The organism is Rhodosalinus halophilus (genome assembly GCF_003298775.1).
GTDB lineage: Bacteria > Pseudomonadota > Alphaproteobacteria > Rhodobacterales > Rhodobacteraceae > Rhodosalinus > Rhodosalinus halophilus.
Genome location: NZ_QNTQ01000028.1, coordinates 1 through 53,739 on the forward strand (window position 1 = coordinate 1; position 53,739 = coordinate 53,739).

56 protein-coding genes (1 of these 56 only partly in view) are annotated in these 53,739 nt (G+C 69.8%); 31 read left to right on the plus strand and 25 right to left on the minus strand.

The genetic code is table 11. The features are described 5' to 3' along the window. Positions 1-207 precede the first annotated feature (207 nt). The 3 genes from accB to aat are packed head-to-tail and all read left to right on the plus strand — an operon-like array spanning position 208 to position 2,732. Complete coding sequence (gene accB / locus DRV85_RS17880; RefSeq protein ID WP_113290838.1) at positions 208-702, plus strand: acetyl-CoA carboxylase biotin carboxyl carrier protein; 495 nt, start codon at positions 208-210, stop codon at positions 700-702. A gap of 10 nt (positions 703-712) precedes the next feature. Further along, on the plus strand, positions 713-2,062 hold the full coding sequence (gene accC, locus DRV85_RS17885) for an acetyl-CoA carboxylase biotin carboxylase subunit (protein WP_113290839.1): 1,350 nt from the start codon (positions 713-715) through the stop codon (positions 2,060-2,062). Positions 2,063-2,072: 10 nt separating this feature from the next. Beyond that, a complete protein-coding gene (gene aat / locus DRV85_RS17890; protein ID WP_113290840.1) occupies positions 2,073-2,732 on the plus strand; it encodes a leucyl/phenylalanyl-tRNA--protein transferase in 660 nt (219 codons plus the stop codon). On the opposite strand, the gene DRV85_RS17895 is transcribed toward aat, so the two are convergent. The 3 genes from DRV85_RS17895 to DRV85_RS17905 are packed head-to-tail and all read right to left on the minus strand — an operon-like array spanning position 2,696 to position 3,892. After that, positions 2,696-3,052, minus strand: coding sequence for a DUF2155 domain-containing protein (locus DRV85_RS17895; RefSeq protein WP_113290841.1), 357 nt, complete (start codon positions 3,050-3,052; stop codon positions 2,696-2,698). The two genes, aat and DRV85_RS17895, sit on opposite strands and share 37 nt — an antisense overlap. Further along, the gene (mlaD, locus tag DRV85_RS17900) at positions 3,049-3,501 is read right to left on the minus strand and encodes an outer membrane lipid asymmetry maintenance protein MlaD (protein ID WP_113290842.1); all 453 of its coding nucleotides are present in this window, start codon (positions 3,499-3,501) and stop codon (positions 3,049-3,051) included. The genes DRV85_RS17895 and mlaD overlap by 4 nt, the downstream gene beginning before the upstream one ends. Positions 3,502-3,508: 7 nt before the next feature. Then, positions 3,509-3,892 carry an NADH:ubiquinone oxidoreductase subunit NDUFA12 gene (locus DRV85_RS17905; RefSeq protein ID WP_113290843.1) on the minus strand — a complete coding sequence of 128 codons (384 nt, stop codon included), beginning with the start codon at positions 3,890-3,892 and terminating at the stop codon, positions 3,509-3,511. Between the two features lie 166 nt (positions 3,893-4,058). On the opposite strand from DRV85_RS17905, the gene DRV85_RS19270 reads away from it, so the two are divergent. Further along, positions 4,059-5,822 (plus strand): FkbM family methyltransferase, encoded by a 1,764-nt coding sequence (locus DRV85_RS19270; RefSeq protein ID WP_158540191.1) that lies wholly within the window; start codon positions 4,059-4,061, stop codon positions 5,820-5,822. A 63-nt stretch (positions 5,823-5,885) separates the two neighbouring features. Here the strand turns inward: DRV85_RS19270 and clpX are convergent, their stop codons facing one another. Together clpX and DRV85_RS17920 are read right to left on the minus strand one after the other, a co-directional pair. Continuing rightward, positions 5,886-7,148: an ATP-dependent Clp protease ATP-binding subunit ClpX gene (gene clpX, locus DRV85_RS17915; protein ID WP_113290844.1), complete on the minus strand. Its 1,263-nt coding sequence runs from the start codon at positions 7,146-7,148 to the stop codon at positions 5,886-5,888. Between the two features lie 129 nt (positions 7,149-7,277). After that, entirely contained in the window at positions 7,278-7,910 is a 633-nt protein-coding gene (locus tag DRV85_RS17920; RefSeq protein ID WP_113290845.1) for an ATP-dependent Clp protease proteolytic subunit, read from the minus strand. A gap of 138 nt (positions 7,911-8,048) precedes the next feature. On the opposite strand from DRV85_RS17920, the gene DRV85_RS17925 reads away from it, so the two are divergent. Continuing rightward, positions 8,049-9,263, plus strand: a complete 1,215-nt coding sequence (locus DRV85_RS17925) for an FAD-binding domain-containing protein (protein ID WP_113290846.1) — start codon at positions 8,049-8,051, stop codon at positions 9,261-9,263. Position 9,264: 1 nt separating this feature from the next. Here DRV85_RS17925 and DRV85_RS17930 read toward each other — a convergent pair whose 3' ends face one another. The 4 genes from DRV85_RS17930 to DRV85_RS17945 all read right to left on the minus strand — a co-directional run bounded on the left by DRV85_RS17930 (position 9,265) and on the right by DRV85_RS17945 (position 11,792). Continuing rightward, positions 9,265-10,320, minus strand: a complete 1,056-nt coding sequence (locus DRV85_RS17930; RefSeq protein WP_113290847.1) for a YeeE/YedE family protein — start codon at positions 10,318-10,320, stop codon at positions 9,265-9,267. Between the two features lie 221 nt (positions 10,321-10,541). Then, on the minus strand, positions 10,542-10,880 hold the full coding sequence (locus tag DRV85_RS17935) for an ArsR/SmtB family transcription factor (RefSeq protein ID WP_113290848.1): 339 nt from the start codon (positions 10,878-10,880) through the stop codon (positions 10,542-10,544). Between the two features lie 34 nt (positions 10,881-10,914). Then, entirely contained in the window at positions 10,915-11,409 is a 495-nt protein-coding gene (locus DRV85_RS17940; RefSeq protein WP_113290849.1) for a GlcG/HbpS family heme-binding protein, read from the minus strand. Next, the gene (locus DRV85_RS17945) at positions 11,406-11,792 is read right to left on the minus strand and encodes a thioredoxin fold domain-containing protein (RefSeq protein WP_113290850.1); all 387 of its coding nucleotides are present in this window, start codon (positions 11,790-11,792) and stop codon (positions 11,406-11,408) included. The genes DRV85_RS17940 and DRV85_RS17945 overlap by 4 nt, the downstream gene beginning before the upstream one ends. A gap of 69 nt (positions 11,793-11,861) precedes the next feature. On the opposite strand from DRV85_RS17945, the gene DRV85_RS17950 reads away from it, so the two are divergent. The 11 genes from DRV85_RS17950 (at position 11,862) to DRV85_RS18000 (ending at position 22,180) form a co-directional block, all read left to right on the plus strand. Next, positions 11,862-12,599, plus strand: a complete 738-nt coding sequence (locus DRV85_RS17950) for a cytochrome c biogenesis CcdA family protein (protein WP_113290851.1) — start codon at positions 11,862-11,864, stop codon at positions 12,597-12,599. Positions 12,600-12,629: 30 nt separating this feature from the next. Then, entirely contained in the window at positions 12,630-13,223 is a 594-nt protein-coding gene (locus tag DRV85_RS17955; protein ID WP_113290852.1) for a thioredoxin family protein, read from the plus strand. A 123-nt stretch (positions 13,224-13,346) separates the two neighbouring features. Further along, positions 13,347-13,835: a sulfur oxidation c-type cytochrome SoxX gene (soxX, locus tag DRV85_RS17960; RefSeq protein WP_113290853.1), complete on the plus strand. Its 489-nt coding sequence runs from the start codon at positions 13,347-13,349 to the stop codon at positions 13,833-13,835. Positions 13,836-13,874: 39 nt separating this feature from the next. Further along, on the plus strand, positions 13,875-14,294 hold the full coding sequence (gene soxY / locus DRV85_RS17965; RefSeq protein WP_113290854.1) for a thiosulfate oxidation carrier protein SoxY: 420 nt from the start codon (positions 13,875-13,877) through the stop codon (positions 14,292-14,294). 20 nt (positions 14,295-14,314) lie between these two features. After that, the gene (gene soxZ / locus DRV85_RS17970; RefSeq protein WP_113290855.1) at positions 14,315-14,644 is read left to right on the plus strand and encodes a thiosulfate oxidation carrier complex protein SoxZ; all 330 of its coding nucleotides are present in this window, start codon (positions 14,315-14,317) and stop codon (positions 14,642-14,644) included. A gap of 83 nt (positions 14,645-14,727) precedes the next feature. After that, complete coding sequence (gene soxA / locus DRV85_RS17975; protein ID WP_113290856.1) at positions 14,728-15,573, plus strand: sulfur oxidation c-type cytochrome SoxA; 846 nt, start codon at positions 14,728-14,730, stop codon at positions 15,571-15,573. 97 nt (positions 15,574-15,670) lie between these two features. Further along, the gene (gene soxB / locus DRV85_RS17980; RefSeq protein WP_113290857.1) at positions 15,671-17,368 is read left to right on the plus strand and encodes a thiosulfohydrolase SoxB; all 1,698 of its coding nucleotides are present in this window, start codon (positions 15,671-15,673) and stop codon (positions 17,366-17,368) included. 80 nt (positions 17,369-17,448) lie between these two features. Continuing rightward, entirely contained in the window at positions 17,449-18,732 is a 1,284-nt protein-coding gene (gene soxC, locus DRV85_RS17985; RefSeq protein WP_113290858.1) for a sulfite dehydrogenase, read from the plus strand. After that, positions 18,716-19,936 carry a c-type cytochrome gene (locus DRV85_RS17990; protein ID WP_113290859.1) on the plus strand — a complete coding sequence of 407 codons (1,221 nt, stop codon included), beginning with the start codon at positions 18,716-18,718 and terminating at the stop codon, positions 19,934-19,936. Before soxC ends, DRV85_RS17990 begins: the two co-directional genes overlap by 17 nt. Then, positions 19,937-20,659 carry a c-type cytochrome gene (locus tag DRV85_RS17995; protein WP_113290860.1) on the plus strand — a complete coding sequence of 241 codons (723 nt, stop codon included), beginning with the start codon at positions 19,937-19,939 and terminating at the stop codon, positions 20,657-20,659. Between the two features lie 258 nt (positions 20,660-20,917). Next, a complete protein-coding gene (locus tag DRV85_RS18000) occupies positions 20,918-22,180 on the plus strand; it encodes an NAD(P)/FAD-dependent oxidoreductase (protein ID WP_113290861.1) in 1,263 nt (420 codons plus the stop codon). 187 nt (positions 22,181-22,367) lie between these two features. Here DRV85_RS18000 and DRV85_RS18005 read toward each other — a convergent pair whose 3' ends face one another. Beyond that, positions 22,368-22,955: a riboflavin synthase gene (locus tag DRV85_RS18005; protein WP_113290862.1), complete on the minus strand. Its 588-nt coding sequence runs from the start codon at positions 22,953-22,955 to the stop codon at positions 22,368-22,370. Positions 22,956-23,053: 98 nt separating this feature from the next. Here DRV85_RS18005 and DRV85_RS18010 point away from each other — a divergent pair, with 98 nt between their 5' ends. The 3 genes from DRV85_RS18010 (at position 23,054) to DRV85_RS18020 (ending at position 27,637) form a co-directional block, all read left to right on the plus strand. After that, positions 23,054-24,346, plus strand: coding sequence for a capsule biosynthesis protein (locus DRV85_RS18010; RefSeq protein ID WP_113290890.1), 1,293 nt, complete (start codon positions 23,054-23,056; stop codon positions 24,344-24,346). A 151-nt stretch (positions 24,347-24,497) separates the two neighbouring features. Then, on the plus strand, positions 24,498-25,592 hold the full coding sequence (locus DRV85_RS18015; RefSeq protein WP_113290891.1) for a polysaccharide biosynthesis/export family protein: 1,095 nt from the start codon (positions 24,498-24,500) through the stop codon (positions 25,590-25,592). 128 nt (positions 25,593-25,720) lie between these two features. Continuing rightward, a complete protein-coding gene (locus tag DRV85_RS18020) occupies positions 25,721-27,637 on the plus strand; it encodes a capsular polysaccharide biosynthesis protein (protein ID WP_233495579.1) in 1,917 nt (638 codons plus the stop codon). A 127-nt stretch (positions 27,638-27,764) separates the two neighbouring features. On the opposite strand, the gene ribD is transcribed toward DRV85_RS18020, so the two are convergent. The 4 genes from ribD to DRV85_RS18040 form a co-directional block, all read right to left on the minus strand. After that, complete coding sequence (gene ribD, locus DRV85_RS18025; protein WP_113290864.1) at positions 27,765-28,862, minus strand: bifunctional diaminohydroxyphosphoribosylaminopyrimidine deaminase/5-amino-6-(5-phosphoribosylamino)uracil reductase RibD; 1,098 nt, start codon at positions 28,860-28,862, stop codon at positions 27,765-27,767. Then, a complete protein-coding gene (gene nrdR / locus DRV85_RS18030; RefSeq protein WP_113290865.1) occupies positions 28,859-29,332 on the minus strand; it encodes a transcriptional regulator NrdR in 474 nt (157 codons plus the stop codon). The genes ribD and nrdR overlap by 4 nt, the downstream gene beginning before the upstream one ends. Before the next feature lie 159 nt (positions 29,333-29,491). Continuing rightward, complete coding sequence (locus tag DRV85_RS18035) at positions 29,492-29,899, minus strand: secondary thiamine-phosphate synthase enzyme YjbQ (protein ID WP_113290866.1); 408 nt, start codon at positions 29,897-29,899, stop codon at positions 29,492-29,494. 41 nt (positions 29,900-29,940) lie between these two features. Continuing rightward, positions 29,941-30,372 (minus strand): hypothetical protein, encoded by a 432-nt coding sequence (locus DRV85_RS18040; protein WP_147238882.1) that lies wholly within the window; start codon positions 30,370-30,372, stop codon positions 29,941-29,943. A gap of 132 nt (positions 30,373-30,504) precedes the next feature. Between DRV85_RS18040 and DRV85_RS18045 the strand changes: the two genes are divergently transcribed. Then, complete coding sequence (locus tag DRV85_RS18045; RefSeq protein WP_113290868.1) at positions 30,505-30,705, plus strand: dodecin family protein; 201 nt, start codon at positions 30,505-30,507, stop codon at positions 30,703-30,705. A 244-nt stretch (positions 30,706-30,949) separates the two neighbouring features. Next, entirely contained in the window at positions 30,950-31,918 is a 969-nt protein-coding gene (locus tag DRV85_RS18050) for a glycosyltransferase family A protein (protein WP_113290869.1), read from the plus strand. A gap of 108 nt (positions 31,919-32,026) precedes the next feature. Here the strand turns inward: DRV85_RS18050 and rpoD are convergent, their stop codons facing one another. The 7 genes from rpoD to DRV85_RS18085 form a co-directional block, all read right to left on the minus strand. Beyond that, entirely contained in the window at positions 32,027-34,015 is a 1,989-nt protein-coding gene (rpoD, locus tag DRV85_RS18055; protein WP_113290870.1) for an RNA polymerase sigma factor RpoD, read from the minus strand. A gap of 109 nt (positions 34,016-34,124) precedes the next feature. After that, positions 34,125-36,068, minus strand: a complete 1,944-nt coding sequence (dnaG, locus tag DRV85_RS18060; protein WP_113290871.1) for a DNA primase — start codon at positions 36,066-36,068, stop codon at positions 34,125-34,127. A gap of 51 nt (positions 36,069-36,119) precedes the next feature. Then, positions 36,120-36,422 (minus strand): hypothetical protein, encoded by a 303-nt coding sequence (locus DRV85_RS19090; RefSeq protein ID WP_147238883.1) that lies wholly within the window; start codon positions 36,420-36,422, stop codon positions 36,120-36,122. A gap of 21 nt (positions 36,423-36,443) precedes the next feature. Further along, on the minus strand, positions 36,444-37,016 hold the full coding sequence (locus DRV85_RS18070; protein ID WP_233495580.1) for a sarcosine oxidase subunit gamma: 573 nt from the start codon (positions 37,014-37,016) through the stop codon (positions 36,444-36,446). Next, a complete protein-coding gene (locus DRV85_RS18075; RefSeq protein WP_113290874.1) occupies positions 37,009-39,945 on the minus strand; it encodes a sarcosine oxidase subunit alpha family protein in 2,937 nt (978 codons plus the stop codon). The genes DRV85_RS18070 and DRV85_RS18075 overlap by 8 nt, the downstream gene beginning before the upstream one ends. Beyond that, entirely contained in the window at positions 39,942-40,208 is a 267-nt protein-coding gene (locus tag DRV85_RS18080; protein ID WP_113290875.1) for a sarcosine oxidase subunit delta, read from the minus strand. Before DRV85_RS18080 ends, DRV85_RS18075 begins: the two co-directional genes overlap by 4 nt. A gap of 96 nt (positions 40,209-40,304) precedes the next feature. After that, a complete protein-coding gene (locus tag DRV85_RS18085) occupies positions 40,305-41,558 on the minus strand; it encodes a sarcosine oxidase subunit beta family protein (protein ID WP_113290876.1) in 1,254 nt (417 codons plus the stop codon). Positions 41,559-41,773: 215 nt separating this feature from the next. Between DRV85_RS18085 and DRV85_RS18090 the strand changes: the two genes are divergently transcribed. After that, positions 41,774-42,277 (plus strand): hypothetical protein, encoded by a 504-nt coding sequence (locus tag DRV85_RS18090; RefSeq protein WP_113290877.1) that lies wholly within the window; start codon positions 41,774-41,776, stop codon positions 42,275-42,277. 13 nt (positions 42,278-42,290) lie between these two features. Here the strand turns inward: DRV85_RS18090 and DRV85_RS18095 are convergent, their stop codons facing one another. Then, complete coding sequence (locus tag DRV85_RS18095) at positions 42,291-43,727, minus strand: Glu/Leu/Phe/Val family dehydrogenase (RefSeq protein WP_113290878.1); 1,437 nt, start codon at positions 43,725-43,727, stop codon at positions 42,291-42,293. A 337-nt stretch (positions 43,728-44,064) separates the two neighbouring features. On the opposite strand from DRV85_RS18095, the gene DRV85_RS18100 reads away from it, so the two are divergent. From DRV85_RS18100 to DRV85_RS18110, 3 genes are read left to right on the plus strand one after another with little or no spacing between them, the layout of a single operon-like run. Beyond that, positions 44,065-45,819 (plus strand): VWA domain-containing protein, encoded by a 1,755-nt coding sequence (locus tag DRV85_RS18100; protein WP_113290879.1) that lies wholly within the window; start codon positions 44,065-44,067, stop codon positions 45,817-45,819. 8 nt (positions 45,820-45,827) lie between these two features. Then, positions 45,828-46,349 (plus strand): TadE/TadG family type IV pilus assembly protein, encoded by a 522-nt coding sequence (locus tag DRV85_RS18105; RefSeq protein WP_233495581.1) that lies wholly within the window; start codon positions 45,828-45,830, stop codon positions 46,347-46,349. Positions 46,350-46,360: 11 nt separating this feature from the next. Next, positions 46,361-46,918, plus strand: a complete 558-nt coding sequence (locus DRV85_RS18110; protein WP_113290881.1) for a TadE/TadG family type IV pilus assembly protein — start codon at positions 46,361-46,363, stop codon at positions 46,916-46,918. 3 nt (positions 46,919-46,921) lie between these two features. Here DRV85_RS18110 and DRV85_RS18115 read toward each other — a convergent pair whose 3' ends face one another. Beyond that, entirely contained in the window at positions 46,922-47,398 is a 477-nt protein-coding gene (locus DRV85_RS18115; protein WP_113290882.1) for a hypothetical protein, read from the minus strand. Between the two features lie 182 nt (positions 47,399-47,580). Here DRV85_RS18115 and DRV85_RS18120 point away from each other — a divergent pair, with 182 nt between their 5' ends. Together DRV85_RS18120 and DRV85_RS19275 are read left to right on the plus strand one after the other, a co-directional pair. Continuing rightward, positions 47,581-48,492: a pirin family protein gene (locus tag DRV85_RS18120; RefSeq protein WP_113290883.1), complete on the plus strand. Its 912-nt coding sequence runs from the start codon at positions 47,581-47,583 to the stop codon at positions 48,490-48,492. 166 nt (positions 48,493-48,658) lie between these two features. Next, positions 48,659-48,808, plus strand: coding sequence for a hypothetical protein (locus DRV85_RS19275; protein ID WP_158540192.1), 150 nt, complete (start codon positions 48,659-48,661; stop codon positions 48,806-48,808). A 100-nt stretch (positions 48,809-48,908) separates the two neighbouring features. Here DRV85_RS19275 and DRV85_RS18130 read toward each other — a convergent pair whose 3' ends face one another. Continuing rightward, positions 48,909-49,496: a TetR/AcrR family transcriptional regulator gene (locus DRV85_RS18130; protein WP_113290885.1), complete on the minus strand. Its 588-nt coding sequence runs from the start codon at positions 49,494-49,496 to the stop codon at positions 48,909-48,911. Positions 49,497-49,577: 81 nt separating this feature from the next. Between DRV85_RS18130 and DRV85_RS18135 the strand changes: the two genes are divergently transcribed. The 4 genes from DRV85_RS18135 (at position 49,578) to DRV85_RS18150 (ending at position 53,239) form a co-directional block, all read left to right on the plus strand. Next, entirely contained in the window at positions 49,578-49,802 is a 225-nt protein-coding gene (locus DRV85_RS18135; protein WP_113290886.1) for a hypothetical protein, read from the plus strand. Between the two features lie 74 nt (positions 49,803-49,876). Next, a complete protein-coding gene (locus DRV85_RS18140) occupies positions 49,877-51,163 on the plus strand; it encodes a homoserine dehydrogenase (protein WP_113290887.1) in 1,287 nt (428 codons plus the stop codon). A gap of 161 nt (positions 51,164-51,324) precedes the next feature. Continuing rightward, a complete protein-coding gene (locus DRV85_RS18145) occupies positions 51,325-52,515 on the plus strand; it encodes a benzoate/H(+) symporter BenE family transporter (RefSeq protein WP_113290888.1) in 1,191 nt (396 codons plus the stop codon). Between the two features lie 136 nt (positions 52,516-52,651). Next, positions 52,652-53,239 (plus strand): hypothetical protein, encoded by a 588-nt coding sequence (locus DRV85_RS18150; protein WP_113290889.1) that lies wholly within the window; start codon positions 52,652-52,654, stop codon positions 53,237-53,239. Position 53,240: 1 nt separating this feature from the next. Here the strand turns inward: DRV85_RS18150 and DRV85_RS18155 are convergent. Next, on the minus strand, positions 53,241-53,739 hold part of the coding region annotated (locus DRV85_RS18155) for a M24 family metallopeptidase (protein WP_147238884.1) (this coding region is incomplete at its 5' end). The annotated region continues 375 nt past the right edge of the window; 499 of 874 annotated nt are visible.

The window sequence follows — 53,739 nt, forward strand, 5'->3', positions numbered from 1 at the left end:
GTCGACGACCTCGTCGAAAACCGCATGAACAGGGAAAACGCGTGATGGACGGCGCGGCCCGGGCGGCCGCGCCTGCCCCGCAGGTCATCGCCGCCGGAGCGTATCGGCCCGCTTTCCTCCTCCCGGCGCATCGCCTATAGAGGGTCCGATCCGGGGCGCGCGCGCACGAATGCCCGCCCCGGTCTCCGGCAACGGCTCGAGGATCCGATGACGACCCATCCGCACGACGACGACGTGGCATTCATCCGCGCGCTCGCGGACATCCTGCGGGAAAGCGAGCTCACCGAGATCTCGGTCGAGCGCCGGCGGGGCGAGGAGGAGCGGCTCGACGTCACGCTGAGCCGCGCGGGCCCCGCGGCGGCCCCCGCTGCACCGCCGCAGGCGCTCCCGCCCGCCGCCGCCGTGCCCCCCGAGACGGCCGCGCCCGAGCCGGCGGCGGCCGCGCCGGCCGAGGATCCTGCGGCCCATCCCGGCGCCGTGACCTCGCCCATGGTCGGCACCGTCTACATGCAGCCCGAGCCCGGCGCGTCCCCCTTCATCAGCGTGGGCGCCACCGTGGCGGAGGGCGACACGCTGCTCATCGTCGAGGCGATGAAGACGATGAACCACATCCCCGCGCCGCGGGCGGGCACCGTGAAGCGGATCCTCGTGGAGAACGGCGCGGCGGTCGAATACGGCGCCCCGCTCGTCATCATCGAGTGAGGGGCCGCGCGTGTTCCAGAAGATCCTGATCGCCAACCGCGGCGAGATCGCCCTTCGCGTCATCCGCGCCTGCCGCGAGATGGGAATCGCCTCGGTCGCGGTGCATTCCACGGCCGACGCCGACGCTATGCACGTGCGCATGGCCGACGAGAGCGTCTGCGTCGGTCCGCCGCCGGCGGCGCAGAGCTACCTGTCGATGCCCGCGATCATCTCCGCCTGCGAAGTGACCGGCGCGCAGGCGATCCATCCGGGCTACGGCTTCCTGTCGGAGAACGCGCAGTTCGTTCAGATCGTCGAGGATCACGGGCTGACCTTCATCGGCCCCTCGGCCGAGCATATCCGCGTGATGGGCGACAAGATCTCGGCCAAGGAGACGATGAAACGCCTGGGCGTGCCCTGCGTGCCGGGCTCCGAGGGCGGCGTGGAAAGCCTCGAGGAGGCGCTGCGGCTGGGCGAGGAGATCGGCTATCCGGTGATCGTCAAGGCCACGGCCGGCGGCGGCGGGCGCGGCATGAAGCTCGCGCGCGATGCGGACGGGATGGAGCGCGCCTTTCTCACAGCGCGGGCCGAGGCGAAGGCGGCCTTCGGCAACGACGAGGTCTATCTGGAGAAATACCTGGAGCGGCCGCGCCACATCGAGATCCAGATCTTCGGCGACGGCCGGGGGCGCGCGGTGCATCTGGCCGAGCGCGACTGTTCGCTCCAGCGGCGGCACCAGAAGGTGCTCGAGGAGGCGCCCGGCCCCGCGATCAGCGCCGAGGAGCGCGCGCGCATCGGCCGCGTCTGCGCCGAGGCGATGGCCGAGCTCGGCTATGCCGGCGCCGGGACGATCGAGTTCCTCTACGAGAACGGCGAGTTCTTCTTCATCGAGATGAACACCCGGCTTCAGGTCGAGCACCCCGTGACCGAGGCGATCTTCGGCGTGGATCTCGTCCGCGAGCAGATCCGCGTGGCGGAGGGATACCCGCTGTCCTTCGCGCAGGAGGATCTTATCATCAACGGCCATGCGATCGAGGTGCGGATCAACGCCGAGCGGCTGCCCGACTTCGCCCCCTCGCCGGGGCGGATCACGCAGTACCACGCGCCGGGCGGCCTTGGCGTGCGGATGGACTCGGCCCTTTACGATGGCTACGTCATCCCGCCCTACTACGACAGCCTGATCGGCAAGCTCGTCGTGCACGGCCGCGACCGCGACGAGGCGCTGGCGCGGCTCAACCGGGCGCTGGGCGAGCTGATCGTGGACGGGGTGGACACCACGATACCCCTCTTCCGGGCGCTGCTGGAAGAGCCGGCGATCCGAACGGGCGACTACACGATTCACTGGCTGGAACAATGGCTCGAAAGCCAGGCCGCCGCCTGACCCGCGCGCGATGAGCTCCGCGTCCGGGGATGGCGAGGGACTCACGCCCGAGCTCGTGCTGCGGGCCTATTCGGTCGGGCTCTTCCCGATGGCCGAACGCCGCGACGACGAAGAGGTATTCTGGGTCGATCCGCGCCGGCGCGGGATCATTCCGCTCCATGGCTTCAGGATCTCGCGCTCGCTCGCCCGCCGGCTGCGCCGCGACGACTATGGCGTGACCGTCGATGCCGATTTCGAGGGGGTGATCGACGCCTGCGCGAACCGCGACGAGACCTGGATCAACGCCGAGATCCGCCGGCTCTATACCGCGCTGCACAAAATGGGCCACGCCCACTCGCTGGAAGTCTGGATGGACGGCGAGCTGGCCGGCGGCGTCTATGGCGTGACGCTGGGCGCGGCCTTCTTCGGCGAGAGCATGTTCTCGCGCCGTAGGGACGGGTCGAAGATCGCGCTGGCCTGGCTGGTGGACCGCCTGCGGCGCGCGGGGTTCCTGCTCTTCGACACGCAGTTCCTGACCTCGCATCTCGCCTCGCTGGGCGGGGTGGAGATCAGCCGGGCGGAGTATCACCGGCGTCTGGCCGCGGCGCTCGAGCGGCAGGCCGATTTCACCGCGCCGGCGCTTCCCGCCTCGGGTCAGGAGGTGGTGCAGCGCAACACCCAGACATCGTAGCGGGCGTGATCCAGCGGGTTGAGCGCCGGCGAGGAGGCGATCATCCAGCCGCGGAACACGGGCTCCGCGCGTCCGTCCTCGGAGATTTCCAGAAAGGCCCAGGCATCGCCCGCCGGATTGCCCGCGGGATAGCGGCATTCCTGCAGCCGGATCTCCAGGCGGCCCAGCGAAACGCGCGCGCCGTTGACGAGGGTCACGTCCTCGACCGCGCCGCTGATCTTGTCGAGGCCCCGCAGCACCGCGCCGGTGCCGCGTTCGGCCTCTTCCTGCGCCGCGGCCGGCGCCGCCAGCGCCACGCAGAGAAGCGCCGCGCGGATCATCCCTCCTCCTCTTCGCCGGTGACGAAGCGGATCAGCAGGGAAATCAGGCTGACGGACCCCTGCGTGTCGATGATCTCGTCACCCGGCTCGAAGTAGAACATCGACCCGCCCGGCGAAATCTCGAGGTAGTTGCCGCCCAGCAGGCCCTCGGAGGCCACGACCGCGGCGCTGTCGTCGGGGATGCGCACGCCGGTGTCCACGGTGAAGGTCGTGTCCGCGCGGTAGGTCTCGGGGTTGAGCTCGATGTCCGTGACCGTCCCGATCTTGACCCCCGCGAGCCGGACGTCGGTGCCCACGGTCACGCCCTCGATCGAACGGAAGCTGGCGGTGAGCGGGTAGCCGCCCCGCTCGGTGCCGAAGCCCGTGACCTGCCCGGCATAGATGACGAAGCCCGCCGCGGCGGCGAGCACGGCGGCACCGAGCACGATTTCGCCCGTGCTGTGGCTCATCGCGGGATTACTCCGGGGTCCAGGGCTCGTAGTCGCGCCGCGGCTCGGGATTGACCCGGCGGATCGACCCGGCCGGCGCATAGGCCTGCGGCGTGCCGGTCAGGTTCTCCTGATGCGGCTTCTCCCAGGGCTTGTGCGCGACCGGCCGTTCGGTCGGCGGCTCGTCCCAGGTGTAGTGCAGCCAGCCGTGCCAGTCCGGCGCGACGCGGCTCGCCTCGGCCTCGCCGTTGTAGACGACCCAGCGCTTCGTGTCGTCGCCGTTGCGGTAGAAGATGTTGCCGGACTCGTCCTCGCCCACCTTCACCCCGTGCCGCCAGGTGAAGATCTGGGTGCCGATGGTCTGGCCGTTCCACCAGGTCACGACGCGGTTGAGGAAGCTCAAGATACCCATTCGGTCCTCCGGCTGACGCCCCACCATATGGACCAGCGCAGGCGCGAGGTCCAGAGCGCGCGCAGGTGTGGCGCGCACGGCGCGACGGACGGGGCGCGGATGGCGCAGGCCTGTGCCTGCGCGGGCCGGGCGGCTAATCTCCGGGCGGCGGCAGCCGGAGGGGCGGATGCAGGATCAGGCGATCGCGGTGGAGTGCATGGGGCTCAGGGTGCCCGCCTCGCCCTATCTGAACGAGGCGCGGATTCGCCGGATCGCGGCCGCCCGCTACGAAGGCGACGAGATCCGCGGCGCGCTCGAGCTTGTCGGACCGGGCGACCGCGTGCTGGAGCTCGGCGCGGGTCTGGGCATCGTGGGCGCCCTCACGGCGCTCCATGCGCGGCCCGAGGCTGTCCTCTCCTACGAGGCGAACCCAGCGCTTCTGCCGCATATCGAGGCGCTCTACCACGCCAACGCGCTCTCGGAGCGGATCGCGGTGCGCAACGCCGTGCTCTGGTCCGCCCCCGAGCGGCCGGAGCGCGTGACGTTCCACGTTCACGCCTCCTATCTCGGCTCGTCGCTGGCCGGGGACGCCGCGGGGCGCACGCGCGCCGTCGAGGTGCCGACCGAGAGCTTCGAGGCCGTGCGCCGGTCGTTCCGGCCGACGGTGCTGGTCGCCGACATCGAGGGTGCCGAGCTCGAGCTTCTGGAGCATGCCGATCTCTCCGGCATCCGGGCGGTGATCATGGAGTTCCACCCGCGCCACTACGGGAAGGCCGGCATGAAGCGCGCCAAGGACATCCTGCGCGGCCAGGGCTTCGCGCGGCGCCACGCCGTCTCGACCCGCATGGTCTGGGCGGCGGAGCGTGACCCCGCGCGCGCAGCGGGCGAGCCGATCGGCACGCCGCCCGACCCCGCGGGCGGCTGGTCCTCGGCCCTCACGACGCTGGAGAAGGCGCGGGTCTACCCGCCCACGGGCAGCGCCCTGACGACGCCGGCCGGGCTGCGCGACGCGCAGGGCGCCTATCGTCCCGAGGGCGCGCTCTGGCGCAACCAGCGGCTGCTCACGACCCCGCCGCCCGCGACGCCACCCGGGGAGCGACTGGCCGGGCGCTGGCTCTGGGGCGGGGTCTTCATGCGGACCTTCTCGCATTTCGTGGCCGAAACGCCGGCGCGGCTCTGGGCGCTCGAGCATGTGGACGAGACCGCGCTGGACGGGCTTCTCTTCGTCGACCGCCGCGGACGCGACGCACCGCTGGGCCGGTTTCACGAAGACTTCTTCCGCCTGATGGGCACGCAACTGCCGGTCCGGCTCGTCGGCGCGCCCACGGAGGTCGAGGAACTCATCGTGCCGGGTCAGGGCTTCGGCCTGGGCGCGATCACCGCCGGCACCGACGCGTTCCGCGCCGCGATGCGGGCGCGCTTCGCCCGCGACGTCGCGCCCGAGGGGCCGGAGCGGCTTTATGTCAGCCGCAGCGCGCTGGGGCCCGGCCGTGGCGGGCTGATCGGCGAGGCGCGGCTGGAAGCCTGCCTCGCCGCGGAAGGCTACGAGGTCTTCCACCCCGAGCAGCACGACCTCGCCACGCAGATCGCGCGCTACAAGGCAGCGCGGCAGATCGTGGCGGCCGAAGGCTCGGCGCTGCATCTCTTCGCCTTCGTCGCGCGCGGCGATCAGGATGTGGCGGTGATCGTGCGACGGCGGTCGGGCGCCACGGACCGGATCGCGGCGCATATCGCGGCCTTCGCCGGCAAGCCGCCGCAGCTGATCGAGACGCTGGCCCGCGTCTGGCGCCACCGTGCGGTGGACCGCAAGCGCCTGGACCTCGGCGAGCTGGACCTGCCCGCCGCCGGCGTGGCCCTGCGCGTGGCGGGTTTCGTGGAGCGTGGCGACTGGCCCGCGCTGGACGCGACCGAAATCCCCGAGAGCGTCACGCGCAGTCACAGGCCCCGCTGACCAGCCGGCGCGAAAAGGCCCGCGCCGGGGCGCGGGCCGTAGGGATCGCGATGAAGCTGCCGGTCAGCCCGCCGAGGCGGGCTCCTTCTTCTGATCGGCGTAGATCATCAGCGGCTTGGCGTCCGAGGTGACGGCTTCGTCGTTGACCACCACTTCGGTGACGCTCTCCATGCCCGGCAGCTCGAACATGGTGTCGAGCAGGATGTCCTCGAGGATCGAGCGCAGACCACGCGCCCCGGTCTTGCGGCGGATGGCCCGGCGGGCGATGGCGCGCAATGCCTCGTCGGTGAAGGTGAGCGTCACGTCCTCGAGCTCGAAGAGGCGCTGATACTGCTTGACCAGCGCGTTCTTGGGCGCGGTGAGAATCTCGACCAGCGCGTCCTCGTCGAGATCCTCGAGCGTGGCGATCACCGGCAGGCGGCCGACGAACTCCGGGATCAGGCCGAACTTGAGCAGATCCTCGGGCTCGAGATCGGTGAAGAGCTCGCCCAGGCCGCGATCGTCCTGCGAGCGCACATCGGCGCCGAAGCCCATCGCGCTGCCCTTGTGACGCTGCGCGATGATCCGCTCGAGCCCGGCGAAGGCGCCGCCGCAGATGAACAGGATGTTGGTGGTGTCCACCTGCAGGAATTCCTGCTGCGGATGCTTGCGCCCGCCCTGCGGCGGCACACTCGCCACGGTGCCCTCCATGAGTTTCAGCAGCGCCTGCTGCACGCCCTCGCCCGAGACGTCGCGGGTGATCGACGGGTTCTCGGACTTGCGGGTGATCTTGTCGACCTCGTCGATATAGACGATGCCGCGCTGCGCCCGCTCGACGTTGTATTCCGAGGCCTGGAGCAGCTTGAGGATGATGTTCTCGACATCCTCGCCGACATAGCCCGCCTCGGTCAGCGTGGTGGCGTCGGCCATGGTGAAGGGCACGTCGAGGATGCGCGCCAGCGTCTGCGCGAGCAGCGTCTTGCCGCAGCCCGTCGGGCCGATCAGCAGGATGTTCGACTTGTTGAGCTCGATGTCGCTCGACTTCGCGGCATGGTTCAGCCGCTTGTAGTGGTTGTGCACCGCGACCGACAGCACGCGCTTGGCCATCGCCTGACCGATCACGTAGTCGTCGAGCACCTCGCAGATCTCGCGGGGCGTGGGCACGCCGTCGGAGCTCTTGAAGCCGGCGCCCTTGGTCTCTTCACGGATGATGTCCATGCAGAGCTCGACGCATTCATCGCAGATGAACACGGTCGGCCCGGCGATCAGCTTGCGCACCTCGTGCTGGCTCTTGCCGCAGAAGGAGCAGTAGAGCGTGTTCTTGCTGTCGCCTGAATTCGTCGCCATCTTCCACCTTTCGGGCCTGGACTTGCGCCGGGGCGTTCCGGCCCCGGCAACGGCCTCGTCTCGAAGCTTAGGGCAGCCTCCTGACCTCTACAACGTCAAATTTCCCCTCGCGGTTCACCGGGACCGCGATCAGCTTTCCTCGTCGTCATGCTTGCCGCGATTCTCGACAATCTCGTCGATGAGCCCCCAGTCCTTGGCATCCTCGGGCGACATGAACTTGTCCCGCTCCAGCGCGGCCTCGACCGCCTCGAGCGTCTGGCCGGTGTGGTGCACGTAGATCTCGTTGAGCCGGCGCTTGAGTTTCAGCGTCTCCTCGGCGTGGATCATGATGTCGGTCGCCTGCCCCTGGTAGCCGCCGGAGGGCTGGTGCACCATGATGCGGCTGTTGGGCAGCGAGAAGCGCAGGCCCTTCGAGCCGGCGGTCAGCAGCAGCGATCCCATCGAGGCCGCCTGCCCGATCACCAGCGTCGAGATCTTGGGCTTGATGTACTGCATCGTGTCGTAGATCGACAGACCCGACGTCACCACGCCGCCGGGGCTGTTGATGTACATCGAGATTTCCTTCTTCGGGTTCTCGGCCTCCAGATGCAGGAGCTGCGCCACGACGAGGCTGGACATGCCGTCGTGGACCGGGCCGGAGACGAAGACGATCCGCTCCTTCAGCAGCCGCGAGAAGATGTCGTAGGCCCGCTCGCCCCGGCTGGTCTGTTCGACCACCATGGGCACGAGCGTGTTCATGTAGGTATCGAAGGGATCGGTCATCGGTGCCTGCCTGTCCTGCCGTGTTAGCGCGCTGAGCTTGACGGAGTCTTAGTGTCGCCACCGGGGGCCTGCAAGGGCGCGGCGGGGATGTCGCGGCACAGCTTGTGCCCGAGGCTCCGCGCGCTAGCTCGACGTCGCATGACGCAGACGGCCGCCCCCTCCCCGCTCGACCGCTTCCCGCCGACGCGCGCCGCCGGCCTGGAGCGCCTGCGGCAGTTCGTCCCGCATGCCGGGGCGGACTACGCCCGCCGGCGCAACTTCGACCTCGGCCGGGACCGGCACGAGGGCGTCTCGCAGCTGTCGCCGTGGCTGCGGCGGCGGCTCGTGACCGAGGAGGAGGTGCTGGCGGCGGTGCTCGGGCGGCATTCGCACCGCGCGGCCGAGAAGTTCGTGCAGGAGGTGGTCTGGCGCACCTACTGGAAGGGCTGGCTGGAGCTGCGCCCGTCGGTCTGGACGGCTTACCGCGCGGGGCTTGCGCGCGCGCTCGACCGTGTGGCGACAGAAGAGGGGCTGCGCCGCGACTGGGAGGCGGCCTGCCGCGGCGAGACGGGGATCGGCGCCTTCGACGCCTGGGCGCGCGAACTGGTCGAGACGGGCTATCTGCACAATCACGCGCGCATGTGGGTCGCCTCGATCTGGATCTTCACCCTGCGCCTGCCGTGGGAGCTGGGCGCGGATTTCTTCCTGCGTCACCTGCTCGACGGCGATCCGGCCTCGAACACGCTCTCGTGGCGCTGGGTCGCTGGGCTGCAGACGCGGGGCAAGACCTATCTCGCCCGTCCCTCGAACATAGAGAAATACACCGAAGGCCGCTTCCGGCCCGAGGGCCTGGCGCCCGCCGCGCCGCCGCCGGACGGGCCGCCGCATCCGCCTGTGGGGCCGGCGCCGGTGTCGGACGCGTTCGACCCCGCCGCGCCGACCGGGCTGCTTCTCACCGAGGAGGATCTCGCGCCCGGTTTCGTCTTCGAGGCGGGGGCGCGGCCGCGGGCCACGGCCTTTCTCGACTGCACGGCGGGGCTTAGCCCGCTCATGCCCGCCCCGCACCTCCGCGACCATGTGCGCGGCGCGATGGAGGACACCGCGGCGCGCTGGGGCGCGCGGCTGGGGCCGGTGACCTGGCTCGCCGGCGCGGAGGAGATCGCCGACTGGGCCGCGCGCGAGGGGCTGGCGCAGATCGTGACGCCGTGGCCCTGCACCGGGCCGGCGGCAGAGGCCCTGGCCGGCACCGCCGTGCGGCGGCTCGTCCGCCCCTACGATGCCGCGGCCTGGCCGCACGCCACGCACGGCTTCTTCCGGTTCCGCAAACGGATCCCCGCTTTGCTCGCGCAGGTGAAGGGGCTGCGCGCGGCCTGAGCTATTCCGCGGGCTGAAAGCCCACGATCAGCTGGCGCAGGCCGAGCGCCGCGCCCGCGAAGATGGCCAGCAGCGTCACCGGCGCGCTCACCGCGAGCGTCGAGAAGGCGGTGAGCCCCTGCCCCACGCTGCAGCCCATGGCGAGCACCGCGCCGCCGCCCATCAGCATGGCGCCGAAGATCTGGCGGCGCAGCTCGCGCGGATCCTCGCAGGCCTCCCAGCGGAAATGCCCCTTGACGAGCGAGCCGATGAAGGCGCCGAGCCAGACGCCCGCGACCGAGCCGACGGCGAAGCTCACCGGCCGCGCGCTGCCGGTCATGGCGAAGAGGATCGATTCGCCCACCGGGGCGGAGAAGCTGTGCGAGACGACCGGCAGGGCTTCGAAGCCCGTCGTGGCGACCCAATAGGTGCCGGCCCAGCCGCCCACGACCGCGAGGCCCACCATCGCGCCCCAGAAGACCGATTTCGGACTGCGGCGCAGATCGGCCGAGGCGAGCGCCAGCGCGATCAGCCCGAGCCCCACGAGAATGCCGAAGACGGCGGGCGGGAGGCCGGTCCAGGCCGCGGCGTAATCGGCCAGCGCCGGCGGCGGGCCGGTCACGCTCTCCTGCGGAAACAGCCAGTTGCGGATCGGCGCGAGCGGCCCGGCGAGCACGACATAGGCCGAGACCCCCATCACCAGGACGATCACGAAGCTGCGCAGATCGCCGCCGCCCAGCCGGGCGATCGCGCCGTAGCCGCAATTGCCCGCGAGCGCCATGCCGTAGCCGAAGGCGAGTCCGCCCAGGATCGAGGCGAGCGGCATCCACCGGATCGAGTGATAGAAGCTCAGCCCCGGATCGAAGCGCCCCGCGGCCATCAGCGCGAAGCTGCCGGCCACGGCCACGCCGATCGCGAGGCACCACATGCGCATCCGCATGTCGCTGCCGCCGTAGAGCATGTCCTCGATCGCGCCCAGCGTGCAGAAACGCCCGAGCCGCGCGGCGAGCCCCAAGAGCACCCCGCCGGCCGCGCCGATCGCCGCGACCATCCAGACTTCCGGAACGATCTCCAGCATGACAGGCCCTCCTCCGGCGCTGTCCCGCTCCCATCCCGGTGACTATGGCCCGGCCGCGCCCGGAACACAATGGCATGCGACCTGTATCAGGCCCCGGCGAGGGGGGCTGTCTGCCCCTCTCGGTGGCTGTCGCCGCCTCACCCCCGGAGGGTATTCCGGGCAAGAGGAAGGTCCGTTCGGGATCCGAAAGGGCCGGCCTTTGCGAGAGCCCGCGGGCCCGCTCAGTCCTCGTCGCGGCAGAAGAGGTCGTAGACCGTCTCGAGCATCTTCCTGGGGCGGTCGTCGGCGAGGCGGTAGTAGATCGCCTTGCCCTCGCGCCGGGGCACGACGAGGCCCTCGAGGCGAAGGCGCGAGAGCTGCTGCGAGACCGCGGCCTGGCGCGCCGAGAGCAGCTCCTCGAGTTCGGTCACCGACTTCTCGCCGGTGACGAGATGGCACAGGATCATAAGCCGGCCCTCGTGGCTGATCGCCTTGAGAAAGGCCGAGGCGGTCTCGGCCTTCTCGACGATTCGGTCGAGTTCGGCCTCGCTCATGTCGGGCTCGAGGACCGGAAGAGCCATGTCACCTTCCCTTGCTTCGCGCGCGGGGGTCGCCTCAGAAGGCGATCTCCATCTCGATCTCGGCGATGCCGGCCTCGGCGCAGACGTCGTCGAGATCGGGGCTGGGCGCGCCCGAGACGCCGATCCCGGCCACGACGTCTCCGTCGCCGGCCACGATCATCAGCCCGCCGCCCAGCGGCAGCGCCTGGCTCAGATTGCGGATGGCGGAGGCGTCGGTACCGGCCTTGGTGGCCTCGGCGAGCTCGGTGGTCGGCGTGCGGAAGCTGACCGCGGTCCAGGCCTTGCGGAAGGAGGTCTCGTGGACGTGGGCACCGGCGAAGCGGTCGCGCACGAAGGCCTGGGGCACGCCGAAGCGGTCGGTCACGGTGACGCCCACCTGATAGCCCTCGGCGCGGCAGTGCTCCATCGCGGCCGTGGCGGCGCGCTGCGCGAGCTCTGGGGTGAGCGCGCGGAATTCGACGAAGGCGTCCTGCGCCAGCGCCGGCGCGGCGGCGAGTCCCATCGCGGCGGCGAAGAATGCGGTCTTCATGTCCCTCCTCCCTCTTCTGCGTCGGGGTCGTAGTCTGTGTGTTCTTCCAGCATCCGCGCGAGCAGACCCCAGAAGAAATCCTCGCCCGGATAGCCCTCGATTCGCGCGAGTTCCTGCCCGTCCTCGACGAGCACGAAAGTCGGCGTGAAGACGACCGGGCGCGCGAAGCTCATGCCCTCGGGCGGCGCGTCGCGCTTTTGCACGGTGACGAGCGGCGCGAAGCGGCCTTCGTCGGTGAGCGGATATTCGGGCGCGACATCCTCCATCCAGGCGGCGCAATAGGCGCAGCCCGGCTGCTCGATCATGACCAGCTGGGCCGCCTCCGGCGCCCGGGCGGCCGGCAGCACAAGCGCCGCCGCGAGAACTGCGCGCAGGATGCTCATGGCCCTCTTGAATGTCCTCTCGCTCTCATTCAACGTAATATGAATATGTGAATGGTTCAAGGAGCGGCCATGCTGGAGATTTCCTTCGCCGGGGCGGCGCTCGCTGGCCTGCTGTCGTTCTTCACGCCGTGCATCCTGCCGATGGTGCCCTTCTACCTGAGCTACATGGCCGGGATTTCAATGACCGAGCTTCGCGGCGACGGGGCGATCGCGCCGGGCGCGCAGCGCCGGCTGGTCTTCTCGGCGGTGTTCTTCGCGCTGGGCGTGACCACGATCTTCGTGCTGCTGGGCATGGGCGCGACGGCGCTGGGCGAGGCCTTCGCGCAGTGGCGTCAGCCGCTCTCCTATGTCGCGGCGGCGATTCTCGCGGTCTTCGGGCTGCATTTCCTGGGCGTGATCCGGATCGGGTTCCTCTACCGCGAGGCGCGGCTCGAAAGCAGCGCCGAGCCCTCGACGATCCTGGGCGCCTATCTGATGGGGCTTGCCTTCGGCTTCGGCTGGACGCCCTGCGTGGGCCCGGCGCTGGCCTCGATCCTGATGATCGCGAGCGGAATGGGCGACATCGGGCGCGGCGGGCTGCTGCTGCTGGTCTACGGGCTGGCGATGACGGCGCCCTTCGTGGTGGCGGCGCTCTTCGCGCGGCCCTTCCTCGCCTGGGTGCAGCGCCACCGCAGCAAGATGCAGCATGTCGAGAAGGCGATGGGCGGCATGCTGATCGTCTTCGCCGTGCTGATCGCGACGGATACGGTGAACTACATCGCCAACTGGATGATCGAGACCTTTCCGGGCTTCACCAGCATCGGCTGAGGCGCGGGAAACCACGAGGGAGGAGAGACGATGATTGCATGGACGAGACGCGCGATCCTCGCGGCGGCGCTGGCCGCGACGGCCGCACCGGCGGCGGCGGAGACGCGGCTGGGCGACGACGGGCTGCACAAGGCGCCCTGGATGCGCGAGACCTTCAAGGACCTGCGCGAGGATCTCGCGGAGGCAAACGCGGAAGGCAAGCGCTTCGCGATCATCTTCGAGCAGCGCGGCTGCATTTACTGCACCAAGATGCACGAGGAGGTGTTCCCGCGAGAGGAGGTCGCGGACTACCTGAACGAGAACTATTTCGTGGTGCAGCTGAACCTGCACGGCGATCTCGAGGTCGTCGATTTCGACGGCGACATACGGTCGGAGAAGGCGATGGCGCGGAAGTGGGGGATTCTCTTCACCCCGACCTTCATGTTCTTCCCCGAGGACGTCGCCGAGGGCGCGACAGCCCCAGAGGCCGCGGTGGCCACGATGCCCGGCGCCTTCGGCTGGCAGACCACGCTGGACCTGCTGACATGGGTGAACGAGAAGCGCTACGAGCTGGACACCGAAGAGGATTTCCAGCGCTACCACGCGCGCCGCATCGAGGAACGGGCGAGCGCGGCGACGGAGTGACGGCGCGGGGCGCGCGCAATGTTATTCATGTCTGTGAATTTGTTGTTGCGTCGCCCCCGGACTGTAGCCTACGGTATGCAGAGCGAGCGGTCTGCCGCAGACCGGCAAGCCATGGGAGGAGACATGAAACGCACTGGAACGATGCTGGCAGGGGCTCTGATCGCGATGTCGGCGGCCGCGCAGGCGGAAACCGTCGTGGACCCGCAGGAGGTCGTCTTCGGCGAGTACGGCGAGGTGACCGAGCCGCTGACCTCGACCCCCGGCGATCCCGCGCGCGGCGAGGAGATCATGGTCACCAAGTCGGCGGGCAACTGCATCTCCTGCCACATGGTCAGCGCGCTCGACTACGCCCCCTTCCACGGCGAGGTCGGCCCGCCGCTCGACGGGGTCGCGGACCGCTGGGGCGAGGCGGAGCTGCGCGGCATTCTCGTCGACGCGAAGAAGACCTACCAGGGCACGATCATGCCCTCCTATTACAAGACCACCGGCTATGTCCGCCCGGGCGTGGCCTTCACCAGCAAGCCGGCGGAAGAGCCGCTGCCGCCCCTGCTGTCCGCGCAGGACATCGAGGACGTGGTCGCGTTCCTGTCCACCCTGCACTGGGAAGACTGACCGCCGCGCGGCCCCTAGACCATGAAGGAGAGGAAGGACATGGACTTCACCAGACGTGAGACCCTGGCGCTGGGCGCGGGCGCGGCGGCGCTGACGCTGCTGCCCGCCGGCGCCTACGCCGCCACCGTGGACGAGCTCGTGAACGAGTTCACCGGCGGCGCCGACGTGGCCGACGGCGGCGTCAATCTGGACGCCCCCGAGATCGCCGAGAACGGCAACACCGTGCCGATCAGCGTCTCCGCCGACGGCGCGACCGCAATCATGGTGCTCGCCGCAGGCAACCCGACGCCGCCCGTGGCCACCTTCAACTTCGGCCCGCTGGCCGGCTCGTCGAGCGCGAGCACCCGGATCCGTCTCGCCGGCACGCAGGACGTGATCGCCGTGGCCAAAATGGCCGACGGCAGCTTCGCGCGCACCTCGAAAGAGGTGAAGGTCACCATCGGCGGCTGCGGCGGCTGAGCGAACAGGAGGACAAAGACATGGCAGAGAACGTCAAGGCCCGCGTCCGCGCCCCGCGCTCGGCTTCGGCCGGCGAGGTGGCGACGATCAAGACGCTGATCAGCCACCCGATGGAATCGGGTCAGCGCAAGGACAGCCAGGGCAACACGATCCCGCGCTCGATCATTCACCGCTTCACCTGCGACTTCAACGGCGAGAACGTGATCGACGTGAAGATGGAGCCCGCGATCTCGACCAACCCCTACTTCGAGTTCGAGGCGAAGATCCCGGAGGCGGGCGAGTTCAAGTTCACCTGGTACGACGACGACGGCTCGGTCTACGAGGAATCGGCGACCGTCGAGGTGAGCTGAGCGCAGGGCCCGCAAGGGCCCGCGTCCCCAGGCAGATCCGCCTCGCGCAGCCCGCGCGGGGCGGCCCCAAGGGAGGAGCAGGAATGACATTCAGAACCATGACGGCCGCAGCCGCGCTCGCGATGCTCGTGCCGGCCTTCGCCACGGCCGACCCCGACGCCAAGCTGGTCGTCAACGGCGAGATCGAGATGGTGACCGAAACCGAGGCGCCGGAGCATCTGGAGGGCTTGCGCACGATCCGCTCGGGCTGGACCTTCCGGACCGAAGAGACCCAGGCGCTGCAGATGGACGATTTCGACAACCCGGCGATGATCTTCGTTGATCAGGCGCGCGACGTCTGGAACACCGTCGAGGGCGACGCGGGCGAATCCTGCGCCAGCTGCCACGGCGAGCCCGAATCCCTGCGCGGCCTGCGCGCCGAGCTTCCCAAGTGGAACGAGGAGAAGGGCGAGGTCTACACGGCGGAAATGTATATCAACGACTGCCGGACCGAGCGCATGGGCGCCGAGCCCTGGGGGTGGGACAGCCAGCCCATGAAGAACATGACGGCGCTGATTTCCTCGGTGTCGCGCGGCATGACGGTGGACGTCGCGATCGACGGCCCGGTCCGCGAGGCCTGGGAGCGGGGCAAGGAGATCTACTACACCCGCTACGGTCAGCTCGAGCTCGCCTGCGCGAACTGCCACGAGGACAACTACGACAACTACATCCGCGCGGACCATCTGAGCCAGGGTCACATCAACGGCTTCCCGACCTACCGGCTCAAGCAGGCCAACCTCGTCTCGAAGCACAACCGCTTCCGCGGCTGCATCCGCGACACGCGCGGCGTGCCCTATGCCATCGGCAGCGAGGATTTCGTGGCGCTCGAACTCTACGTCGCCTCGCGCGGCAACGGGCTTTCGGTCGAGGGACCGGCCGTCCGCAACTGATCCGCATGACAGCACGACACGGCATATCCCCTCCCGCCCAGGCGGGAGGGGACTGACCGCCGACCATCCGACGCACGCAACACGGAGCCCTGCCCAGATGATCTCCCGCCGCGACTTCCTGCAAGCGAGCATGGCCGCCTCCGCGCTTCTCGGCGCGTCCGGCTTCGGCAACTGGTCGCGCCTGGCCGCGCAGCAGGCGCTGACGCAGGACCAGCTTCTGGAATTCGACAGCTTCGGCAACGTGTCGCTGATCCACATCACCGACATCCATGCGCAGCTCAAGCCGATCTACTTCCGCGAGCCCGAGATCAACCTTGGCGTCGGCCCGAACAAGGGCGAGGTGCCGCACATCACCGGCGCCGATTTCCGCCGCCTCTATGGCATCGAGGATGGAAGCCCCTCGCATTACGCCCTGACATACAACGATTTCTCCGCGCTTGCCCGCACTTACGGCAAGATGGGCGGCATGGACCGGGTGGCGACGATCGTGAACGCGATCCGCGCCGAGCGGCCCGAGGCGCTGCTGCTCGACGGCGGCGACACCTGGCACGGCAGCTACACCTGCTACCAGACGCAGGGCCAGGACGTCGTCAACGTGATGAACAAGCTGCGGCCCGACGCGATGACCTTCCACTGGGAGTTCACGCTGGGCCAGGAGCGGGTGCACGAGATCGTGGACTCCCTGCCCTTCGCCGCGCTCGGACAGAACATCTTCGACGCGATGTGGGACGAGCCGGCCGAACGCTTCAAGCCCTACCAGTTCTTCGAGCGCGGCGGCGTGAACATCGCGGTGATCGGCCAGGCCTTCCCCTACATGCCGATCGCCAACCCGGGCTGGATGTTCCCCGACTACACCTTCGGCATCCGCGACGAGAACATGCAGGCGATGGTGGACGAGGTGCGCGCGCAGGGCGCCGAGCTCGTCGTCTGCCTCAGCCACAACGGCTTCGACGTGGACAAGAAGATGGCTGCGCAGGTCTCGGGCATCGACGTGATCCTGACAGGACACACCCACGACGCCCTGCCCGAGCCGGTGCTGGTGGGCGACACGATCCTGATCGCCAGCGGCTCAAACGGCAAGTTCGTCAGCCGCGTGGATCTCGACGTGCGCGACGGGCAGATGATGGGCTTCCGCCACAAGCTGATCCCGGTGTTCTCCGACGTGATCGACCCCGACCCGGAGGTCGCCGCCGCCATCGACGCCGAGCGCGCGCCCTTCGAGAGCGCTCTCACCGAGGTGATCGGCCAGACCGACAGCCTTCTCTACCGCCGCGGCAACTTCAACGGCACCTGGGACGACCTGATCTGCGAGGCGCTGATCGAGCAGCGCGACGCCGAGATCGCCATGTCGCCGGGCGTGCGCTGGGGGCCCTCGCTGATCCCCGGCCAGGACATCACGCGAGAGGACATCTGGAACGTCACCTCGATGACCTACGGCCGCGCCTACCGCACCGAGATGACGGGCGAGTTCCTCAAGGTCGTGATGGAGGACGTGGCCGACAACCTCTTCAACCCCGATCCCTACTACCAGCAGGGCGGCGACATGGTGCGGATGGGTGGCCTGGGCTACCGCATCGACGTGACCGCGCCCGCAGGCGAGCGGATCTCGGAGATGACCTTCCTCGAGACGGGCGAGCCCATCGATCCCGCGCGCTCCTACGTCGTGGCCGGCTGGGCGAGCGTCAACGAAGGCACCGAGGGGCCGCAGATCTGGGACGTGGTCGAAGAGCACATCCGCCAGAAGGGAACCGTCAAGGTGGAGCCCAACACCTCGGTCGAGGTGGCGGGCGTCTGAGCCCGCTCCCGCCCGGGGCACACTTACGCCCATCGAATTCACGAAAGCGAATTCGATGATCTGAAAGGAGAGGCTGAGAGATGACGACGAGCTTCAAGGGACCGAAGCCTTCGCGCCGGCAGTTCCTGTCCGGCGCGGCGGCGGCTGGCGCCGGAGCCGTGGCGGCGCAGGCCAGCGGCGCGGCCACGCCCGATCCGCTGATCACCGAGGTGCAGCCCTGGGCCACCGGCCTGGGCGAAGGGGTGGACGCCACCCCCTACGGCCTGCCGATCAAGTATGAATCGCATGTCGTGCGCCGCAACGTCGAGTGGCTGACCGCCGACACGATCAGCTCGATCAACTTCACGCCGATCCACGCGCTCGACGGCACGATCACGCCGCAGGGCTGCGCCTTCGAGCGCCATCACTCCGGCGCCATCGAGCTCCGCAAGGAGGATTACCGGCTGATGATCAACGGCCTCGTGGACAAGCCGCTGATCTTCACCTACGCCGATCTCGAGCGCTTCCCGCGCGAGCAGCACGTCTATTTCTGCGAATGCGCGGCCAACACCGGCATGGAATGGGCCGGCGCGCAGCTCAACGGCGCGCAGTTCACCCACGGCATGATCCACAACATGGAGTACACCGGCGTCCCCCTGCGCACGCTGCTGCAGGAAGCGGGCCTCGACGCGGCCGGCGATCTCGAGGACAAGTGGATTTACGTCGAGGGGCACGATGCCTCCTCCAACGGGCGCTCGATCCCGATGTCCAAGGCGATGGACGACTGCCTCGTCGCCTTCAAGGCCAACGGCGAGGCGCTGCGGAAGGAGCACGGCTATCCCGTCCGCCTCGTGGTGCCGGGCTGGGAAGGCAACATGTGGGTGAAGTGGCTGCGCCGCGTCGAGGTGGTGGACGGCCCCGTGGAGAGCCGCGAGGAGACCTCGAAATACACCGACACCCTGGCCAACGGCATCAGCCGCAAGTGGACCTGGGTGATGGACGCCAAGTCGGTGATCACCTCGCCCTCGCCGCAGTCGCCGATCCAGCACGGCCACGGCCCGCTGGTCATCACCGGCCTCGCCTGGTCGGGCCACGGCGCGATCACGCGCGTCGACGTCTCCAAGGACGGCGGCAAGACCTGGGAGACCGCGCGCCTCGCCAAGCCGGGCGAGAAGATGGCGCTCACGCGCTTCTACCTCGACACCACCTGGAACGGCGAGGAGATGCTGCTTCAGGCCCGCGCGATGGACGAGACGGGCTATGTCCAGCCCACCAAGGAACAGCTGCGCGAGATCCGCGGCGAGAACTCGATCTACCACAACAACTGCATCCAGACCTGGCACGTCAAGCCGAACGGGGAGGCCGAAAATGTCGAAGTCTCTTAAGCTCTACGGAGGCTCGGCGCTGGGCATGCTGGTGCTCTTCACCGCGGCCTACAACTTCGCCGACCGGAACGTGGCGGCCTTTCCCGAGCGCGCGCCGCTCACCGGCCCCGACCCGATGTTCGAGGCGCGCGCGCCCGAGCCGGCGAACGGCGGCCTGATCGCCGCGGCCAACGCCGAAGCCGGCGGCGCCGGCATGAACTTCGGCCTCGGCCGCGAGGCCCTGCCCGAAGAGATCGCCGCCTGGGACGTCAACATCATGCCCGACGGCGAGGGCCTGCCGGAGGGCTCGGGCTCGGTGCTCGACGGCGAGACGCTGTTTTCGCAGAACTGCGCGGTCTGCCACGGCGAATTCGCGGAAGGCGCGGGCAACTGGCCCGAACTGGCCGGCGGCGAGGGCACGCTCGCGGACGAGGACCCGCTCAAGACCGTCGGCAGCTACTGGCCCTATCTCTCGACCGTCTGGGACTACGTCCACCGCTCGATGCCCTATGGCGCGGCGCAGACGCTCTCGGACGACGAGGTCTATGCCATCACGGCCTACATCCTCTACTCCAACTTCCTGGTCGAGGACGATTTCGTCCTGTCGAAGGACAACTTCCTCGAGGTCGAATTGCCCAACGAAGACGGCTTCATCGTCGACGACCGCCCCGAGACCGAGTATCCGATCTGGCGCACCGAGCCCTGCATGGAGAACTGCAAGGAGGAGGTCGAGATCACGATGCGCGCCACCGTGCTCGACGTGACGCCGGAGGATCAGGCAGCCCGCGAGGCGCGCGAGGAGATGGCCGAGCAGGGCGAAGCGACCGAGGCGCCGGCCGAGGCAGAGGCCGTCGCTGAGGCCGCGACCGACGATGCCGCGGGCGAGGGCATGCAGATCGACATGGCGCTCGCCGAAGAGGGCGAGGGCGTCTACCGCCAGTGCCGGGCCTGCCACATGGTCGGCGACGGCGCGCAGAACCGGGTCGGCCCCCACCTCAACGCGCTCTTCGGCAGACCGCTGGGCGGCGTCGACGATTTCCGCTACTCTGACACCATGGCGGAGATGGGCGAGAACGGCACGGTCTGGAACGAGGAGACCCTTGCGGAATTCCTCGTGAAGCCGCGCGACTACGTGCCGGGCACCAAGATGTCCTTCAACGGGCTGCGCAGCGACGAGGACGTGGCCGCCGTCATCGAGTATCTCAAGACCCACCAGGAGAACTAGATGGCGAACGCCGCGGCGCGTCATATCGCGGGATTGGTCTGGGCGGCGCTCCTCGCGGGCGCCGCCCTCGCCGACGAGGAGGCGGTGCCGATCGGCGACGCGGACCGCGGCGCGGAGCTCTATACCCAGTGCGTCGGGTGCCATCAGGTGGGCCGGGACGCCGAGAACCGCATCGGCCCGCATCTCAACGACCTCTTCGGCCGGCGCGCCGGCGCCATCGACGGCTTCCGCTACTCCGAGGGTCTCGCGCGCATGGGCGCCGACGGGCTGACCTGGACGCTCGAGACGCTCGATGCCTACATCGAGAATCCGCGCGCGCTCGTCTCGCGCACGCGCATGGCCTACCCGGGCATGGAGAGCGCAGAGGACCGCGCCGACCTGCTGGCCTATCTGCGGCAGTTCTCGGCGAGCCCCGCGAACATCCCCGAGGCCGAGCCGACAGCCATTCGGCGCGAGGTCGATCTTCCGCCGGAAGTGCTCGAGATCGCGGGCGATCCGGCCTATGGCGAGTATCTCTCGGCCGAATGCACCACCTGCCACCGGCGCGACGGGGCCAGCGAGGGGATCCCCTCGATCACCAACTGGCCGGAGGAGGATTTCGTCGTCGCCATGCACGCCTACAAGCAGCAGATCCGGCCGCATCCGGTGATGCAGATGATGGCCGGGCGCCTCTCCGACGAGGAGATCGCGGCGCTCGCCGCCTATTTCGCCCGGATCGACTGATCCGGCCGGGGTCTGCGGCGGAACCGTGTCCCTTTTCTGAAAGGACCGGCCGGACGCCGGCCCTCTCCCGACAGCGCAGCACGATCGTCGGACCGATCAGGCATGGCCGCCGCGAACGGGCAGCCCTGCGGCCGCCTGCACCGCCACGCCAAGCCTGGAAACTCTGGACCGCGGCGGAGCGAAAAGGCAAGGTTATCAAGCAAAGTCCAACAATGCGACGGGCGCCGCCCCGCGCAGGAAACGGGAGGAGACGATAGAATGACACTGAACCGACGCGCCTTCATCGGCACGACGGCCGCCGCCGCGGCCACGCTGACCACGCCCATGGTCCGGGCGCAGGGCCGCCCCCGCGTGGTCGTCGTCGGCGGCGGCGCCGGCGGCGCCACCGCCGCGCGCTACATCGCCAAGGACAGCCAGGGCGCCATCGACGTCACCCTCGTGGAGCCCACGCGCACCTACTACACCTGCTTCTTTTCCAATCTCTACATCGGCGGCTTCCAGGAGATGGCCGACCTGGGCCACGGCTACGGCACGCTGGCCTCCGACTACGGCATCAACGTGGTGCATGACTGGGTCGTGGGCGTGGATCGCGACGCGAAGACCGTGGCGCTCGCCAGCGGCGGGGCGCTGCCCTACGACCGGCTGATCCTGAGCCCCGGCATCGACTTCGTCGAGGGCTCCGTGCCCGGCTGGAGCATCGAGAATCAGGACGAGATGCCCCACGCCTACAAGGGCGGAACCCAGGCCGAGCTGCTCAAGGCGCAGGTCATGGCGATGCCCGAGGGCGGCCGCTACGCGATGATCGCGCCGCCCAATCCCTACCGCTGCCCGCCGGGGCCCTACGAGCGAATCACGATGGTGGCGCACGCGCTGAAGCAGAACAATCCCACCGCCAAGATCCTGATCGTGGACCCCAAGGCGAAGTTCTCCAAGCAGGCGCTCTTCGAGGAAGGCTGGCAGAAGCACTATTCCGGCATGATCGAGCGCATCGGCCCCGACTTCGGCGGCGACAACGTCGAGGTGGACCCTGCGGCCATGACCGTGAACATCGACGGCGTGGTGGAGAACGTCGATGTCTGCAACGTGATCCCCGCGCAGAAGGCCGGCCGCATCGTGCACGAGGCGGGGCTGACGGAGGGCAACTGGGCGCCCGTAGAGCCCGAGAGCATGCGCTCGACCATGGACGAGAACATCTGGGTGCTGGGCGACTCCAGTTCGCAAGGCGACATGCCCAAGTCCGGCTATTCGGCCAACAGCCAGGCGAAGGTGGCCGCGATGACGATCCGCGGCGAGCTCACCGGCAGCAACGTCTTCCCCGCGCGCTACTCCAACACCTGCTGGTCGCTGATCGCCACCGACGACGGGGTGAAGGTCGGCGCCTCCTACGAGCCCACGGAGGAAAAGATCTCTTCCGTGTCCTCCTTCATCAGCCAGACCGGAGAGGACGCCGCCCTGCGCCGGCAGACCTACGAGGAAAGCCTCGGCTGGTATTCCGGCATCACCACCGACATGTTCGGCTGAGCGCGCGCCGGTCGGGGGCCGCTGCCCCTGTCCGGCCGGCGGCGACCCCGCGCAGCCGTTATCCCAGGCGGACAGATCCCCTCGGCCCAATCCGGTCCTTCTTCTTGGGACAAAATATCCTCGGGGGGTGAGGCGGCGAAGCCGCCGAGGGGGGCAGACAGCCCCCCTTCTTCACCGTGCAGGCGCCCTACCCCGCCTCGGCCAGCCGCGCGACGTAGCGGGCCAGCGTGTCGACCTCGAGGTTGACCGCATCACCCGGCGCGATCTCGCCCCAGGTGGTCACCTCCTTGGTGTGCGGGATGAAGTTCACGCCGAAGTCGCGCCCCTCCACCTCGTTCACCGTGAGCGACGTGCCGTTGAGCGCGACCGATCCCTTGGGCGCGATGAACTTCGCCAGCGCCTCGGGCGCGCGGAAGGTCACGCGCGTGCTGTCGCCCTCGTCCTCGACGCGCACCACCTCGGCCACGCCGTCGACATGCCCCGAGACGATGTGCCCGCCGAGTTCGTCGCCCACCTTCAGCGCGCGCTCCAGGTTCACCCGCAGCCCGGGCGCCCAGCGCCCGAGGTTCGTCTTCGACCGCGTTTCGGCCGAGAAATCGACCTCGAACCAGTCCTCGCCGAGCGCGACCACCGTGAGGCAGACCCCGTCGCAGGCGATCGAGGCGCCGATCTCGATCGTGCGGGTGTCGTAGCCGGTGCCGATCCGCGCCCGCGTGTCGCCGCGCCGCTCCAGGCTCCTGATCTCGCCCAGATCCGTGACGATCCCCGTGAACATGCCCTGCTCTCCCCTGCCGCACCCGCGTGCGGGCCAAGCCATAATTTCGGCCTAGTCATATCCCAGGCTTCGCGGCAGATGTAAGGGCGATGCGCAAGATGACCACCGCACCCGGAGAGGGCCGCGTCTTTCTGTTCCTCCAGGGGCCGCACGGGCCGTTCTTCGACGGGCTGGGCGCGATGCTGCGCCGTGCCGGCGCGCGGGTCTGGCGCGTGGGGTTCAACGCGGGCGACGCCGCCTTCTGGTCCGACCGGGCGGGCTACATCGCCTACGACGGCGCGGCCGAGGACTGGCCGAGCCGCGTTGCGCAGCTTCTCGACGAAAGGCACGTCACCGACATCGTACTTTACGGCGACACCCGCCCCGTGCACGCCGCCGCGGTCTCCGCCGCGAAGGCCCGCGGGGTGACCGTGCATGTCTTCGAGGAGGGCTATCTGCGCCCCTGGTGGGTGACCTACGAGCGCGGCGGCTCGAACGGCAACTCGCGGCTGATGGAGATGAGCGTGGCCGAGATGCAGGCCGCACTCGCGCTGTCCGACCCCGACGACCCGCTGCCGCCGGCGCATTGGGGCGACACCCGTCAGCACGTCTTCTACGGCGCGCTCTACCACTTCTTCGTGCTTTTCAGGAACGGCGCCTATCGCGGCTTCCGCCCCCATCGCGCGCTCGACGTGGGCCAGGAGTTCCGGCTCTATCTCAAGCGCCTGCTGCTGATGCCTCTGCTGAGGGCCGAGCGCGCGATCGCCACGCGGCGCGTGCGGGGCGGCGGTTTCCCCTATCACCTCGTGCTGTTGCAGCTCGAGCATGACAGCGCCTTCCAGAGCCATTCGCCCTTCTCGACCATGCGCGAGTTTCTCGAGCTCACCCTGCATGGTTTCGCGACGGGCGCGCCGCCGCATCATCACCTGGTGATCAAGGACCATCCCTTGGAGGACGGGCGCGTGCCGGTGCGCCGGCTGCTGCGCCGGATCGCGCGCGCCCACGGGATCGAGGACCGCGTGCATTACGTGCGCGGCGGCAAGCTCGCGCAGCTGCTGTCGGAGGCGCGCAGCGCGGTCACGGTCAACTCCACCGCCGGCCAGCAGGTGCTCTGGCGCGGCATTCCGCTGCGTTGCTTCGGGCGCGCGGTCTACGCCAAGCCCGAATTCGTCTCGGACCAGCCCCTGCCCGAGTTCTTCCGGCAGGCACGGCGCCCGGACGCCCGCGCCTACCGCGAATTCCGCCGCTACCTGCTCGAAACCAGCCAGATCCCGGGCGGCTTCTATTCCGCGCGCGGGCGCCGGCAGCTTCTGCGACAGGTGGTGGACATGATGCTCGCGCCCGAGGATCCCTACGACGCGCTCAAGTCCGGCACCGCGGCCCCACGGCAACAGTTGCGCGCCGTGACCTGACGCGCGAATCGCCACGCGCTGGCATTTCCGCGGCTTTTTCGCTACGGTCGGTTAAAAAGATCGAGGCAGGACAGAACAAGGTCGAGGAGACCGAGCAGTGACTTCCCATTCTCGCTGGGCGAAACCGGTCGCCCTGCTGCTGATCGTCACCATGGTGGCGGGCTGCGGCCTGCCGCGCAGTGGACCCACGAAGCGCGAAATCTTCGCAGGCTCCGTTCTGCGCGAGGGCGACGCCTTCATCCTAACGGTCAACGACCGGGTGACGCGCGCCACCGCCGTCACGCCGGCCTTGGGCTTTTCCGATGCGTTCAAGAGGGCCGGGCTCCTCGGGCCCGACACGATCCGCCCCGGCGACACGCTGGGCCTGACGATCTGGGAGAACGTGGACGACGGGCTTCTCGCCGCCGAGATGGCGAACTCCACGATCCTCGAAGAGGTTCAGGTGGACGGCTCGGGTTTCATCTTCGTGCCCTACGCGGGCCGGATCCGCGCCGCCGGCAACACGCCGGAGGCGGTGCGGCGCATCGTGACGGAACGGCTGGCCGAGCAAACGCCCGATCCGCAGGTCGAGGTGCGCCGCCTAGCCGGGAACGGGGCGACCGTCTCGATCGCGGGGGCGGCCGGCGCGCCCGGCGTCTACGCCATCGAGCGGCCCACGCGCACGCTCTCGGACATGCTGGCCAGCGCCGGCGGCGTGGCGATCCCGCCGGAGGTGGCGCAGGTCACGGTGGTGCGCGGCGACATGCGCGAGACCATCTGGTTCCAGGATCTCTACGAAAACCCGCGCTTCGACATCGCGCTGCGGGACGGCGACCGGATCCTCGTGGAACAGGACACGCGCGCCTTCAGCGTGCTGGGCGCCACCGGCACCCAGGCGCGGGTGCCGTTCCAGACGCAGACGCTCTCGGCGGTCGAGGCGATCGCGCAGGTGGGCGGTCTGCTGACGAGCGCGGCCGACCCCAAGGGGGTCTTCGTTTTCCGCAACGAGCCCGAAGAGATCGCGGAGCAGGTGCTCGGCCGCGATGATCTGACCGGCGCGCAGCGCATGGTCTACGTGCTCGACCTGACCCAGCCCAACGGCATGTTCCTCGCGCGGGATTTCCTGATCCGCGACGGCGACACGCTCTACGTCACCGAAGCGCCCTTCACCCAGTGGAACAAGGTGATCTCGGCCCTGACCGGCACGCTCGGCACGGTCGCCACGCTCGACACGGCCGCCTCGGCGCTCGGCGGCGGAGGCGAGTGATCCGGGGGACGCCACCCGAGACTGAAGAAGACGCCGGGGCGGACGCGCCCCGGCGTCTTCACGTTTACAACGGCGGTTTCCTGACACAGCGGCGTGTCCGGCGCATCCTCGCTCTGGCCGGCTATCGGGTGACGCTCGGCCTGCCCGGCCCCGGCGACATGGTGGGCGTGTGGGGCCAGAGCCCGACCGCGCGGCGGGGCGAGGCCATCGCCGCGCGCCGCGACGTGCCCATTCTGAGGGTGGAGGATGCCTTTCTCCGCTCGCTCTTTCCCGGCCGCGCGCGCGGCGAGCCGCCGCTGGGGCTGTTGCTGGACCGCAGGGGCGTGCACTTCGACGGGCGCGCGCCCTCGGACCTCGAGCATCTGCTGGCGACCCATCCGCTCGACGACACCGCCCTGCTCGATCGCGCGCGCGAGGGGATCGCGCGGATGCGCGCGTCCCATCTGACGAAATACGCCGCCGTCGATCCGGACCTCGACCCGCCCGCCCCCGGCTATGTCCTTGTGATCGACCAGACCCGCGGCGACGCCTCGCTGCGCGCCTGCGGCGCTGGACGCGCGCGCTTCCGCGAGATGCTGGCGCAGGCGCGCGACGAGAACCCCGGCGCGCGCATCCTGATCCGCACCCATCCCGAGACGGCGGGGGGCCATCGCCCGGGGCATTTCGGCCCGGAAGACGCGGGCGACGGCGTGGCGCTGATCTCCGGGCCGCACTCGCCCTGGCAGCTTCTGGAAGGGGCGGTCGCGGTCTACACCGTCTCGTCGCAGATGGGGTTCGAGGCCATCCTTGCCGGCCACAAGCCGCGGGTTTTCGGCCAGCCCTTCTATGCCGGCTGGGGCCTCACCCTGGACGAGGACGCGCCACCGCGCCGCGCCCGCCGGCTGACCCGCGCGCAGCTCTTCGCCGCGGCGATGATCCTCTATCCGGTCTGGTACGATCCCTACCGTGACCGGCCGGCCAGCTTCGAGGAGGCGCTTTCGGCGCTGGAAGCGGAGGCCCGCGCCTGGCGCGAGGACCGGCGCGGCTGGGTCGCTCTGGGCATGCGGCTGTGGAAGCGCGCGCCGCTGCAGCGCACCTTCGGCCACGAGCGACGCATGATCTTTCAGGACCGGGCGGACCGCGCCGCCGAGCGCGCGGCGCGCACCGGTCGGCGGCTGATGGTCTGGGCCGGCCGGGCCGCGGAGGTGCCCGAGGGCGCGCTCCGCGTCGAGGACGGCTTCCTGCGCTCGCGCGGTCTCGGCGCGGAGCTGGTGCCGCCGCTCAGCCTCGTGCTCGACGATCTCGGCATCTACTACGACCCCGCACGGGAAAGCCGGCTGGAACGTCTGATCTCGGAGGCAGCCGAGCTGCGGCCGGGCCAGCGCGCCCGCGCCGAGGCGCTGGCGCGCGAGCTCGTGCGTCGCGGCGTGACGAAATACAATCTCTCCGGCACCTTGCCGGATCTGCCGGCAGGACGGCGGGTGCTGGTGCCCGGACAGGTCGAGGACGACGCCTCGATCCGGCTCGGTGCAGGCGAAATCCGGACCAATCTCGCGCTTCTCGAGGCCGCCCGCAGCGCCAATCCCGACGCGGTGATCCTCTACAAGCCGCATCCGGACGTGGAGGCCGGCCTGCGGCCCGGCGCCGTACCCGAGCAGGAGGCGCGCCGCCTCGCCGACGCCGTGCTGCCCCGCGCCGACGCCGCCGCGCTTCTCGCCCAGGTCGACGAGGTCTGGACCATGACCTCGCTCATGGGCTTCGAGGCGCTCCTGCGCGGGGTGCCGGTCACGACCACGGGCGCGCCCTTCTATGCCGGCTGGGGCCTGACGCGCGATCTGGGCCCGATCCCGCCGCGGCGGCGCGCGCGGGTGGAGCTCGCGGGACTGGTTCACGCGGCGCTGATCGCCTACCCGCGCTACATCGATCCGGTCACGGGGCGGCCCTGCCCGCCGGAGGTCGCCGCGGAACGGCTCGCCGAAGGCCCCCTGCCCCGCCCAGGCGCTGCCAACCGCGCGCTCGCCAAGCTTCAGGGCCTCTTCGCCAGCCGCGCGCATCTCTGGCGCTGACGATGGCACGCGCCGGGCGCGAGGCCAGACGTGAGCATGGTGCGTTTTAACGGAACACGGTTCGACGACGGACGCGTTCCCCTCGCGGGCGCGGCGGGCAGGTGAATCCGATCCGCCGCGACACGCTCTAACCCCTCACCCACCGGTGGAGCACGTCGCCGCCCAGGGGCCGCGTCTCGACGAGGCGGTAGCGCGGCGCCGCGTCCAGCCGCTCGATCCCCAGCGCGCCGAGAGCGGGCCGTGCCTCGGCACCGAGCGCCACGCCCGCGCTCATCACCACCAGTTCGTCCACCAGATCAGCCGCGAGCAGCGCGGCGGCGAGCGTGCCGCCCCCCTCGCAGAAAACCCGCGTCAGCCCTGCGCCACCCAGCGCGCGCAGCACGCCCGCCGGATCGAGCTGGCCGTCCGCGACGGGGCAGGCGAAGAGGCGCGCGCCGAGCCCCTCCCAGGTCTCGATCGCGGCCGGCTCGGCCTCGGGGCCATGGCACAGCCAGACCGGCACCTCGCGCGCCGTGCGGGCGAGCCGGCTCATCAGAGGCAGCTCGAGCCTGCGCGAGACCGCCACCCGCACCGGCTGACGCGCGACGCCCATGTCCCGCACGGTCAGCGCCGGATCGTCGGCCCGGGCGGTGCCGGCGCCCACCATCACGGCGTCGTGGCGCGCGCGCAGCGCATGCACCTCCCGGCGCGCCGCCGGGCCGGTGATCCACCGGCTCTCGCCGGAGGCCGTGGCGATCCGCCCGTCGAGGCTGAGCGCGAGCTTCAGCGTCACCCGCGGCCGGCCCTGCTCGACCCGAAGGAAGAAACCGGCATGATCCTCCGCCGCCTCACCGGCCAGAACGCCGGTCGTCACCGGCACGCCACCGCGCCGCAGCCGGTCGAAGCCCTGGCCCGCAACGCGCGGATCGCTGTCGGCAAAGGGCGCCACGACCCGCCGCACCCCGGCCGCGATCAGCGCCTCGGCACAGGGCGGGGTCTGCCCGTGATGCGCGCAGGGCTCGAGTGTGACATAGGCCGTCGCGCCACGCGCGAGGGCGCCGGCCCGCGCCAGCGCCTCGGTCTCCGCGTGCGGCCTGCCGCCCGGCCGCGTCCAGCCGCGGCCCACGACACGACCCTCGCGCACCAGCACGCAGCCCACGGCCGGGTTCGGCCAGCAGTTGCCGAGGCCCCGCCGGCCCAGCCCCAGCGCCACCCGCATCCAGCGGGCGTCCTCCTCGGGAGTCATTCGCCCGGATCGGCCGCCGTCTTCGGCCGCAGCTCGGAGACGAAGTCCTCGAAATCCTCGACGGCCTGGAAGTTCTTGTAGACGCTGGCGAAGCGGACGTAGGCCACGGTGTCGATCCGCGCGAGGCTCTCCATCACGATCTCGCCGATGGTCTTCGACGGGATGTCGGTGTCGCCCAGCGATTCGAGCCGGCGCACGATGCCCGAGATCATCTGGTCCACGCGCTCGGGCTCGATCGGGCGCTTCTGCAGCGCGATGCGGATCGAGCGCTCGAGCTTGTCGCGGTCGAAATCCTCGCGCCGGCCGTTCGACTTGATCACCACCAGATCGCGCAGCTGCACGCGCTCGTAGGTGGTGAAGCGCCCGCCGCAGGCCGGGCAGAACCTGCGCCGCCGGATCGCGACGTGATCCTCCGCGGGCCGCGAATCCTTCACCTGCGTGTCGATGTTGCCGCAGAACGGGCAGCGCATGGCCGGTCCCCTCTTCGCTCGATCGGGCCTTTGGCAGGGTTCGGGCCCTGCAACACCACAAACACTATAGGTTGCCCGCGAGATCGGGGGTAGCCCCAAATCCGGCCCCCCACATCTTCGTGCGCTGCAACTGCGGCCCACATGCCGCACCTTGGCCGATCAGGGCGAAAGATGCGCGGCCACCCGCCGCCGGTGCGGCGCGTCGCGGTGTTCGACGAGAAAGAGGCCCTGCCAGGTGCCGAGCGCGAGCCGCCCGCCCGTGACGGGAATCGAGATCGACACGGGCAGCAGTGCCGCACGCAGGTGCGCGGGCATGTCGTCGGGGCCTTCTGTCGTGTGCCGTAGCCAGCGCATCGACGCATCATCCGCGCGCGGCGCGATCCGCGCGAGATAGTCCTGCAGGTCGCGGCGCACGTCCGGATCGGCGTTTTCCTGAACCAGGATCGAGCAGGAGGTGTGACGGACGAAGAGCGTCAGCAGCCCCTCGCCCCGCACCCAGTCCGCGACGTCGCGGGTGAACTCGTAGAGGCCGGGGCCCTGCGTCGCGATGGTGAATTCCGTCTGCATGGGCGGAGGCTATCGCGCCTCCGCCCGCGTGCAAGGGCCCGTCAGGGCGAGAGCCAGGGCCGGTCGAACCGGTCCGACTTGCCGTCTTCGCAGAAGCCGCGCGCGAAGAAGGTGCTGTAGGCCTCTCCGGGGATGCGCACCGTCGTCGAGACGCCGCCCCGGCTTTCGGGACGCGCGCCGCGCGGCGCCATCCGGAAGGTGACGGCGGTGCGCCCCGGCGCCGTGGCCGCCGGATGCCGGGGCCGGGCCAGCACGATACGTTGCGACGCAGGCGCGCCCAGTTCGCGCCGGGCATAGTCGGCCGCTGCGCACCAGAACTGGCGCGGTCCGGCGCCCCGCGACTGGATCACCTCGAAGGCGCCGGCTTGCGGCAGCGGATTCACGTCGAGCCGGTTCACCGCCGTGAAGGCCCCCGCCGGCGGCGCGGTCGCGGCCATCGCGAGGGCAGCTGTCAGAACGACCAGATATCTCATGCACCCGAAGATAGCGCACTTGCCGCCCTCCCACGTTCACAAAGGCGCAACCGCCTGCCCGGGCGCGCGCCGTGGAACGTCAACTGCCGGCGCGCGTTTCCGAAGCGTGATTGCAGATCAAAGGAGGACGAGATGAGCGTCGCACGCGTGACCGAGATTTCCGCAACCTCGCCGCAGAGCTTCGACGACGCCGTGAAACAGGGCATCGCCCGCGCCACGGACTCGCTGCGCAACGTCAAGAGCGCCTGGATCAAGGACAGCAACGTCGAGGTCGAGAACGGCAACGTGAAAGAATACCGCGTGAACATGGAAGTGACCTTCGTGCTCGACTGAGGGCACATGCACCTCCGGAACCACGAAAGGCCGGCCCGCGGGCCGGCCCTTTCATGTTTCTGTCCCGAATCCGTCGCCGGCGACAGATCCTCTTGCGCCCTCAATGTAAACTCAATATACATTAGGCGCGGCGCGTGCCCCGGGGGGCGCAGCCCGCCCATGGTTTTCTTTCTCGCGCTTACTGGATGCGAACGCGGCGGCGCCGGCCGCCTGCTGCGGGGAGTCTGGATCAGGTTCGGGACAGATGCAGAACAGGAGCACATCGACTTCCGTATCGATCGTCGTGGCGACCCATAACAGGGCGGCCCTTCTCGCCGAGACGCTCGGCGCCATCGCCGCGCAGCGCCACCGCCCGCTCGAGGTTCTCGTGGTCGACGACGGCTCGACCGACGCGACCGAAGACGTCGTGGCGCGCGCAGCCGCATCCGCGCGCAGGGCCGAGGGGCCGGAGATACGCTACCTTCGGCAAGGCAACGCCGGCCCGGCCGCAGCGCGCAACCGTGGTCTCGCTGCGGCCAGAGGCGCGGCGGTGCTCTTTTCGGACGACGACGATGTGATGGCGCCAGGCGCCGTGGCGGCACTCGCCGCGGCGCTGGAGGCCCAACCGGCCGCCGGGATCGCCTGCGCAGCCCATGCGGCCATGGCCGCCGACGGCACACCGGATCCCCGCATCCGCCGGCCCGAACCCGCAGAAGGGGCGCAGGCGGCGGCTGCGATGATCGCCGGCGAATGGTTCGTGCCGCTGCATGGATACCTCTTCCGCCGTGCGGCGCTGGAGGCGGCGGGACGATGGGACCACAGGCTCCGCAGTCAGGAGGACGACGCCCTCCTGCTCTCGGCGGCGCTGTCGGGCGCGCGCTTTCACGCGGCGCCGCGGGCGCTCGTGTTCTACCGTCAGCACGCCGGCCCGCGCCGCAGCGCGGGCGCCTGCGATCTGCGGCTCGAGGATGACGTGGCGATCCGGCTGTCCGCCTGGCGCCGGCTGCAACGCGAGGGACGTCTGGAGCGCTTCTCAGCCGCCTTCGGCGCATGGCACCGACGGCTCATGGCGCGCTATGGCGAGTTGCTCGAAACGCTCGACGGCGAGGCCGCAGCCCTCGTGCGCTGGGCCTCGGCGCAGGAGAGCGATATCGCCGCTCCCGCCGACCCCTTGGCCCACTGGATCGTGCCCACCGGCGCAAAGCCAAGACAACCTGCCCCGCGGGTCAACTGAGGGCGCTGCCGCCACCCGGGAGGCGCGACGCGACCGGGGCCAACCTGGAGCCATGCGCGCGTCGATGAGGGCGGCGGCCCAAGGAATCGGCCGCCGCCCTGCGTCGGTTCACTGATCGAGGAAACTCCGCAGCTTGCGCGACCGCGAGGGGTGCTTGAGCTTGCGAAGCGCCTTGGCCTCGATCTGGCGGATGCGTTCGCGGGTGACCGAGAACTGCTGACCAACTTCTTCCAGCGTGTGGTCGGTGTTCATGCCGATGCCGAAGCGCATGCGCAGCACGCGCTCCTCGCGCGGCGTGAGGCTGGCCAGCACCCGCGTCGTCGTCTCCCGCAGGTTGTCCTGGATCGCGGCGTCGAGCGGCAGGACCGCGTTCTTGTCCTCGATGAAATCGCCGAGCTGGCTGTCCTCCTCGTCGCCGATGGGCGTCTCGAGGCTGATCGGCTCCTTGGCGATCTTCATCACCTTGCGGACCTTCTCGAGCGGCATCTGCAGCTTTTCGGCCAGCTCCTCGGGCGTGGGCTCGCGGCCGATCTCGTGCAGCATCTGGCGCGAGGTGCGCACCAGCTTGTTGATCGTTTCGATCATGTGCACGGGGATGCGGATGGTGCGCGCCTGGTCGGCGATCGAGCGGGTGATCGCCTGCCGGATCCACCAGGTGGCGTAGGTCGAGAACTTGTAGCCGCGGCGGTACTCGAACTTGTCCACGGCCTTCATCAGGCCGATGTTGCCCTCCTGGATGAGGTCGAGGAACTGCAGGCCGCGGTTCGTGTACTTCTTGGCGATGGAGATCACGAGGCGCAGGTTGGCCTCGACCATCTCCTTCTTGGCCTGACGGGCCTCCTTTTCGCCCTTCTGGACCTGGTTCACGATGCGGCGGAACTCGGCGATGTCGAGGCCCACGTACTGGCCCACCTGCGCCATGTCGGCGCGCAGCTCCTCGACCTTGTCGGAGAACCGCTCGCAGAAGGTCTGCCAGCCGCGGCCCGGCTTCTCGCGCATCCGGTCGAGCCAGGCGGGGTCGAGTTCGCAGCCGCGGTAGGCCTCGACGAAATCCTTGCGGTTGATGCGCGCCTGATCGGCGAGCTTCACCATCGCGCCGTCGATCGTCATGATCCGGCGGTTGATGCCGTAGAGCTGATCGACCAGCGCCTCGATCCGGTTGTTGTGCAGGTGCAGCGAATTGACCAGCTGGACGATTTCCGCGCGCAGCTGCTGATAGGTCTCTTCCTGCGACGAGCTGAAGGAGCCGTCCTCGTTGAGCGTGGCGGAAATGCGGGCGTCCTGCATCTCGGAGAGACGGGCGAAATCCTCGGCGATGCGGTCGAGCGTCTCGAGCACGCGAGGCTTGAGCGCGGCTTCCATCGCGGCGAGCGACATGCTCGCCTGGTCCTCGTCCTCCTCCTCGTCGTCGCGCTGGATCGGGTTGCCGTCGGCGTCGTATTCCGGCTCGCGCTCGGTCTTCTTCTTCTCGGCCGGCTGCGCGCCCGGCTCGACGACAGGCGCCTCCGCCTCCTCGTCCCCCAGCTGGTTGCCGAAGGTCGCCTCGAGGTCGATCACGTCGCGCAGCAGGATGTCCTCGTTGAGAAGCTCGTCGCGCCAGATGGTGATCGCCTGGAAGGTGAGCGGGCTCTCGCAGAGCCCGGCGATCATGGTGTTGCGGCCGGCCTCGATGCGCTTGGCGATGGCGATCTCGCCCTCGCGGCTCAGCAGTTCGACCGAACCCATCTCGCGCAGGTACATGCGCACGGGGTCGTCGGTGCGGTCGAGCTTTTCGGACTCGGATCCCGAGACGGCGACGTCCTTCGAGGTCGAGGCCTGCACGAGCTCGGTCGAGCCCTTGTCGTCCTCGTCCTCGACCTCTTCCTCCTCGATGATGTTGATGCCCATTTCCGAGAGCATCGACATCACGTCCTCGATCTGCTCGGAAGACACCTGATCGGGCGGCAGGACCGAGTTGAGCTGGTCGTAGGTGATGAAGCCGCGTTCCCGCGCTTCCGAGATCATCTTCTTCACCGCAGCCTGGCTCATGTCGAGCGTGAGCGCGGTGTCCTGATCCTGCTCTTCGGTCTTGCGGTCCTCGGTGTCCTTGGCGGCCATTCGGGTCTCCTGGCTGTCAGGGGCGCGGGTCGTGCGAATCAATAGCGCTCTGAGCTGATTCGGACAGCCGGCGCCCCCAATTTTTTCCGGCTTCTGTCGTGTCGCGGCCTCATCGCTCGGGATCGGAAAGACCGAGGTCCGCCAGCATCTTCAGCATCGCCTCGCGTTCCTGCCGGCTGATTCGGGCCCCGTTCTCGGCGATGTCGTAGTCGGTCCTGTCCTCCTGCATGGCCCGCCCCGCCCTGTGTCGCGCCTCGGCCGCGTCGCGCAGGCGCCAGGTAAGCGTCTCGGTGGCCAGCCCCGCGATGTCTTCCTCCGCCTCGCTGAGTTCCATCCGGTGGCCCTGTTCCGCCTCCAGTCTCTCGAGCGCGCTGACCAGGGCGAGTCGCGCCGAATCACGATCGCCCGGCCGTCGGCGGAAGGGCATGACCGCCAAATGGTCCAAGGAGTCGAGACGTTCAAGAGGCGCTTCGCCCAAAATATCGCGCACATGCTGGCGCAACGCGTCCGGAGATGCCTCCTGATGCGAGAGAATCACACCCGCCAGCGTGGCGTGCTCGGGCTCGGACCACTCCAGCGACTCGAGGCGCGCCTCGACCTCGGCGGCCAGCGAAGGGTGCAGCAGCAGCGCCGAGAGAATCGCTTCCTCTTGACACCGCTCCATCGTTGAATCGGAGCTTGCTGCCGAAAGAAGCGAGCGTTGCGTACTTAGGCGCGGCCCATCCAACGCACCAGCCTTGCGTCCGCGCTTCCGGGCAGCCCCATCAAGTGCCCGAAAAGTCTGAAACGCGAGGTCCTTGAGCTTTCGATCATAGTGAAAACGGATGTTCTTGTCGTTGATCGCTGCAATATGTGCCGCGAGATCGGCTTCTAGCGCCGCTCGCTGATCCGGCTCGGTCAGTATCCGGCCTTCGGTCTCCCGCTGCCAGAGCAGCTGGACCATGGGCAGCGCGCCGTCGATCAGCTTCTGCATCGCCGCGGGTCCGCCCGCGCGGAGCAGGTCGTCGGGATCCTGGCCGGGCGGCATCAGCACGAAGCGCAGACCCTTGCCCGCCGTGAGCCGCGGCAGCGTCAGGTCGATGAGCCGATGGGCGGCGCTCAGGCCCGCGCGGTCGCCGTCGAGCGCGATCAGCGGCTCGTCCGCCATCCGCCAGAGCAGGTCGAGCTGCTCCTCGGTGATCGCCGTGCCGAGCGGCGCGACGGCCGCCTCGAAGCCCGCCCGCACGAGCGCGATCACGTCCATGTAGCCCTCGGCCACGATCAGCGGCTGGCCCTTGCCGGCGGCCTCGCGCGCAGGTGCGAGATTGTAGAGGCTGCGCGACTTGTCGAAGAGCGGCGTGGCGGGCGAGTTGAGATACTTCGCCCGCGCGTCGGCGCGCATCGCCCGGCCGCCCAGGCCGATGGCCCGCCCCTGCCCGTCGCGGATCGGAAAGACGATGCGGCCGCGAAAGCGGTCGTAGGCCGCGCCGCCGTCGTCGGGCTGCGCCGCGAGCCCGGCCTCGACGATCATCGCCTCCTCGACCCCGCGTCCGCGCAGCGCCTCGTAGAGGCCGCGCCGCGCCTCGGGCGCATAGCCGATCTCGAACCGTGCGAGCGTATCCTCGTCGAGGCCGCGCCGGACGAGATATTCGCGCGCCTCGGCCGCCGCGCCCGTGGCGAGCTGCATGCGGTAATGCCGCACCGCGGCCTCCATCACCTCGCGCAGGCGCGTCAGGTGGTCGGCCTTCTCCTGCGCGCGGGGATCGCGGGCGGGCATCTGCATGCCGGCCTCGCGCGCCAGCACCTCGACCGCCTCCATGAAGCCCAGGTTCTCGGACTCGCGCACGAAGCTGATCGCGTCGCCCTTCGCGTGACAGCCGAAGCAGTAGTAGAAGCCCTTGCGGTCGTCGACGTGGAAGCTCGCCGTCTTCTCCTGGTGGAAGGGGCACGGCGCCCACATGTCGCCCTTGGCCTGATTCGACTTGCGGCTGTCCCACATGACCTTGCGCCCGACGACCTGGGCGAGGCTCAGGCGGCTGCGCAGCTCGTCGAGAAAACCGGGGGGCAGGCTCATGCCCTGCAATATCGTGCGCGCGGTGCGGCCTGTCCAGAACCAGCCGCGCGGCTATTGCCCGATGCAGCGATCGAAGAAGGCCACGCCGATCGCCCGCGGATCGAGGTCGTCCTCGGGCAGGCTCCAGACCCATGCCGCGATCTCGGCCGCGAGCGCCTGAAGCTCCGGTGCGTCAGCATGGCGCGCGGCGATCTCGGCCAGGGCCTCGGCCTCGGTGTGCGTGCCGTCGCGGCGCATCTGGGCGGCGTCCTCAGCCGTCTCGGCAGACGTCTCGCACAGGCTTCGCAGGCTCTGACCGAAGGCAGGCGCGGCGACAAGCGCAACCGAAACGGCGATGGCAGCAGTCAATCGCATCTGATCCTCCCGGCCGAGAGCCTAGCGCGGCGGCCCGCCGGCATCCAGCCCGCGCCGCGCCGCCACTGCATCCATGGCGGCGTGCAGGTCATGCACCAGCGTCCGCGCCATCGAGCGGAACACCATGATGCGCAGCGTCTCTGGCCCCGTCCGCGTGATGCTCGCCGTCATGTGGCCCAGGAGCGTGCGCGCGGTGGCGCCCTCGGCGAAGGCCTGCGGACGCAGATCGACCGGCACGAGGCGGGCGAGCACCTCCGGCCCGTCCCCGCCCGACAGATCCGCCACCGCCCAGGCGTCGGACTGATCGGTGAGCGCGGCGTGCCGTGCAAGCGCCGGGTCGGGCGCGGGCCCCATGAGCATCGCCTGGTCCAGTCCCGTCCAGACCACGCCACCCCTCTGCGAGAGGATCGCCTGCCCCGGCGCCGGCCAGCCCAGACCGTGCGTCTCGGACAGCGCGCGATCGAGCGCCGCCGCCTGCCCCGGCCCGGGCATCAGCGAGGTGATGCGGCCCGGATCGACCTCGGCCAGCCGCACGGTCCCCGACCGCAGCGGCAACAGCCCCGCGCAGGGGCTCATGGGTGCAAGCTCAGCCACGCAGACGCACTCCCTCAGGGTCGTATTGCACGGGATCCTGCACGGTCGCCCGCAGCCGCCGCCCGCGCAGGTGATCGACCAGCACCACCACCTCGCCGTGCCGCGCACGCCCATTGCGCAGAAATCCCAGCCCCAGCCAGCCGCCGAGGGCGACCGAAGGCGCCACGGAGGTGACGTAGCCCTCGGAGTTCTCGCGCACATGCGCCGCGCCTTCTGCGAAGACATGCGCGCCGGCGGTCATCCGGGCGCCCTCCTCCACGGGCCGCAAGCCGACAAGTTGTTCGCGATCCTCGCCCGAAAGCCCCTCGCGGGTGGCGGCGGCCTTGCCGATGCAGTCCTTCTTCGCGCTCACCATGCGTGCCATGCCGATATCGAAGGCCGTCGTGCGCCCGTGGATCTCGGCATGCGTGATGAAGCCCTTCTCCACCCGCAGCGCGTTCAGCGCCTCCATCCCGTAGGGCCCGCCGCCCAGCGCCTCGGCCCGCGTCAGCAATTCGTCGAAGAGCGCGGCGCCATAGCGCGCGGGCAGCGCGATCTCGTAGCCCTCCTCGCCGGAGAAGGAGATGCGGAAGAGCCGGCCCCCGATCCCCTGCACCGTGACCTTACCGCAGGACATGAAGGGCCAGGCGTCCTTGTCGAGCCCGCCGTCGATCAGCCCGTCCAGAAGCTCGGCCGATCTCGGCCCGGCGACGGCGAACTGCGCCCACTGCTCCGTGACCGAGATCGGCCGCACGTCCCAGTCGGGGCGCAGCCCCTGCCGCACCCATTCCAGATGCGCCATCACCTCGCCCGCCGCGGCGGTGGTCGTGGTCATCACGAAATGGGTTTCGCCAAACCGCGCGGTGGTGCCGTCGTCCATCACGTGCCCGTCCTCGCGCAGCATCAGGCCGTAGCGCACGCGGCCGGGCTTCAGCGTGGAGAAGGTATTGGTATACACGAAATCGAGAAAACGCGCCGCGTCAGCCCCTTGCACGTCGATCTTGCCGAGGGTCGAGACATCGGCCACCCCCACCGCCTCGCGCACCATCCGCGCCTCGCGCCGGCAGGCGGCCTCCCAGTCCTCGTCTCCTTGCGGGAAGTAGCTCGGCCGGTACCAGAGCCCCGCCTCGATCATCGGCGCGCCGCGCGCGCGGCTGGCCGCGTGGCTCGTGGTCAGGCGCTCGGGCGCGAAGCCCTTGCCCTGGGCGCCCGCGCCCATGGCGGCGATCGAGACCGGCACGTAGGGCGGGCGGAAGGTCGTCGTCCCCGTCTCGGGGATGCCCCGCCCCGTCGCCTCGGCCAGCACGGCGAGCGCGGCGACGTTCGAATTCTTGCCCTGGTCCGGGGCCATCCCTTGCGTGGTGTAGCGCTTCATGTGCTCGACGGACGCGTAGTTCTCCTGCGCGGCGAGCTTCACGTCCTTCACGGTCACGTCGTTCTGGAAGTCGAGCCAGGCGCGGCCCCTCCCCTCCACCGCCCAGAGCGGGCGCAGGCGATACCGCGCGGCGTCGGCCTCGGGCGCCTCCATCGCCGGCGCCTGCATTCCCAGGTCCGCGAGCGCCGCGCCGGCGGCGCGCAGGCCGGCCTCGAGACAGCCGCGCGTCGAGAACTCGCCGGCGCAGGCGCCTGCGGGCGCGAGACCCGGCACGGCGCCGTCGGCGGGCACGAAGGCCGCGATCTCCTCGCGCCAGACCGGGCGGCCGTTCATGTGGCAGGTCAGATGCACGGCCGGGTTCCAGCCGCCCGAGACGGCGAGGCTCTCGACCGCGATGCGCTCCACGCGCCCGTCCTCGCAGCGGATCGTCACCGCCTCGAGCCCGTGCCGTCCGCCGGCCGTGCCGGTCACCACCGCGCCGCGGAACATCCGCACGCCCGCGACCTCCGGCGCATCGGTGCGCGCGTCCACCATCGCCGCGACGTGCACGCCGGCCGCGGCGAGGTCGCGCGCGGTGCGCTGCGCGTCGTCGTTGTTGCCGAAGACGACGACCGAACGCCCCGGCGCCACGCCCCAGCGGTGCAGATAGCTGCGCATGGCCGAGGCCAGCATCACGCCGGGCCGGTCGTTGCCGGCGAAGGCCACGGGCCGCTCCAGCGCGCCCGCCGCGAGCACGGCCCGCTTCGCCGCGATGCGCCAGAAGCATTCGCGCGGCAGGCCTGGCGCGGGACGCGCCATATGCGCACTCACCCGCTCCAGCGCGCCATAGGTCCCCTGGTCGTAGGCGCCGGTGACCGTTGTCCGCGTCATGACCCGGACGTTGGGCATCTCGGCCAGCTCGGCCAGCACCACTGCGACCCAGGCCTGCGCCGGCTGACCTTCGACTCTCTCGTCTTCCGACAGAAGCCGCCCGCCCGGCTCCGGCCCCTCGTCGGCGAGGATCACCTCCGCGCCCGCGCGGCCCGCCGCCAGCGCGGCCATCAGCCCCGCGGGCCCCGCACCGATCACCAGCAGGTCGCAGAAGGCGAAGGCCTTCTCGTAAGGGTCCGGGTTATGCTCGCCCGACAGCACCCCCAGCCCCGCCGCCCGCCGGATCCCGGGCTCGTAAAGCTTCTCCCAGAAGGCGCGGGGCCACATGAAGGTCTTGTAGTAGAATCCCGCGCCGAGGAAGGGCGCGAAGAGATCGTTGACCGCCATCAGGTCGAAATGCACCGAGGGCCAGGCGTTCTGCCCATAGGCCTCGAGCCCCTCGAAGACCTCCTGCACCGTCGCGCGCACGTTGGGTTCCCGGTCCGCGCCGCGGCCGACGGTGACGAGCGCGTTGGGTTCCTCCGAGCCGGCCGTCATCACCCCGCGCGGCCGGTGATACTTGAAGCTGCGCCCCATCACCCGGACGCCGTTGGCCAGAAGCGCCGCGGCCAGCGGCTCGCCCGCCCGCCCGCGATAGTCGCGCCCGTCGAAGCGGAAGCGGACCTCTTCGGCGCCCGCGTTGCGGCCCCTGCCCGGCAGCCTCATGCCGTGCCCTCCCCGCGCGCGAGCCGCACGTCGGCGATCGAATGCGTCACCGTATCCCGCGTCACCACCAGCCAGGCGCCGCAGCCCGCCGCGTGCTGCCAGAGGTCGCGCGTCTCGCCCGCCGGGTTCGCACGGTTGTGCAGGTAGTCGTCCCAGTCGGCCGACCACGCCTCGGTCGCCGGCCGGTCGAGCGCCACCGCCGCCCCCTTGTAGGTGAACTCGCGCCGGTCGCGTTCGCCGCAAAGCGGACATCTCAGTCGCATGAGCACCCCACCCGGCCTGGTCCCGCGTCCTTCAACGGTCCCCAAATACCCATTCCGGACCCCGCGGCCTGTCGCTGCCGGCAGGGCGGCGCGCCGTCAGTGCAAGTTGTGCTGCGCACCGGTCCCCTCCTCGTCCATGAGCCCGCGTCCCGTCGCGAAGCGATCCAGCCGGTAGCGCGCGGCGGGCGGGTGATGCCGGTCGGTCGCGATCAGATGCGCGAAGGAAAAGCCCGAGCCCGGCACCGCCTTGAAGCCGCCGTAGCACCAGCCGCAGTTGAGATAGAGCCCGGCCACGGGCGCGCGGTCGATGATCGGCGAGCCGTCCGGCGTCATGTCCATGATGCCGCCCCAGGAGCGCAGCACCTTCGCCTTGCCGATCATCGGCATCAGCGTCATCCCCGCCTCCATCACGTGCTCGACCATCGGCAGGTTCCCCCGCGCGGCGTAGGAGGCGTAGAAGTCGAGGTCGCCCCCGAAAACCAGCCCGCCCTTGTCGGACTGGCTGATGTAGAAATGCCCCATGCCGAAGCTCACGACGTGGTCGATCACGGGCTTGAGCCCCTCGGTCACGAAAGCCTGGAGCACATGGCTCTCGATCGGCAGGCGCAGCCCCGCCATCGCGGCCACCTGGCTGGAGCGGCCGGCGACGACGATCGCCACCTTCTTCGCGCGGATCGCGCCGCGCGTGGTCTGCACGCCCGTGACGCGGCCCTGTTCGACGTCGATGCCCGTGACCTCGCAGTTCTGGATCAGGTCCACGCCGCGCGCGTCCGCGCCGCGCGCGTAACCCCAGGCCACCGCGTCGTGGCGCGCCGTGCCGCCGCGCGGGTGGTAGAGCCCGCCGTAGATCGGGAAGCGCGTGTTCTCGAAGTCGAGGTAGGGCAGCAGCTTACGCACACCCTCGCGGTCGAGCAGGATCGCGTCGTCGCCCTGGTTCACCATGGCGTTGCCGCGGCGGGCGAAGGCGTCGCGCTGCCCGTCCGAGTGGAAGAGGTTGATGAGCCCCCGCTGCGAATGCATCACGTTGAAGTTGAGCTCTTCCTCCATCCCCTCCCAGAGCTTCAGGGAGTGCGAGTAGAACTCCGAGTTGCCCGGCAGGAAGTAGTTGGCCCGCACGATCGTCGTGTTGCGGCCCACGTTGCCGCCGCCCAGGTAGCCCTTCTCCAGCACCGCGACATTGGTGATCCCGTGCTCCTTGGCGAGGTAGAAGGCCGTGGCGAGCCCGTGACCGCCGCCGCCGACGATCACCACGTCGTAGTCGGATTTCGGCTCCGGATCCCGCCAGTGCGGGGCCCATCCCCGGTTGCCGGTCAGCCCCTCGCGGAGCACGCGGAATCCCGAAAAGCGCATGTCCCTCTCCCGATACCGGCCGCGACTGAACCATCCTCTCAGCCGCTTAGCAATGCGGCGCCGTCGCCGCCGTCTCGCTTTTCGACATTTGCGGGTCGATGCGCGACAGACCTCTCGGAACGCCCGGCCAAGTGTCTGCGTTTTGCGCGGGGTCAAGGCGCGCTCCGGAGCGCGCCGTCAGTCTGAGCCCCGCGAGAAAGGCGAAAGGTATCGGGATGTCCGGCGTCATCATCTGCTATTCCTTCAGCGGCACCACCGCCAAGCTCTGCGACCGGCTGGCGAAAGAGACAGATGCCACGCTGCACCGGATCGAGGCGGGTGGCCCGGGGCCCGGCGCCCTGGGCTACGCGGTCTGGGGATTTCGCGCGATGACCGGGATGGGGGACGCGCCCGACGCGCCGCCGCCGGATGTCGCGCGCGGGGCGGACTGGGCCGCGCTCGCCGCCCCGGTCTGGATCGGCCGCGCGGCGCTTCCGCTGCGCAAGTGGCTGGAGGCGACGCCGACGCTGCCCGACCGGCTGGGGCTCGTGCTGACCAGCGACGCCGCCAATCATCCCGGCCCCGCCTTCACCGAACTCGGCCGCCTCGCGGGGGTCGAGGACGCGCCGCGGCTGCACCTGACGCGCAAGACCGTCGAGGCCGGGGGCGGCGACACCGAGATCGCGGCCTTCCTCGACGCGCTGACCAAGGCGGGCGAGGAGACGGGCGAAGAGGCCTGAGACGCCGGAGCGGTCAGAGCCCCTTGGCCTGATAGCTCGCCGCGACCCGCTCGATGGAGACCAGATAGGCGGCGGTCCGCAGATCGGCCACCTCCTCGCGGTCGTGCCAGACCTCGCGCATCGACTGGTAGGCGGTGCGCATCGTGTCGTCGAGGCCCGAGCGCACCAGCTCGAGCTCGTCCGCGCCGCGCAGATACTTCTTCTTGAAGTCGGGCGAGAGGTTCCAGGCGTCGCCCAGCATGTGGTCGAGCCGCTCGAGTTCGCGCAGGATGAGTTCGTGTCGCGCCTCCTCCTGCCGCCGCTGGAGCCGGCCGAAGCGGATGTGGCTGAGGTTCTTCACCCACTCGAAGTAGCTCACCGTCACGCCGCCCGCGTTGGCGTACATGTCGGGAATGATGATCGTGCCCTTGCGGCGCAGGATCTCGTCCGCGGCTGCGGTGACGGGTCCGTTCGCCGCCTCGATGATGAGCGGCGCCTTGATGCGCTCGGCGTTCTCGCGGTGAATGACGCCTTCGAGCGCGGCGGGGATCAGGATGTCGCACTCCGCTTCGAGCACCTCTGCCCCTTCGGCGGAATGCGTGGCGTCTGGAAAGCCGGTCACGCCGCCGTGGCGCAGGATCCACTCGCGCACCGCGTGGCAGTCGATGCCCTCGGGATTGTAGAGCGCGCCGTCGCGCTCGATGATGCCTGTGAGCTTCGCGCCGTCCTCGCCGCACAGGAAGCTCGCCGCGTGGAAGCCCACGTTGCCAAGACCCTGCACGATCACGCGCTTGCCCTCGAGCCCGCCGTCGAGCCCGGCCGCGGCCACGTCCTCGGGGTGGCGGAAGAACTCGCGCAGGGCGAACTGCACGCCGCGGCCCGTGGCCTCCACCCGGCCCGCGATGCCGCCGCCGTTGAGCGGCTTGCCGGTGACGCAGGCGCGGGCGTTGATGTCGGTCGTGTGCATCCTGTTGTACTGATCCGCGATCCAGGCCATCTCGCGCTCCGAGGTGCCCATGTCGGGCGCGGGCACGTTCTGCGCGGGATTGATGAGATCACGCTTGATGAGCTCGTAGGCGAAGCGGCGCGTGATCCGCTCCAGCTCTTCCTCGTCATACTCGCGCGGGTCAATGCACAGGCCGCCCTTGGAGCCGCCGAAGGGCGCCTCGACCAGGGCGCATTTGTAGGTCATCAGCGCCGCCAGCGCCTCGACCTCGTCCTGGTTGACGGCGAGCGCGTAGCGGATGCCGCCCTTGACCGGCTCGAGATGTTCGGAATGCACCGAGCGGTAGCCGGTGAAGGTGTGGATGCGCCCGCGCAGGCGCACCCCGAACCGCACCGTGTAGGTCGCGTTGCAGACGCGGATCTTCTGCTCCAGCCCCGGCGGCAGGTCCATCAGCGCCACGGCGCGGTTGAACATCAGGTCCACGCTCTCGCGGAATGTCGGCTCGGCGGCGGCAGCCTGTGCCATGCGCTCCTCCCTGTTGTCTTCCCGCGCGCGCAGTCCTCGCTGCGTCGCGCGACTCCCGCCGCGAGCCTAGGACGCAAAGGCGCCGGGGCGCGATGCTTTTCTTGCCGAGTCGCACCGGGCGGCGGTCTCGGCCCGCGCATGTCCGCGAACGGGCGACAATGGGAAGAGGTTTCGCGCACCGGACACCAGCGGGGAACAAATCCCCGAAATACTTGGCGTTTTCGCCACAATTTGGCCCGGTTTCCATGTCACCAGACTCGTTGCGGAGTGGACCCTGACAGAAGTTCCGGGCCGCATCGCGAGGCGTGGGGGCGCTGACAGAGCCGGGGTAACGGTCATGACGGTCAAGTGCACTCGGGCTGAAGCCCGGTCCCGCCAACGCACGCGCGCCATTCGTCGCCTGCTGCACCGCCGACTCGCCCGCTTCGGGCGCGACGAAAGCGGAGCGCTGGCGATCTGGTCGCTGTTCATGCTCATGATGATGATGATGGTCGGCGGCCTCGGCATCGACTTCATGCTCAACGAGATGCGTCGGACGCAGCTGCAGGGCACCCTCGACCGCGCGGTGCTGGCCGCGGCGGACCTCGATCAGACCCTTTCGCCCCAGTCGGTCGTCCAGGACTATTTCGACAAGGCCGGTCTCGGCGGCGATCTGATCAGCGTCACGCCGGTCAGCGGGCTGAACTTCCGCACCGTCTCGGCGCAGGCGGCGACGGAGAGCAATCCCATTCTTCTCCATATCCTCGGCGTGGACAAGCTGCGCGCGCCGGCAGCCGGCACCGCCGAGGAGGTGATCCCCAACACCGAGATCTCGCTGGTGCTCGACATCTCGGGCACCATGCGGTGGAACAACCGCATGACCAACCTCAAGCCCGCCGCCCGGGACTTCATCTCGACGGTGCTCTCGGGCGACGCGGCCAGCACGACCTCGATCAACATCGTGCCCTACGCCGGCCAGACCAACCCGGGCCCGGAGATGTTCGAATATCTCCAGGGCGTGCGGTACGGCAGCACCGGCGAGGACCACTTCCCCGAGTGGGAACAGGACATCTCGAACATCGTCATCTACTTCGACCGGGACCACGACGACGAGCTCGACTACGCGGCCAAGATCGAGGGATATCCCGACAGCGACGTGGCCGAGTTCAACAAGGACGACGTCGACAGCTACTTCGAGTCGGTCACCGAATACCTCGCGCGCACCCAGCCCGAGCTCGAGGACGCGGCCGCCGCCTTCGGCGTGTCCATCAAGGGCGGGCAGGCCGAAACGGAGTTCTTCAGCGTCGACGGCACGCCGCTGCAGGGCGATCCGATGAACAACGGCAAGGGCCCGGACATCGAACTCAACTTCAGCGACTTCTATGCCGAGGTCATGCCGCAGGTCTCCTCCTGTCTCGAGATCGAGGAGTCCGATTTCGACAGCATCGGCCTGCTCCCCAATGGACGCCCGCAGGTTCCGCACTTCATGAACTGGACGATCGCGGCGAACGTGATGGACTGGGGCTGGTGCCCCGAGGACGACACGCGCATCCAGTACGCGCAGAACGACGAGGCGGCGCTGCACGACTTCATCACCAACCTGCGGATGCACGACGGCACGGGCACGCACTATGCGATGAAGTGGGGGCTTGCGCTGCTCGATCCCGACACGCAGCCGGCCTTCGAGCATCTGAGCACGGCGGGCCAGGTGCCCGAGCAGTTCAAGACCCGGCCGTCGGCCTGGAACGAGGAAGGCTGGACCAAGGTGATCGTGCTGATGACCGACGGCCAGATCACCCAGCAGGTCCGCCCGACCGCTCCGCTGGATCCTGAAAACGCGAGCGTCGAGCTGAAGAACCAGCCGAACTCCGCCAGCCAGCAGATCAGCAGCGCCTCGACCAACGTCCAGAGCTTCTACGATCAGTGCAACCTGGCCAAGGCCAACGGCGTGACGGTCTACACCATCGCCTTCGAGGCGCCTTCGGCCGCGCAGCAGCAGATGGCCAACTGCGCCTCCTCGCCTGCGCATTACTTCAACGTCCAGGATCTGGAGATCGCAGACGCCTTCAACGCGATCGCGCGCCAGATCAATCAGCTGAGGCTGACCCAATGAGCTGGCAGATGTCCCACTGGCTCCGTCGCTTCCGGCGGGAGGAGCAGGGCGCCATGACGGTCGAGTTCGCCCTGTGGTTCCCCTTCTTTCTCGTGTTCCTTTATGCGTCCTTCGAGCTCGGCCTGATGACGATGCGGCAGGCCATGCTCGAGCGGGGGCTGGACATCGCCGTGCGCGACATCCGGCTCGGCACCGGATCGGCGCCGCAGCACGACGAGATCAAGACCGCGATCTGCGACAACGCCATCGTGCTTCCCGGCTGCGAGAACAACCTGCGGCTCGAGATGATCCGCACCGACATGCGCGACTGGCAGTCCCTGCCCAACGATGTCGACTGCACGGACAAGTCCGAGGAAGTGAAGCCGGTGCGCCAGTTCGTTCCCGGCACGTCCAACCAGCTGATGCTGCTGCGCGCCTGCCTCAAGGTCAGCCCGCTTTCGCCCACCAGCAAGCTGGTGGAAAACATGAAGACGGACGGCGCAGGCGATGTCGCCATCGTGCTGACCTCCGCCTTCGTGCAGGAACCGTGAGGAGAACGGCCATGCTGCGCCACATCGCCTGCTTGCTCGCCCGTTTCGCCCGGGACACCCGCGCGAGCCTCACCGTCGAGGCGGCGATCATGATGCCGGTGCTCTTCTGGAGCTTCGGCGCGACCTTCGTCATCTTCGACGCCTTCCGCGAGAACTCGATCAACGAGAAAGCCGCCTACACCATCGGCGACATGCTCTCGCGCGAGACCGGCTTGATCACGCCGGAATACATGGACAACACGCTCACCCTGCTCGAGGCGCTCACCGACACGCCCACCCAGGATCTGGGCATCCGCGTCTCGGTGATCCGCTGGGACGAAGAGGACAATCTCTACGACCTGCGCTGGTCGCAGGCGCGGGGCAATGCCGAGGCGCTCGACGCGACCGAGGTCTCGCAGTGGGACGGCGTTCTGCCGACGATGGTCGACGAGGAGCAGATCATCCTTGTCGAGACATTCATCGACTACAATTCGATCATGAACATCGGCCTCGGCGACCGCACGCTCACGACCTTCGTCTACACGCGGCCGCGCTTCGCCCCGCAGCTGGTCTGGAGCGACGTGAGTTGAGCTTCAGCGGTCCCTTCCGGCGAGCCTGATCTGGATCGCGTCGGCCATCGCGCGGGCCGGTCCACGGGGGGTGAGCCCCCCTACCCCGACCCGCCGGCCGGTGCGCCACCAGAGCCCCGGCCGCCACGCGCGCGGCCCGGGCCGCGAGAGCGTCAGCAGAAAGCCGTTCGAGGGCTTGAAGGCGAATAGACCGCGGTCAATCCCGTCGATCTCGTCGAAATCCGCGATCACCGTGCCGTCGGAATCGCGCAGCCCCGCCTCGGTCAGCTCCACCGCGTTGCCCGTCGCCTGCCACATGCGCAGCGCCGCCCAGAGCGCCAGCGCGCCAAGGCCCAGCAGAAAGGCGAGCCAGAGCGCCGAGGCGGGCGGCGCCACGACGGCGAGCCAGATCAGCAGCACGCCGAGCGCGGCCACGATCGCCGTGCCGATGGCGCGCCGCGCGGGCGCTGGCTGCAACGCGATGATGACCTCCTCGTCCATGGACGGCTGCCTCCCTGAGCGGACCGCGCCCTCTTAGCGCGCGCCATAGGCCGTGGCGAGAGGGGCACGGGCGTGGCAGGCGCGCCGCTGTGCACCGCCGCACAGCGCCTCGCCGTCAGGGCAGATTGCTTGGCGGATGCGCAGACCCTACCTCTCGCTCGACGCCTTCGGAGGATCAGACCATGTCGCTCAGACCCACCATCGAGACCCGCCGCGCGCAACCGACGCTGGAGGGCGCGGGCGTGCATCTCCACCGCGCCTTCGGCTTTCAGGATCCGTCGGAGCTCGACCCCTTCCTGCTGTTCGACGACTTCCGCAACGAACGGCCCGAGGATTATCTCAAGGGCTTTCCCTGGCATCCGCACAGGGGCATCGAGACGATCACCTACGTTCTGGAAGGCACCGTGGAGCACGGCGACAGTCTCGGCAATACCGGCAGCCTCGCCGCGGGCGACGTTCAGTGGATGACCGCCGGCTCCGGCATCCTGCATCAGGAGATGCCCAAGGGGAACGCCAAGGGCCAGATGCACGGCTTCCAGCTCTGGGCGAACCTGCCGTCGTCGCTGAAGATGACCGCGCCGCGCTACCAGGACGTGAAGGGCGCCGACATTCCGGAGGTGATCGACGACGACGGCACGCGCGTGAAGGTGATCGTGGGCGAGTTCTGGGGCAAAACGGGGCCCGTGGACGGCATCGCGGCCGAGCCGCAGTATCTCGACGTCTTCGTGCCGGCGGGCGTGAAGAAGACCTTCCGCATCGACACCTACCGCCGCGCCTTCGCCTATGTCTTCCAGGGGGCCGGCCGCTTCGCCGACGCCTCCGATCCGCAGGGCGTGCTGCTCGAGAAGGAGGTCGCGGGACAGGAGGTCAACATCCGCGACATGTCCGGCGACCGGACGCTGGTGCGCTTCGGCACGGGCGACGAGGTGACGGTGCAGGCCGGGCCCGAGGGCATCCGCTTCCTGCTGGTCTCGGGCGCGCCGATCCGCGAGCCGGTGGCCTGGCACGGTCCGATCGTGATGAACACGCGCGAGGAGCTGCTGCAGGCGATGGCCGAGCTGCGAAACGGCAGCTTCATCCGGCCCGCGCACTGAGCGTCACGCCCCGGGGCGGTTGCGACTCGTCGGCACGAGTGGCACGCCCCGGCGCATGGCGGCGCGCGCAAGCAGCACCGACGCAGGAACCGACGCGCAAAAGGTTTCGCGCACGCCGCGACGCGCCGGGCGCGGGCGCGTCTCGCTGCTCCTGATGATCCTTGGAATGCCGTTCGCCGGTGCGGGCGCGGCCTGGTCCGGGACGCTGCAGGCCTCCGTGGGTCTCGGCATCGCGCTCTTCGGTGGCCTGCTCTGCGCAGCCGGGATCTGGGGTCTCTTGCGCGCCAACCTTCCCTCGTCCGACGGCACCGGCTGAGGCGGAGGCCCAGGGCGCACCGCCCACGCGAATCGGCGCGGTCAGGAGGCGACGGAACGCTTGTCCCTCCCGTCGGTCGGTCCGCGCTTGAAGGGCCGCGTCAGACCGCGACCGCCTTGCGCGCCATGTCGCGGTAGATTGCCTCGACCTCCTCCAGGGTCAGCCGGCCGCCTTCGCGATACCAGGTGTTCACCCCGTTGAGCATCGCGATGAGCCCCAGAGCGGCGATCTTGGCGTCCGGCACCGAAAACACCCCCTCCGCCGCGCCGTCGCGCAGGATCGTCTCGAGCGCCGTTTCGTAGTCGCGCCGCAACCCTTCGATCACCCGGAAGTTCTCCGGCTCCAGATTGCGCAGCTCCATGTAGGAGATGAAGACCGCCTCCGGCCGCGCGAGATGGAAGCGGATGTGAAAGCGCGCGAACTGCTCCAGCCGCGCCTCGGCGCCGCGAACGGGCGGCAGCGCCGCGCGGGCCGCGAGAAGCTCGTGCATGTGATCCTGCATGAGCGAAAAGAGCAGCGTCTGCTTGTCGGGCGTGTGGCTGTAAAGGGCACCCGCCTGCACCCCCACCTCCGCCGCGATGCGCCGCATCGAGACGGCGGCATAGCCGTGCCGCGCGAAGAGGCGCAGCGCGGCCTCGCGCATCCGCCGGTTGGTCTCGGCCGCGTGCGATCCGGGGCGTCTCGGCATGGGCGCGAGGATTTACTGAACGCCCGTTCAAATCAAGCCGCGCGCTGGACGCCGGCCGCCCGCCGGGGCAATCTCGGCGCCATGCGCGCGCTTTCCGCCCTGCTCCTGCTCGCCGCCTGCGCGGCGTATCCCGAACTGCCCGGCCTCGATCCCGGGACCGGCGACGCGGCCTATCCGCCGCTTCTGCCCTTCGAGGAGATCTTCGCCGAAGCGCCGCCCGAGACCCTCGCCGCGGAAGACGCCGAGCGGCTGCTGGCGCGCGGCGCAGCCTTGCGCGCGCGGGCCGCGGCGCTGCGCGCGCGCTGAGCCCGCGCGGCGTTGCGCGCCCGCGCGGAACCGGCTAGACGCGCGGCGTCCCGGATCGCACGAGGAGCGCGCGCATGGCTGATCCCCTTCGCCTCGGAATCGCAGGACTCGGCACGGTCGGCGCGGGTGTGGTGAAGATCGTGCGCCGCAAGGCGAAACTGATCGAGGCGCGCGCCGGCCGACCGGTGACGATCTCGGCGGTCTCGGCGCGCACGCGCGACAAGGATCGCGGCGTGAGCCTTTCGGGCTACGACTGGGAAGACGACCCCGTCGCGCTCGCCCGGCGCGACGACGTGGACCTTCTGGTCGAACTCATGGGCGGCAGCGACGGCCCGGCCAAGGCCGCGACAGAGGCGGCGCTCGAAGCCGGCAAGGATGTGGTGACGGCGAACAAGGCCATGCTGGCGCTGCACGGCCCCGACCTTGCCCGCGCAGCCGAGAGCCGGGGCCGCGTGCTGCGCTTCGAGGCCGCGGTCGCCGGCGCGATCCCCGTGGTCAAGGCGCTGACCGAGGGCCTCGCGGGCAACGAGATCGACCGCGTGCTGGGCGTGATGAACGGCACCTGCAACTACATCCTGACGCGGATGGAGAGCGCCGGGCTCTCCTACGAGACGGTTTTCGACGAGGCCAACCAGCTGGGCTTTCTCGAGGCCGACCCGACGCTCGACGTGGGCGGCATCGACGCAGGCCACAAGCTCGCGCTGCTCGCCGCCATCGCCTACGGGGTGCGGGTGCCCTTCGACGAGGTCGAACTCGAGGGAATCGAGCGCGTCTCGATCGACGACATCCGCCGGGCGCGCGATCTCGGCTTCCGCATCAAGCTCCTGGGCGTGGCGCGCATGACCGGGCGCGGCCTCGAGGCACGGATGTCGCCCTGCCTCGTGCGCGCCGACACGCCGCTCGGCCAGCTCGAGGGGCCCACCAACATGTGCGTGCTCGAGGGCGACGAATCGGGCCAGATCGTGCTGCGGGGGGCCGGCGCGGGCGAGGGGCCGACGGCGAGCGCGGTGATGTCGGACGTCATCGACATCGCGCGGGGGACGCGGGTCTCGACCTTCGGGGTGCCGGCCGACCAGCTCGGAACGGTCAGCATGGCCCGTTCGGCGACGCCGGCGCCCTACTACCTGCGCATGGAGCTCATGGACAAGCCAGGCGCGCTCGCCCGGATCGCGACGGTGCTGGGCGAGGCGGGCATCTCGATCGACCGGATGCGGCAATACGGCCACGAGGCCGACACCGCGCCGGTTCTGATCGTCACGCACCGCTGCGCGCGCGATGCGCTCGACCGCGCGCTGGCCGCCATGCCGGAGACCGGCGTGCTGGCGACGGAACCCGTGGCGCTCAGGATCGAGACGGTCTGACGCGGCCGGGGCCAGGGGCGGGCAAGCGGTTTGAAAACCGCTTTCAAGGCGCTTCGCAAGCGCCTTGGCCGCGCCGGAACCGGGCGCCGCGCCTTGCCCCTTTCCCTTCCCTCGCGGCTGGGGAATAGTGCGCCGCATGACCGCCCTGCCCCGTATCCGCCATGACTGACGCGGCGCGCCCCGCCCGGCCGGGCCTGCCGCTCACCGAGTTCGCCAACGCCTTCGTGGCGTTTCTCTTCGCGGCCTCGGCGCCGGTGGCGATCATTCTCGCGGCCGGCGCCCGCGGCGGGCTCGACGAGGCCGATCTCGCCTCCTGGCTCTTCGCGGCCTTCGCGCTCAACGGGGTGCTGACCATCGGCATGTCGGTGGCCTTCCGTCAGCCGCTCGCCTTCTTCTGGACGATCCCCGGCACGGTGCTCGTGGGCGCCGCGCTGCAGACGCTGAGCTTCGCCGAGGTGATCGGGGCCTATCTGCTCACCGCGCTGCTGCTGATCGTGCTCGGGCTGACCGGCTGGGTCCGCACGGCGATGGACCGGCTGCCGATGCCCATCGTGATGGGCATGGTGGCGGGCGTCTTCCTCGACTTCGGCCTGGACTGGATCCGCGCCTTCGAGACCGACTTCCTGCTCGTGGCCGCGATGACGGCGACCTTCGTGGCGCTTTCGGTCTCGCCGGGGGTTCAGAAGGTGTTTCCGCCCATGATCGGGGGGCTGATCGCGGGGCTCGCCGTGCTGCTTCTGCAGGGCAGCGCGCCGGGGCTCTCGGCGACCGACCGGCTGTTCGCGGCGCCGCAGCTCTACCGGCCGGAGTTCAGCCTCGCGGCCGCGCTGGAGCTCGTCGTGCCGCTCGCGGTGACGGTGATCGCCGCGCAGAACGCGCAGGGCATCGTCATCCTGCGCGCGGCCGGCCACGCGCCGCCGGTCAACGCCATCACCACCGCCTGCGGCGCCGCCTCGGTGGTGACCGGACCGCTCGGCTGCGTCTCGACCTGCCTGACCGGGCCGTCGAACGCGATCCTGGTCTCCTCGGGCGACCGCGGGCGGCACTGGATCGCGGCGGTCTTTCTGGGGCTGCTCGCCGTCGCCTTCGGCATCTTCGCGCCGGCGGTGACCAGCCTTCTGCTGGGCACGCCCGTGGCCTTCATGGCCACGCTGGCCGGCCTCGCGCTTCTGCGCACACTGCTCGCGGCGTTTCAGACCTCCTTCGGCGGCCGCTTCGGGCTGGGCGCGCTGGTGGCCTTTCTGGTCACCGTCGCGGGGCTTCCCATCGCCAACATCGGCGCGCCGTTCTGGGGGCTCGTCTTCGGCGTGGCGGCGAGCCTGCTGCTCGAGCGGCAGGACTTCCGCGCCTGAGCCATCCCGACCGCGGCGTTTCGGCACCAAAGCCGCCCCTTCCGACGCGCCTCGGGCCGGAGGGCACTCGACATCCGCCACGCCGCGGACTACTTCGACAGCATTCCGACACGGGTGCGCGACCGGATCGACGAGCATGGGAAGACTATTGCGCCTGCTGCCGCTCCTGGCGGCGCTCTTCGCGGCAGCCTGCGCAACCATGCCGCCCGGCGGCCCGCCGCGCGGCGAGGAGCGGCAGATCGCCGAGCTCGCCGCGACGCTCATGGCGCTCGGCCCCGAGGTGGACCCCGAGGAAGCGGCCCGCGCCGCGCGCATCTCCTACGAGCACACCCACCGGCTCGCGCTGGAATACGAGATCACCGATCCGCCGCTGGTGCACAACACCAAGGTGAACATGGGCCTCAAGCCGCGCGGGCTCTGCTGGCACTGGGCCGAGGACATGGAGGCGCGGCTGAAGCAGGAAGGTTTCGAGACCCTCGAGCTGCACCGCGCGATCGCCAACGCCGACAACCCCTTCCGCATCGACCACTCCACCGCGATCATCTCGGCGAAGGGCGACTCGATGTTCGATGGCGTGGTGCTGGATCCCTGGCGCGAGGGCGGCATCCTCTTCTGGGAGCACACGCGCGAGGACACCGACTACAACTGGCGTCCCCGGGGCCTCGTCCTCTCGGAAAAGCGCGAGCGCGCGCTGTCGCGCCGCTTCGAGCCCGCGCGCCCCTGACTCAGACGACCCGCAAGTCGCGCGGCAGGCGCGAGAGCACCTCGGCGCCGTCGTCATGCAGGATCACAACCTCCTCGAGGCGAATGCCGAAGCGCCCCTCCAGGTAGATGCCAGGCTCGATCGTGAAGACCATGCCGGGGGCGAGCACCGTGTCGGACCCCGCGCCGATCCAGGGCGGCTCGTGCGGCTCGAGCCCCATCCCGTGGCCGGTGCGATGCACGAACTGCGCGCCGTAGCCCGCCTCCTCGATCACCGCGCGGGCGGCGGCGTCCACCTCCGCCGCCCGCGCCCCCGGCCGCGCGGCCCCGAGCGCGGCCTGCACCGCGCCTTCGACGACAGCATGCACCCCCGCGTAGCCCACGGGGGCGTGTCCGATGGCGGCCATCCGCGTGATGTCGGAGGAGAAGGCGCCCTTGCGCGCGCCGATGTCGATGACCACCGCATCGCCCTCGCGCAGCACCGTCCCACCGGTATGGTGGTGCGGGAAGGCGCCGTTCGGC

What these genes read in the sequence shown, in the direction of transcription:
- accB (WP_113290838.1), top strand. Translation starts at nt 208, where the DNA reads ATGACGACCCATCCGCACGACGACGACGTGGCATTCATCCGCGCGCTC.
- aat (WP_113290840.1), top strand. Translation starts at nt 2,073, where the DNA reads ATGAGCTCCGCGTCCGGGGATGGCGAGGGACTCACGCCCGAGCTCGTG.
- DRV85_RS17895 (WP_113290841.1), bottom strand. Translation starts at nt 3,052, where the DNA reads ATGATCCGCGCGGCGCTTCTCTGCGTGGCGCTGGCGGCGCCGGCCGCG.
- mlaD (WP_113290842.1), bottom strand. Translation starts at nt 3,501, where the DNA reads ATGAGCCACAGCACGGGCGAAATCGTGCTCGGTGCCGCCGTGCTCGCC.
- DRV85_RS17905 (WP_113290843.1), bottom strand. Translation starts at nt 3,892, where the DNA reads ATGGGTATCTTGAGCTTCCTCAACCGCGTCGTGACCTGGTGGAACGGC.
- DRV85_RS19270 (WP_158540191.1), top strand. Translation starts at nt 4,059, where the DNA reads ATGCAGGATCAGGCGATCGCGGTGGAGTGCATGGGGCTCAGGGTGCCC.
- clpX (WP_113290844.1), bottom strand. Translation starts at nt 7,148, where the DNA reads ATGGCGACGAATTCAGGCGACAGCAAGAACACGCTCTACTGCTCCTTC.
- DRV85_RS17920 (WP_113290845.1), bottom strand. Translation starts at nt 7,910, where the DNA reads ATGACCGATCCCTTCGATACCTACATGAACACGCTCGTGCCCATGGTG.
- DRV85_RS17925 (WP_113290846.1), top strand. Translation starts at nt 8,049, where the DNA reads ATGACGCAGACGGCCGCCCCCTCCCCGCTCGACCGCTTCCCGCCGACG.
- DRV85_RS17930 (WP_113290847.1), bottom strand. Translation starts at nt 10,320, where the DNA reads ATGCTGGAGATCGTTCCGGAAGTCTGGATGGTCGCGGCGATCGGCGCG.
- DRV85_RS17935 (WP_113290848.1), bottom strand. Translation starts at nt 10,880, where the DNA reads ATGGCTCTTCCGGTCCTCGAGCCCGACATGAGCGAGGCCGAACTCGAC.
- DRV85_RS17940 (WP_113290849.1), bottom strand. Translation starts at nt 11,409, where the DNA reads ATGAAGACCGCATTCTTCGCCGCCGCGATGGGACTCGCCGCCGCGCCG.
- DRV85_RS17945 (WP_113290850.1), bottom strand. Translation starts at nt 11,792, where the DNA reads ATGAGCATCCTGCGCGCAGTTCTCGCGGCGGCGCTTGTGCTGCCGGCC.
- DRV85_RS17950 (WP_113290851.1), top strand. Translation starts at nt 11,862, where the DNA reads ATGCTGGAGATTTCCTTCGCCGGGGCGGCGCTCGCTGGCCTGCTGTCG.
- DRV85_RS17955 (WP_113290852.1), top strand. Translation starts at nt 12,630, where the DNA reads ATGATTGCATGGACGAGACGCGCGATCCTCGCGGCGGCGCTGGCCGCG.
- soxX (WP_113290853.1), top strand. Translation starts at nt 13,347, where the DNA reads ATGAAACGCACTGGAACGATGCTGGCAGGGGCTCTGATCGCGATGTCG.
- soxY (WP_113290854.1), top strand. Translation starts at nt 13,875, where the DNA reads ATGGACTTCACCAGACGTGAGACCCTGGCGCTGGGCGCGGGCGCGGCG.
- soxZ (WP_113290855.1), top strand. Translation starts at nt 14,315, where the DNA reads ATGGCAGAGAACGTCAAGGCCCGCGTCCGCGCCCCGCGCTCGGCTTCG.
- soxA (WP_113290856.1), top strand. Translation starts at nt 14,728, where the DNA reads ATGACATTCAGAACCATGACGGCCGCAGCCGCGCTCGCGATGCTCGTG.
- soxB (WP_113290857.1), top strand. Translation starts at nt 15,671, where the DNA reads ATGATCTCCCGCCGCGACTTCCTGCAAGCGAGCATGGCCGCCTCCGCG.
- soxC (WP_113290858.1), top strand. Translation starts at nt 17,449, where the DNA reads ATGACGACGAGCTTCAAGGGACCGAAGCCTTCGCGCCGGCAGTTCCTG.
- DRV85_RS17990 (WP_113290859.1), top strand. Translation starts at nt 18,716, where the DNA reads ATGTCGAAGTCTCTTAAGCTCTACGGAGGCTCGGCGCTGGGCATGCTG.
- DRV85_RS17995 (WP_113290860.1), top strand. Translation starts at nt 19,937, where the DNA reads ATGGCGAACGCCGCGGCGCGTCATATCGCGGGATTGGTCTGGGCGGCG.
- DRV85_RS18000 (WP_113290861.1), top strand. Translation starts at nt 20,918, where the DNA reads ATGACACTGAACCGACGCGCCTTCATCGGCACGACGGCCGCCGCCGCG.
- DRV85_RS18005 (WP_113290862.1), bottom strand. Translation starts at nt 22,955, where the DNA reads ATGTTCACGGGGATCGTCACGGATCTGGGCGAGATCAGGAGCCTGGAG.
- DRV85_RS18010 (WP_113290890.1), top strand. Translation starts at nt 23,054, where the DNA reads ATGACCACCGCACCCGGAGAGGGCCGCGTCTTTCTGTTCCTCCAGGGG.
- DRV85_RS18015 (WP_113290891.1), top strand. Translation starts at nt 24,498, where the DNA reads ATGGTGGCGGGCTGCGGCCTGCCGCGCAGTGGACCCACGAAGCGCGAA.
- ribD (WP_113290864.1), bottom strand. Translation starts at nt 28,862, where the DNA reads ATGACTCCCGAGGAGGACGCCCGCTGGATGCGGGTGGCGCTGGGGCTG.
- nrdR (WP_113290865.1), bottom strand. Translation starts at nt 29,332, where the DNA reads ATGCGCTGCCCGTTCTGCGGCAACATCGACACGCAGGTGAAGGATTCG.
- DRV85_RS18035 (WP_113290866.1), bottom strand. Translation starts at nt 29,899, where the DNA reads ATGCAGACGGAATTCACCATCGCGACGCAGGGCCCCGGCCTCTACGAG.
- DRV85_RS18040 (WP_147238882.1), bottom strand. Translation starts at nt 30,372, where the DNA reads ATGAGATATCTGGTCGTTCTGACAGCTGCCCTCGCGATGGCCGCGACC.
- DRV85_RS18045 (WP_113290868.1), top strand. Translation starts at nt 30,505, where the DNA reads ATGAGCGTCGCACGCGTGACCGAGATTTCCGCAACCTCGCCGCAGAGC.
- DRV85_RS18050 (WP_113290869.1), top strand. Translation starts at nt 30,950, where the DNA reads ATGCAGAACAGGAGCACATCGACTTCCGTATCGATCGTCGTGGCGACC.
- rpoD (WP_113290870.1), bottom strand. Translation starts at nt 34,015, where the DNA reads ATGGCCGCCAAGGACACCGAGGACCGCAAGACCGAAGAGCAGGATCAG.
- dnaG (WP_113290871.1), bottom strand. Translation starts at nt 36,068, where the DNA reads ATGAGCCTGCCCCCCGGTTTTCTCGACGAGCTGCGCAGCCGCCTGAGC.
- DRV85_RS19090 (WP_147238883.1), bottom strand. Translation starts at nt 36,422, where the DNA reads ATGCGATTGACTGCTGCCATCGCCGTTTCGGTTGCGCTTGTCGCCGCG.
- DRV85_RS18075 (WP_113290874.1), bottom strand. Translation starts at nt 39,945, where the DNA reads ATGAGGCTGCCGGGCAGGGGCCGCAACGCGGGCGCCGAAGAGGTCCGC.
- DRV85_RS18080 (WP_113290875.1), bottom strand. Translation starts at nt 40,208, where the DNA reads ATGCGACTGAGATGTCCGCTTTGCGGCGAACGCGACCGGCGCGAGTTC.
- DRV85_RS18085 (WP_113290876.1), bottom strand. Translation starts at nt 41,558, where the DNA reads ATGCGCTTTTCGGGATTCCGCGTGCTCCGCGAGGGGCTGACCGGCAAC.
- DRV85_RS18090 (WP_113290877.1), top strand. Translation starts at nt 41,774, where the DNA reads ATGTCCGGCGTCATCATCTGCTATTCCTTCAGCGGCACCACCGCCAAG.
- DRV85_RS18095 (WP_113290878.1), bottom strand. Translation starts at nt 43,727, where the DNA reads ATGGCACAGGCTGCCGCCGCCGAGCCGACATTCCGCGAGAGCGTGGAC.
- DRV85_RS18100 (WP_113290879.1), top strand. Translation starts at nt 44,065, where the DNA reads ATGACGGTCAAGTGCACTCGGGCTGAAGCCCGGTCCCGCCAACGCACG.
- DRV85_RS18105 (WP_233495581.1), top strand. Translation starts at nt 45,828, where the DNA reads ATGTCCCACTGGCTCCGTCGCTTCCGGCGGGAGGAGCAGGGCGCCATG.
- DRV85_RS18110 (WP_113290881.1), top strand. Translation starts at nt 46,361, where the DNA reads ATGCTGCGCCACATCGCCTGCTTGCTCGCCCGTTTCGCCCGGGACACC.
- DRV85_RS18115 (WP_113290882.1), bottom strand. Translation starts at nt 47,398, where the DNA reads ATGGACGAGGAGGTCATCATCGCGTTGCAGCCAGCGCCCGCGCGGCGC.
- DRV85_RS18120 (WP_113290883.1), top strand. Translation starts at nt 47,581, where the DNA reads ATGTCGCTCAGACCCACCATCGAGACCCGCCGCGCGCAACCGACGCTG.
- DRV85_RS19275 (WP_158540192.1), top strand. Translation starts at nt 48,659, where the DNA reads ATGCCGTTCGCCGGTGCGGGCGCGGCCTGGTCCGGGACGCTGCAGGCC.
- DRV85_RS18130 (WP_113290885.1), bottom strand. Translation starts at nt 49,496, where the DNA reads ATGCCGAGACGCCCCGGATCGCACGCGGCCGAGACCAACCGGCGGATG.
- DRV85_RS18135 (WP_113290886.1), top strand. Translation starts at nt 49,578, where the DNA reads ATGCGCGCGCTTTCCGCCCTGCTCCTGCTCGCCGCCTGCGCGGCGTAT.
- DRV85_RS18140 (WP_113290887.1), top strand. Translation starts at nt 49,877, where the DNA reads ATGGCTGATCCCCTTCGCCTCGGAATCGCAGGACTCGGCACGGTCGGC.
- DRV85_RS18145 (WP_113290888.1), top strand. Translation starts at nt 51,325, where the DNA reads ATGACTGACGCGGCGCGCCCCGCCCGGCCGGGCCTGCCGCTCACCGAG.
- DRV85_RS18150 (WP_113290889.1), top strand. Translation starts at nt 52,652, where the DNA reads ATGGGAAGACTATTGCGCCTGCTGCCGCTCCTGGCGGCGCTCTTCGCG.